Source organism: Cellulomonas sp., from assembly GCF_015234515.1.
Classification (GTDB): Bacteria; Actinomycetota; Actinomycetes; order Actinomycetales; family Cellulomonadaceae; genus Cellulomonas.
Genome location: NZ_JADGMY010000016.1, coordinates 172809 through 219687, shown reverse-complemented (window position 1 = coordinate 219687; position 46879 = coordinate 172809). Strand labels below are relative to the sequence as shown.

Below are 46879 nucleotides of genomic sequence, written 5' to 3'. Positions count from 1 at the left end.
CCCCCACGCCCCGCTCTAGGTCCGCGCGCGACCAGGTCGCCCGCGGCGAACCATCTTTTGGAAGGCGATGAGTTCCCCCATGTCCGTCCTCAGCAAGAAGAGCTCTGTAGCCCCCAAGGGCTACAACCGGTGGCTCATCCCGCCTGCGGCGCTGTGCGTTCACCTGTCGATCGGGCAGGTGTACGCCCTTTCAGTCTTCAAGATTCCTCTCGAGCACCACTTCGACGCCTCGCACACGCAGATCGGCTGGATCTTCTCGCTCGCGATCGGCATGCTCGGGACCTCCTCGGCCCTGTTCGGCAAGTGGGTCGAGAAGAACGGTCCTCGCAAGGCCATGGTGGTCGCCGCCGCCTGCTGGGTGAGCGGCTTCCTGATCGGGGCGCTCGGTATCGCGACGGGTCAGCTGTGGTTGCTCTACCTCGGGTACGGCTTCCTCGGCGGTATCGGTCTCGGTATCGGCTACATCTCGCCGGTCTCCACGCTCATGAAGTGGTTCCCGGAGAAGCCGGGCCTCGCCACGGGCATGGCCATCATGGGCTTCGGTGGCGGTGCCCTCGTCGCTGCCCCCTTCGCCACGGCGCTCATGGGCGCCTTCAACGGCGGCGGCACCGAGATCAGCGGGTCCGCGCTCGTGTCGACCTTCGTCACGCTGGGCCTGACCTACGCGGTCCTCATGGCCCTGGGTGCCACGCTGATCCGCATCCCCCCGGGCTTCGAGGACGACGAGACCTCCGAGCACTTCCCGGGCAAGGGCGGTGCACTCGTGCGCACCACCCGTGCCGTGCGCACCCCGCAGTTCTACCTGCTGTGGATCGTGCTCTTCACGAACGTCACCGCGGGCATCGGCATCCTCGAGAACGCGGGCCCGATGATCCAGGACTTCTTCCGCGTCGACGGCACCTCGCCCGTCACGGCGGCGATGGCGGCCGGTTTCGTCGGTCTGCTGAGCCTGGCGAACATGGGTGGCCGCTTCGGCTGGTCGACGCTGTCCGACAAGATCGGTCGCAAGCCCGCCTACTTCATCTACCTGGGTGTGGGCCTGGCCCTCTACCTCGTGCTGGCCCAGGCGGGCTCGTCGAGCGTGGCGCTCATGGTGACGCTCGCGTTCATCATCATCACGTTCTACGGCGGTGGCTTCGCGACCATCCCGGCGTACCTGAAGGACCTCTTCGGGACGCTCGAGGTGGGTGCGATTCACGGCCGTCTGCTCACGGCCTGGTCGGCCGCCGGCATCGCCGGTCCGCTGATCGTCAACAGCACGCTGGACCGTGCCGGTGAGCCGGGAACGCTCGTGGCGGCGGATTACAAGCCCGCGCTGCTCATCATGGTCGGCGTGCTCGGCGTCGGCTTCGTGGCCAACCTCCTCGTGCGCACGGTGAGTGCCAAGCACTACGACGCCGACCAGGTCGGGCGTCTGGCGCAGCGCGCCGCCGCGAGCGCGGCCAAGGACATCGAGCGTGACATCAAGCGTCTCGATGTCCAGGCGGCCACCGGTCGGGCCCGATGGATCGCGGTGATTCCGTGGCTCGTCGTGGGAGTTCCCCTCGCACTCGGTCTCTACCAGACCGTGCTGAAGGCTGTGCAGCTCTTCACCGCTTGACCGGCAACACGGCGGGGGCGCGGCAGACCGCCGCGCCCCCGCCGTCGTGCCCGGGTGGAGGCAGGCCCACCCGGCGTACGCTGCCCGGTTCCAGCTCGGCGCAGAAACGGGGCTCCGGCAGGCTGAGGCGTGCGGGCTGACGTGGTCTCGCGTCGACCGGAAGCGACGTGAGGCCGTCGTGCACCAGCAGCTGGTTCACGAACGGGACGGGTGTGGCCCCGTCGACCCGGGAACGCGGCTGACGCCTGACACCGTGCTGGCCCGGGTTCGAGATCCCTTGCCCTCCGCCCGGGGGCCCGTCACCGGACCTGCTCCCCGGTGACCGGGGGCTCGCCGCTGAGCGCGGGAGCCCGGTGGACGACCCGTCCGGCGCGCACGACGAGGTCGACGTCGGCCAGGTCGCCCGCGGCGAGCTGCGTGCCGGTGTGCGCCAGCACCGTGAGGTCGCCGCGCGCACCGGGCCGCACCTCGCCCGCGTCCGAGCGGTCGAGGAACGCGGCCGGCTCGGTGGTCAGCGAGCGCAGCACGTCGGCCGTCGTCATGCCGCAGGCCGCCATCGCCTCGAGCTCCGGGCGGATGTCCCTGTCCTTGAGGTAGCCCACGTCGGTGCCGAACAGGACGCGGCCGCCTGCGGCGAGGAACACCCGCAGCCCGTCGCGCACCGGCTCCATGAACCCGTCGTCCCGGCTGACCGTCGCGGCGAACATGTGCAGCGTGGGGATCAGCCGGGTGCCGCGGTCCGCGGCCTCCCGCAGCAGCTCGGCGGTGCCGTCGGCCACCGACGGGACGTGCGCCAGCGCGTCGACGCCCGCACGGACCGCCACGGCGGTGCCCTCCCGGTCGGTGGGGTGGGCCAGGACGAGCAGCCCCCGGCGGTGGGACTCCTCGACGGCAGCGCGTGCGACCTCCTCGCTCATCGCGAGGACCCGGTCCCGCTCGACCAGCGACCCGGTGAACAGCTTGGTCAGGACGACGCCACGGCGGTGCCGCACGGCGACGGCGCGACGTGCGGCGCGGGCGCTCGCGGGCGTCGGGATCCAGCGGCGCGCGTGCCACGGCATCGTCTCCCGGACGTAGAAGGGCAGCCCGCGCCGCGGCATGAGCGTGGCCCCGGTCACCAGGATCTCCGGTCCGCGCAGCTCACCGGACGCGATGCGCTGGACGACGGGCAGCGTGTGCCGCGGGTCCGAGCCGAGGTCGAGCGCGGTCGTGAAGCCGCGGCTGAGCAGCATGTCGTCGATCTCGGCCTGCAACGCCGCGGCCGGTGCCGTGCGGGCGCCGGCCCACACGCGCTCGGTCAGGTGGACGTGGCAGTTGGTGAAGCCGGCCGTCACGACCCGGCCGCCGACGTCGACGCGGGGCAGGTCGGCGTCGGCCGGGACCTCACCGCCGACCTGTCGCACGACCCCGTCGCGCACCAGCAGGACGCCCGGCTCCCCGACAGGGACGCCGGGCGCCGCCCACACGCGCGCGCCCGTCAGCAGCAGGTCGCGCGGGGCGGGCTCGCTCTGGGCCGGCGGCATGAGCGCGACCGTAGCGACCGTCCTGCTGCGCCGTCCAGGATGTGCCGTTCAGGCCGGGCGGGGCTGGCGCGTGCAGGGCGGCGCGGCGTTCACCCGGACGCCACTCGCACGCCCGTGCGGGGGCCTACGCTGCCGCCATGGGTCACCCCACCGCCGAGGTTCCCGACGTCGTCGTCGAGCCCGCACCCGCCCGCCGTCAGATCGCCGCCTGGGCGTCATGGGACTGGGGGTCGGCGGCGTTCAACGCGGTCGTCACGACCTTCGTCTTCACGACGTGGCTCACGAGCAGCGCGTTCGCCGAGCCGGGGGCCGACCCGGTCGCCGTCACCGCGCTGCACAGCCAGTGGCTCGGCTGGGGGCTCGCCGCCGCGGGCATCCTCGTCGCGCTCACCGCGCCTGCGCTCGGGACGCTCGCCGACGCCGGCGGCCGGCGCCGCCCGATGCTGGCCGTGACGTCCGGGATCGTCGGGCTGTGCGTGCTGGCGCTGTGGTTCGTCCGACCCGTCGAGGGCGGCATGGCGGACGCCGTCCGGCTCGGCGTGATCCTGCTGGCGGTCGGCACCATCGCCTTCGAGATCGGGTCGGTGGCGTACAACGCGCTGCTGCTGCAGATCAGCGGCCCGCGGACCATCGGGCGCATCAGCGGGATCGGGTGGGGCGCCGGCTACGTCGGCGGGATCGTCCTGCTCGTCATCCTCTTCGTCGGGTTCATCGACCCGGAGGTCGGCTGGTTCGGGGTCACGTCGCAGGGCGGTCTCGACATCCGCGTCTCGATGCTCGTCGCCGGGGCGTGGTTCCTGGTGTTCGCGGTCCCGGTGCTCGTCATGGTCCCCGACCGACGCCGCCCGGGCGCACCGTCCGCGCACGTCGGCATCGCCGGTGCCTACGTGGCGGTCGGTCGGCACGTCGCCGAGCTGTGGCGCGAGCGCCGCTCGACCCTGCGGTTCCTCATCGCGTCCGCCGTCTTCCGCGACGGGCTCACGGGCGTCTTCACGTTCGGCGGCGTGCTCGCGGCGGGCTCGTTCGGCTTCTCCGCGAGCGACGTGATCATGTTCGGCATCGCCGCCAACGTCGTCGCGGGGGCCTCGACCATCGGCGCCGGCTGGCTCGACGACCGGTACGGCCCGCGTCGCCTCGTCACCTGGGCCCTCGTGGTGCTCGTCATCGCCGGGACGGCCGTGTTCCTCCTGCACGACGCGGGCACGTCGGCCTTCTGGGCCGGTGGCCTGGTGCTGTCGGCGTGCGTGGGGCCGGCGCAGTCGGCGTCCCGCGGGCTGCTGGCTCGCCTCGCCGAGCCGGGCCGCGAGACCGAGCTGTTCGGGTTGTACGCGACCACGGGCCGCGCGGCGACGTTCCTCGCGCCCGCGGCGTTCTCGATCGCGATCGGCATCGGCGGTGAGCAGTACTGGGGCATCCTCGGGATCGTCGTGGTCCTCGCGGTGGGGCTCGCGCTGTTCGTGCCCGTGCGGTTCCCCCGGGGCCTCGGCGTGGACGGGCGGCGGGACGTGACCAAGGACGTCGCGTGACGCCGGGCACCGGGTGACGGCGGGCGCGGCGCGGGCCGTCGACGGCGACTGGGTGCCCGACCGGCTGCTGCCGGGGTACGAGGCGTCCACGCGGCCGGGGTGGCGGCCGGAGCCGGCCGGTCCGCGGGCGCGCGCACTGGCCGCCGGTGGCCAGGACGTCGTGCTGACGCTCGTCCGCCCGGGCGTCCCGCCCGACGCACCCCAGGGCGTCGTCGTGCACCTGCACGGCTACAACGACTACTTCTTCGCCACGCACCTGGCCGACGCCGTCCGTGACGCGGGCTGGGCGTTCCTCGCGCTCGACGCGCGCCGGGCCGGCCGGTCGCTGCGCCCCGGCGACGTGCCGCACTACCAGGGCGACCTGCGGGAGCAGGCGTCCGACCTCACGCGGGCCGTCAGGGCGGCGCGACGTGCGTGGCCAGGGCTGCCCGTCGTCGTGCACGCCCACTCGACGGGCGGGCTCGTGGCAGCGCTGTGGGCGCACGCGCACCGCGCCCGCGGCGGCGCGGACGCCGTCGTGCTGAACAGCCCGTTCCTGTCCTTCGAGCGGTCGTGGGTGCGGCCGTTGCAGGACGGCGCGCTGCGTCCGCTGGCGCGCCGGGCGCCGCTCGCGGTGGTCGCGTCGGCGCCGTCGCGGTACGCGGGCCGGCTCGCCGCGCGGTGGCGCTTCGACACGACGCTCAAGCGTCCCGAGGGGGTGCCCGCCCGGGCCGGGTGGCTGGCCGCCGTGCGGGCCGGGCAGCTGCGCGTGGCGCGGGGCCTCGACATCGGGGTCCCGGTGCTGGTCGCCCGCTCGTCGCGGTCCGGGGCCGACGTCATGGACGGGCCGGACCTGGACTGCGCCGACACCGTGCTGGACGTGGAGACGATCGCCACGCTCGCACCGCGCCTCGGCACGGACGTGCGCGAGCTGGTCGTCGACGACGCGGTCCACGACCTCGCGCTCTCGCTGGCCCCGGCTCGCACCACCTACCTGGGTGCCCTGACCGACTTCCTCGCCGGGGTCCGCTGACGCGCCGAGCCCCACCCCCCCGCACGCCGAGCGCGGTACTCCGCTGCCGAGCGCGGTACTCGTTTCCACCGCGCTCGACCGGTGTGTACCGCGCTCGGCGGGGGTGGGGTGGGTCAGCGCAGCCGCGTGCGTGCCCTGCCGAGGGGCAGGTCGGCGAGCGGGCCCGCCGGGTACACCGTGCCCGCGGCCTTGCGCACGCCCAGGAGGTCGACGTCCGCGGCCACGGGGGTGCCGTCGGGGTTCTCGAAGTCGGCGTCGGCGAACCGGACACGGGGCAGGTCGGCCGCGGTGACCAGGCCCACATGGCCGTCCGTGAGGTCGGCAGGGAGGGTCGTCTCCAGCCATACGCCGTCGCCGTCCTCGACGACGGCGACCTCGACGGCACCGCTGGTGGTGCGGGCGCCCGTCTCGCCCGCGAACGGCCGACTGCCGTTCGCGTAGACGTTGTGGTGGATGTAGACGCCCTGCGCCTTGGTGCCGAAGCGCTCGTGGTCGCCCTCGGCGGCGTTGACGGACTCCAGGTAGCCCTCCCAGCCGACGGGGTACCCGTCGTAGGCGGAGGTCCCCGAGGCCGCCGGGGCAGCGTCGAGCCAGATCGCGCCGGGCAGCAGCGCGCCGGCGACGTCGGCGCCGGTGAACAGGTTGCCGATCCAGCGGTCGTCGCCGCCGAGGATGTTCGCGAACCCGGCCACCGCCGTCGAGTGCGGCCGGTGGTACTGCGTGGCCCGGTCGATGACCTGCCCGCAGCGCACGACGCCGCCGACGAGGTTGTTCACGTACGCGCCGCCCTGTGAGAAGTTCTCGATCGCGACGGGTGAGGCGAACACGTTGTGGTCGACCAGGTAGGGGCCGTGCGAGACCTCGACGAAGAGGTCGCGCGTGTTGGCGTGGTAGACGTTGCGGGCCACGCGGGTGCCCTGGGTCTGCCAGTCGAGCCAGGTGCCGAGCGTGCAGTGGTCGATCCGGTTGCCGAGGATCTGCACGTCGATCGCGGCGTGCAGCTTGATACCGGCGATCTCGTAGCCGTAGAACTCGCGCTTGGTGCCGATGTGGTGGATGTGGTTGTCCTCGATGATCGAGAACACCGCGCCCAGGTGGCCGACGACGCCGTTCTGCCCGCAGTCGTAGATGTGGTTGCGGCGCACGACGTGCGAGCCGATGCGGTCCTTGGACCAGCCCTGCTCGAGCGCCGTGAACACCGACTCGAGCTGGTACTGGTAGCCCGGCTTGTCGCCGCGGACCGCCGCGAAGTTGTGACCGGTGGAGATCTCCTTGCCGAGCGAGACGGCCGAGCACTTCGCGTCGTGGATGACGTTGTCCTCGATGACCCAGCCCTTGGCCCAGTTCGGCCCGATGAGGCCGGGCTGGTCGGCCGTGGGCGGGGTCCAGGGCGACGCCGCCTGTGCCAGCTCGAAACCGCGCACCGTGATCCAGTCGAGGTGGTGCTGCTCGGGGTAGAACACCGCGGGGCGCGCGTTGACCTCGGTCAGCGCGGCGTTGGGGTCGGCGTCGAGGAAGTTCGCCCAGATCGTGGTGACGTCGTCGCCGACCTCGGCGTACCAGACCGCCTGCGACCACGCCGGGTCATCGACCGCCTGCGTGGTCCTGGTCCAGCCGTCGACGACGGACTCGCGCCGCTCGGGGTGCGCGACGGACCCGACGTCGTGCACCTGGGTCAGGGAGCGGCCGTCGAGGTACACGTCGCCCCGGGTGGGTCTGCCGCCGTACTGCCCCGGGACGAGCCAGTCGCCCCACAGCTCCTCGGCGAACGGGTTGAAGTCGCCGAACAGGGCGTGTGGCACCTCGACACGCCAGGTGCCGTCCGCCTCGCGCGTCCAGCCGGTCACGGGCTCGGCGCCCGTGACCACCACGTGGTCGCCCGCGGCGGCCTCGAACGTGATGCGGCGCGTGTCGCTCAGGCCGCCGCGCACCGGGCGGACCCACTCGCGGTAGACGCCCTCGTGCACGCGCACGGTATCGCCCGGCACCGCCTTCGCGGCGGCGGCGTTGATGGTGCGCAGCGGCGCACCCTCGTCGCCACGGTGGGTGTCGTCGCCGGTCACGGCGACGTGGATGATGCCCATGCTCGTCTCCTTCGACGGTCGCGGGGTGGTCAGGCGGTCGCGGCGAGCGTCTGCTCACCGGCCGGCAGCGTCACGTCGACGACGGCGCCGGCGACGGTGAGGCGGTAGTCGCCCGCGAAGGCGTCGACGACGACGCGGCCGGCGTCGTCGGTGCGCACCGTCGTCGGCGGAAGCCACCAGGCACCCTTGACGAGGCCGCGCAGCGCGTCGTACGCGGGCTTGGGGGTGCCGTCGGCGCGGACGAGCCCGCACGGGGCGCCGAGCCACGCGCCCTCGTCGGTGATGCCCCAGTAGTTGATGCACTCGACCGCGGGGTGTGCGACGAGCTGGCTGTAGTGCCGCACGATCTCCTCGGCCTGGCGCTCCTCGCCCTGCGGCGTGGACGGCCAGGAGTCGACGACGTAGTCGTTGAGGTCGGTGACCTCCGACGGCATGACGTCCCCCGAGAGCAGCGTGTTCTCGGTGAAGTGCAGGGGCAGGCCGAACCGCTCGAAGCGGGTGAGCACGTCCGCGAAGAACTCCTCGCCGCGGTAGCCCTGGTGCATGTGGGACTGCAGCCCGAGCACGTCGATCTGCACGCCCGCGTCCAGGAGGTCCTCGATGAGCCGCTCGTAGGCGGGGGAGAGGTTGAAGTCGTTGAGCAGCAGCGTCACGGCGGGGTTGGCCTCGCGCGCGGCCTCGAAGGCGAGGCGGACCATCTCGACGCGCCCGCGCCGCTGGGCGAGCTGGGTCACGGCGTTCTCCTCGCGGTCGAACACCGGCAGGATGACGGCCTCGTTGATGGCGTCCCAGGTGGGGACGACGTCGGCGAGCTGCGTGACCTCGCGTGCGATGCGGGCGCGGATGGTGCGCTCGAGCTCCGCGTCGTCCATGCCGAGGAGCCACGTCGGGGCCATGGTGTGCCACAGCAGCGGGTGGCCCTTGATCGCGGCGCCGCGGGCGGCGAACCACTCGGCGGTGCGCCGCAGGCGGGTGGTGTCGGGGCGGCCCGGCTCGGGCTCGAAGCCCCGCCAGTAGAACGGGAGCGTGACCTGGTTGAAGAGGTCGAACCAGAGGGGCTCGAGGTGCCGGGCGGCCTCGACGGAGGCGCCACCGAAGGGGGAGTAGAGCGGCGTCGTGTCCTCGCCGTTGGCGAGTCCGACGAAGTCGAAGCCGACGTTGCCGAACAGGAACGCGTGCCTGGTCTGCTCGACGACGACCTCGCGGTCGGCCAGGGGGGTCCCGGCGGGGTCGGTGAGGGTCACGGTGCTCTGCGTGTGGCGGTGGGCGAAGCGCGGGTCGGCTGTGATGCGGGCGACGTTGTCCATAAAGGAAACTTTCCATACCCGAGGCGCTTCGCGCCAGTCGGCCGACCGAATCAGGCGCGCGGTGCGTCGGTCGACCTGCGCACCACCAGGGACGTCGCCAGCTCGGTGCGAGGCGCAGGGCGCAACTCGGACCGGGACATCTCGATGACGATGCGGGCGGCCTCGCGCCCCATCTCCACCAGCGGCTGGCGCACCGTCGTCAACGCCGGCGTCACCCACTGGCACAGGTCGACGTCGTCGAACCCGACCACGGAGACGTCCCGGGGCACGCTCAAGCCCAGCTCCGCGGCGGCGAGGTAGACGCCGTAGGCCTGCTCGTCGGAGCCCGAGACGATCGCGGTGGGGCGGTCCGGCAGGCTCAGCAGCGCGGTGCCGTGCTCGATCCCGCCGCTGACCAGCGAGTCGCCGTGCCGGACCAGCGCGGGGTCGGCCCGCAGGCCGTGGCGCTGCAGGGCACTGCGGTAGCCGTCGAGACGGTCGCGGTGGGACTCGTCGCGCAGCGGCCCGGTGATGAAGGCGATCCGCGTGTGCCCCAGGCCGATGAGGTGTGCCGTGGCGTCGCGCCCACCGGCCCAGTTGGTGGCGGCGACGGTGGGCAGCGAGGGCAGTGCCGCGCCGATCGGGTCCAGCAGCACGACGGGCATGCGCAGTCGCGAGAGCTCGCGCTCGGCGACGTCGTGCACCTGGGCGGCGACGAGGATGACGCCTTCCGAGCCGCGCCGCGACAGGTGGTCGAGCCACGTGCGCCCGCTCGCGGGCGTCGACGTCGTCGTCACGACGAGATCGAGCCCGAGCCGCGCGACCTCGGCCTGGGCGCCGCGCAGGAGCGTGGTCGCCCACTGGGTGTCGAGCGCGTACAGGACGAGGTCGACCAGGCCGCTGCCGGACCCGGGATGCGTGCGTCGCTGTTCGTAGCCCTGCTCGTCGAGTATCTGCTCGACCTGCCGTCGGGTCGCCGCCGAGACGCCGGGGCGCCCGTTGAGCACCTTCGACACGGTCGGCACCGAGACGCCCGCTGCCTGCGCCACTGCGGCGATGGTCACTCCGCGCCGCTCCTTCGAGCCCTTGCGGGACGCGTGCCCCATGGCGTCCTCCTCTGCTCCTCGTGGCCTCTCCGGCGCCTCACGTTGACGGCGCCGCGGAGCGCACCCTAACGTACGGCTCAGCGAAAGGATTAAAGAAACTTTCGCACATCGAGCGGTCCCCATCGGCGGGGACGAGCAGAAGGAGCAGCGATGCGAACCTCAAGGACGACGGTTCAGGCACGGAGGGCGGGCATCATCGCGGCAGCAGTCGCGGTCGGCCTCCTCGCCACGGCATGCGGGGCCACGGACGGCGGAGCCGCCGGCGGTACGGAGGGCAGCGCCACCGAGGGCACGGTGACGTGGTGGGGCTGGACCCCGGACGCCCCCAACGCGGAGAAGCTGATCGCGGCCTTCAACGAGGAGTACCCCGACATCGAGGTCTCCTTCATCTCACGGCCCATCGACAGCTACGACTCGGTCCTCTCCCCGGCGCTGACGTCGTCGGACGGACCCGACGTGTTCAACGTCGCGCCGGGCTCGGCCAACGGTGGCGTCCAGACCTTCGGTGCCGGCGCGATCGACCTGACCCCCGCGGTCCAGGAGGCCCTCGGGGACGGATGGAAGGACCAGCTCGCCGAGATCGGCGTCGACGGCCTGACCGTCGACGGCAAGCTCGTCGGCCTGTCCGCCGGTGCGGTCTACTCCGGCAACCTCTGGATCAACCAGGACCTCTTCGACGAGTTCGGCCAGCAGCCGCCGACCACGCTCGAGGAGTGGAAGTCCGTGTGCGAGGCCTTCGAGGCGGGCGGCAAGGGCTGCTTCGTGCAGGGCGCCGGCCAGCACGCGTTCAACATGGACACCTTCGAGGCGATCATGGAGAACATCGAGCCCGGCCTCTACCAGAAGGCGTCGCTCGGCGAGGCCTCGTACGTCGACGGTGACTCGGGCGCCAAGTTCGCCCAGGGCATGGAGATCTGGAAGTCGCTGTTCGACGAGGGCATCATGCAGCCCGGGGCCACGGGCCTCCAGCAGTACCCCGACGCGAACAACGAGTTCTTCGCCGGCAACTACGCCATGGTGATGATGGGCTCCTGGTACACCCAGTACGCCGTCAAGGACTCGAACCTCGCGGCGCAGGAGGCCGCGGGCGTCGCGAACCCCGAGCCGATGACGATCATCCCGATCGACCTTCCGGACCTTGCCGGCACCGGCAACGTCGGCAACATGTTCGGTGACGCGGACTACGGCCTCGCCGTCTCGGCGCGCTCGCAGAACCAGGAAGCCGCGACGACGTTCGCCGTGTGGCTCACCACCTCGCAGGGCGGGCAGCAGGCCGTCGCCAACACGCTCAACAACATCCCGGCGCTCAACGGCATCACGCCGGTCTGGGACGACATCGAGCTGGCCAACCCCGAGGCCCAGGCCGAGGTGCTGTCGGCGTACACGGAGCAGGCGGCCTCGGCCACCCAGCCGCGGTTCGCGAGCGTCTCCGCCGAGCTGAACTCCGGCTTCCGCGACACCCTCGGTGAGGTCGCCGAGGGACGCATGAGCGTCGCGGACGCCCAGGCGCACCTGCAGTCGATCGTCGACGCGGAGTGACCGAGCGCAGCTGACTCCCGCCGGGCCGGCCGCGCCCTACCCTCTCGCGGCCGGCCCGACCGGGTGCACCCACCCCCCCGAACTCCCACCAGAAGGACTCCCGATGCGCAGCGACACTGCTGTCGACGCACCACGCGAGAACACCGGTGGCCCCACTCGCACCTCCGCGCAGCGTCGTCGCGGCGGAACCCTGAAGCACGTCGCGAGCGGCTACCCGTGGATCCTCCCGGCCATGATCGTCGTGGCCGGCCTGATCTACTTCTCGATCGGCTACACCGGATTCGTCTCGACCCAGAAGTGGAACGGATTCATCCTCACCCCGTCCGAGTGGATCGGGGCCGGCAACTTCCAGACCCTCGCCGGGGACCCGATGTTCCGGCGTGCTCTCGTCAACACCGCCGTCTTCTACGTCGTGACCTTCACGGTGCAGACCACGATCGGCTTCGTCTTCGCGGCGCTGATGCACTCCTCGGTCAAGCTCCGCGGGCTGTACAAGGTCATCGTCTTCGTCCCCACGGTGCTGGCGCCCGCGACGATGGCCCCCGTCTTCCGCACGATGTTCGCCAACAACGGCGAGGTCAACACGTTCCTGTCGTCGATCGGGCTGGACGGGCTGACGCACACCTGGCTCTCGGACCCCGGCACCGCGCTCGGCGTCGTCATGGCGGCGACGATCTGGCAGTGGACGGGCCTGACGTTCATCCTCTTCTACGCCGCCATGTCGCAGATCGAGCCCGAGATGCTCGAGGCGGCGCGCATGGACGGCGCGGGCAACGTCCGCAGCCTGTTCTCGATCGTGTGGCCGTCGTGCCGCGGGACGACGTTCGCCCTGGCGACGCTCGGCCTGATCGGTGCGCTCAAGACGTTCGACTGGCCCTACCTGATCTCGCCATCGGGCCTGGGCGGGGCGACCCAGTTCCTGGGCACGTACATCTACCAGACGATGATGCAGGAGAAGAACTTCGGCTACGCCGCGACGATCTCCGTCGCGCTCCTCGTCCTGGCTGTGACCTGCGGTGTCGCGATGTCGATCCGCAACCGTCGTGAGGGGAAGAGCTGATGTTCGAGGCCCGTACGAAGTCGCAGAAGCTCGTCATCCAGGTCGTCGTGACGCTCATGGCGCTGCCCTTCCTGGTCCCGCTGGTCGTGATGGTCCGCGGCTCGCTCGCCGGCCGAGGGTTCGGCAACTACGTCAAGGTCTTCGAGACCGGCGTCCTGGGCACCTACCTGCTCAACTCGGTCATCGTCTCGGTGTCGGCGATCCTCGTCGTCTGCGCATGCACCATGCTCGCCGCGTTCGGCTTCTCCAAGCTGCGCATCGCGGGCAAGGAGGTGTGGTTCTGGGCGCTGCTGCTGGCCCTGACGATGCCCGAGGCCGTGCTCCTGACGCCCCTGTTCGTCACCGCGTCCACGTTCGACATGTACAACCAGCTCATCGCCGTGATCCTGCCGATCGCGGCCCTGCAGATCCCGTTCGCGACGCTGCTGGCCCGCAACTTCTTCGACGGCATCCCGAACGAGCTCATGGAGGCCGCGCGCGTCGACGGCGCCAGCGTCTGGCAGGTGTTCCGGCGGATCATGCTGCCGCTGACCAAGCCGATCGCCGCCGCGATCGTGGTGCTCACGCTGATCGCCGCGTGGAACGCGTACCTGCTCCCGCTGCTCATGCTGAACAGCCCGGACCGCCAGGTGCTGACCCTGCTGCCGTCGTTCTTCATCAGCCAGTACACGAACGACCAGACCGGCGTGCTCGCGGCTGCGGTCATCGCGGCGCTGCCGATGGTCATCGCCTACCTCTCACTGCAGAAGTACTTCGAACGCGGGCTCGCCGCGGGTGCCCTGAAGTGACCGTCCCGAAGGAGAGAAGCATGGGTCTGCTCGAAGGCAAGCTCGCCGTCGTCACCGCCGGCACCGCCGGCATCGGCAAGGCGGTGGCCACCCGGTTCATCGCCGAGGGTGCGACCGTCGTCGTCACCTCGCCGTTCCCCGACGAGGTCGCGGCCGCGGCCGCGGAGCTCGGGCCCCAGGCCGTCGGCGTCGTCGGGGACGCCGCCGACCTGGGCGACCTGGACGCGCTCGCCGCGGCCGTCGCCGCCACCGGCCGACGCATCGACGTGCTGCACGTCAACGCCGGCCGCGACGTCGAGGCGACCGACGTCGCCGACATGACGCCCGAGAAGTTCGACGCCGTCGCGGGGCTCACGTTCCGCGGCGCGCTGTTCACCGTCCAGCGGCTCCTGCCGCAGATCGCCGACGGCGCGTCGATCGTCCTGACCTCCTCGATCGCCGGGACGAACGGCGGCCCCGGTCACGCCGTCTACAACGCGAGCAAGGCGGCCGTGCGGTCGCTGGCCCGCACGCTGACCGCCGAGCTGGGCCCCCGCGGCATCCGCGCCAACGCCGTGAGCCCCGGGCCGACGCGCACGGCGTTGTTCGAGCAGTTCACGGGTGGTTCCGCCGACGTCGAGGCCGCCGTGACCGAGCAGATCCCGCTGCGCCGGGTCGGCCGGCCCGAGGAGATCGCCGCCGTGGTGACGTTCCTCGCGTCCGACGAGTCGAGCTTCGTCGCGGGCGTCGAGCTGACCGTCGACGGCGGCATGAGCCAGGTCTGAGTTTTTCCGTCAACGCATCACCGAAAGGACCGCTCACATGAGCAACCCCATCCGTTTCGCCGTGATCGGCACCGGCTGGCGCGGCCAGTTCCACCTGCGGGTGGCCGCGGCCGACCCGTCGCGCCTCGAGGCCGTCGCCGTCATGGCGGTCGACCAGGCCCAGGCCGACATGATCCACTCCGCGTACGGCGTGCCCGCCGTGACGTCGCTCGACGAGCTGCTCGCCTACGAGCCCGAGTTCGTCGTGGCGGCGGTGTCGTGGCCGGCCATGCCCGGGCTGCTCAAGGAGCTCACCGCCCGCGGCGTCAAGGTCATGGGCGAGACCCCGCCCGCCCCCGACCTGGCAGGGCTGCGCGACCTGTGGACGACGATCGAGGACCAGTCGCTGGTCCAGGTGGGCGAGCAGTACGTCCTCATGCCCGGGCACGCCTCGCGGCTCGCGGTCCTCGGCGCCGGCCTCCTCGGCGTCCCGCAGTCCGTGGAGATCGCCTCGACGCACCTGTACCACGCGACCTCGCTCATGCGTGCCTTCCTCGACGTCGACATGGAGCGGACCGTCGTGTCCGGCCGCACCTTCGACACCAGGATGACGCTGCCGCTGACCTTCGACGGCTGGGTCACGGAGCCGCAGCCCGAGGTCCAGGCCTCCACGTACGCGACGCTCGACTTCGGCGACGGACGCGTCGGCGTGTACAACTTCGTCAACATGCAGTGGTGGAACCCGCTGCTGTCCCGTCGCATCGTCGTGCGCGGCACCCTGGGTGAGATGGTCGACGACACGGTCGTCCGCTGGGACGGCACCGACCCGATCACCTCGCGCATCGAGTACCGCCGCACCGGCGTCGACATGAACCTCGAGGGCAACGAGGTGGTGCACACGTCGTTCGACGGCAAGATCCTGTGGCGCAACGCCTGCGTCGGCACCCGCCTGTCGGAGGACGACGTGGCCGTGGCCGACCACCTGGTCGCCGTCGGCGCCTGGGCGCGCGGCGAGGCCGTCGGCCCGTACTCCCTCGCGTCGGCCTGCCAGGACCACGCGCTCGGTCTGGCGATCGAGGAGTCCGCTCGCACGCACCAGGACGTCGTCGTCGAGGGGGAGCCGTGGGCATGAAGCACCCCGTCACGCTCGGCGGTCTGATCCAGGTCGCGATCGTCGTCGAGGACATGGACAAGGCGCTCGACCACTGGTGCGAGCTGTTCGCCATCGAACGGCCGGAGGTGCGCGTGATGGGGCTGCCGAACGCCGACGAGACCTACCGCGGCGAGCCGGCGAGCTACGGCATGCAGCTCGCCGTCATCGAGGTACCGGGGCAGCCGGTCGTCATCGAGCTCATGGCGCCCGACGACAACCCGTCGACCTTCCGCGAGTTCCTCGACAAGCACGGCGAGGGCGTGCACCATCTCGGCTTCGCGGTGGGCGACGCGCGTGACGCCGTCGTCGGCGAGCTGGCGGAGCGCGGCCACGCGCTCCGGGTCGAGGCGTTCTACCCGGGCGGCTCGTGGACCGTCGTCGACACCGAGGACGTCCTGGGCGTCAACCTCAACATCAAGCCCGCCTGATGTTCGTCGACACCCACGTGCACCTGTGGGACCGGCGCGACCGGGACCTCGGGTACGGGTGGCTGGACGGCGACGGGTTCCCCTACGGGGACCTCGTCGCCGTCCGGGCGCCCCGGTTCTCCGTGCCCGAGCTGCGCGCGGAGGGCCGGCTGGCCGGCCTGACGAAGGTCGTGCACATGAACGCCGCGTTCGACGCCGCGGACCCCGTGGCCGAGACCGCGTGGCTGCAGCAGCTGTCGGACGAGACCGGCTGGCCGAACGCGGCCGTCGTCACGTGCGATCTCGCGGCCCGTGACGCGGCGGAGCAGCTGGGTCGCCATGCACGGCACGCGGTGTTCCGCGGCGTGCGGGAGATGGGCCCCGCGACGCGGTTCGCGGACCCGGCGTTCCGGCGTGGGTACGCCGCGCTGGGGCGTGCGGGCGGGCTCTTCCTCCACACCGTGGGGTGGCAGGACGCAGGACTCGCGCTCGACCTGGTGCGCGCGCACCCCGAGGTGACGTTCGTGCTCGACCAGGCCGGGATGCCGCAGGACCGCAGCCCGCAGACGTGGACGGCCTGGACGGGCATGCTTCGGGCGCTCGCCGCCGAGCCCAACACGCTGTGCAAGGTGTCGTCGCTGGGCATGGTCGAACCGGGCTGGACGCCGCAGTCGCGGCGGCCGTGGGTGCTCGCCTGCATCGAGGCGTTCGGCTCACGCCGGGTGTTCCTGGGCACGAACTGGCCGGTCGAGCGGCTGTACTCGAGCTACACCGACGTCGTGGAGGCCTACCGCACGGCGGTGAGCGAGCTGACGGCCACCGAGCAGTGCGACGTGCTCGCCGGGACCGCGGAGCGTGTCTTCCGGATCTGACGCCCCGCCCGCCGAGCGCGGCACACACCGGTCGAGCGCGGTACTCGTGTCCCCCGCGCTCGACCGGTGTGTACCGCGCTCGGCGGGGTGGGGTGGGTCAGAAGGCGGGGATGATCTCGCCGTCGGGCCAGCGCTCCTCGATGAAGGCGCGGACCTCGTCGGAGCGCAGCAGCTCGTCGAGCGTCGCGAGGGCCTCGTCGTCGGCGTCCTGCGAGCGGAAGGCGACGAAGTTGGCGTACGGGCTGTCCTCACCGGACTCGAGCACGATCGCGTCCTTGGCGGGGTTCAGCCCGGCCTCGAGCGCGTAGTTGCCGTTGATGATCGCGGCGTCGAGGTCCTGCAGGGACACCGCGAGCTGCTCGGGTGCGGTCTCGACGAACTCGAGGTCCTTCGGGTTCTCGGCGATGTCGAGCAGCGTCGGGTCGCCGTCGGTCTCGGCGAGCTCGATGAGACCGGCCTGCACGAGCAGGTCCAGCGCGCGCGCCTGGTTGCCCGGGTCGTTGGTGATGCCGATGACGCCACCGGTCGCGATGTCCTCGACCGACTCGACCTTCTCGGAGTAGATGCCGTAGGGCTCGATGTGCACACCGGGGAAGTGGTCGAACTCGAAGCCGTTCTCCTCGACCTGCGCCTCGAAGTACGGCAGGTGCTGGAAGTAGTTCGCGTCGAGCTCGCCCTCGGCGAGCGCCGTGTTCGGCAGCACGTAGTCGGTGAACTCCCGGATGTCGAGCTCGATGCCCGCGTCGGCGGCGAGCTCGTCCTGCACGAACTGCAGGATCTCGGCGTGCGGGACGGGGCTCGCGCCGACGACGATCGTGGTCACGCCGTTCGACCCGGCCGCGTCGTCCGTCGCGCCGGTGTCGTCGCCCGCGCAGCCGGCCATCACCAGGGCAGCGGCGGACAGGACGGCTGCGGCTCGGACGGTGCTCTTCATGTGCGGTGTTCCTCTCGGTGTCGCCCCCGGGTCGGGGGCAGGTCTGCGGGCCGCGGGTCGCGGCGGGGTGCGCTCAGCGGTGGTCGAGCCGGCGTGCGACGGCGTCGCCGACGACCTGCACGACGGTGACGAGGACGACGATGACGACCACGGACGTGTAGAGCACGACAGGGTCGAAGCGCTGGAAGCCGTACGTGATCGCGAGGAAGCCGAGGCCGCCACCGCCGATCGCACCGGCCATCGCGGAGTACCCGATGAGCGCGATGACGGTCACGGTGAGCCCGGACACGATGCTCGGCAGCGCCTCACGGACCAGCACGGTCCACAGGATCTTCGGCGTGGTCGACCCCATGACGCGTGCCGCCTCGACCTTGCCGGGGGCGACGTCGCGCACCGCGGTCTCGACGAGCCGGGCGAAGAACGGGATGGTGCCGATGCTCAGGGGCACGACGGCCGCCTCCCAGCCGAGCGACGTCCCGACGATCGCGCGCGTCAGCGGGATGACGGCGACGGCCAGGATGATGAACGGCAGCGAGCGCAGCACGTTGACGACGAACCCGAGCACCTGTGCGACGGGCCGGTTCGGCAGCAGGCCGTCGGGGGCGAGCGAACGCAGCAGCAGCCCCAGCGGCAGCCCGAGCAGCACGGTGACGAGCGCGGACAGACCGACCATCTGCAGCGTCTCGAGCGTCGCCTCGGGGAGCTTCTCGAGGATCACGCGGTTGGTCGTGAGCTCGGTCCACAGGTCGTTCATCACGCCACCTCCTGCTCGGTCACGGGGGCGGCGAGCGGGTCGAGCCCGGCGGCGCGCAGCCGGGCGACGACGTCGTCGGTGCGGGCTGCGGGGGTGTCGACGATGAGCCGGCCGACGCGGACGCCGGCGAGCGGCTCGACGGTCGCGGACAGCACCTCGACGTCGTCACCGAGCGCGGCGACGGCGGCGAAGGCCGTGCTCGTCGCGACCGCGTCCGTGGCGTAGACGGCCTCGACGAGCCGCCGCCGCCGAGCGCGCGGCACGTCGGGGACGGGGACGAGCGCGCGGGACAGCGGTGAGCCGACCTCCGTGACGACCTGCGCGAGCGGCCCGGACTGGACGACACGGCCGTGCTCGAGCAGCGTCACGGCGTCGCAGACCTCACGGACGACCGCGGGCTCGTGCGTGATGACGACGACGGTGATGCCGAGGCGGTCGCGCAGGTCGCGGACGAGGCCGAGGATCTGGCGGGTGGTCTCGCCGTCGAGCGCGGACGTGGGCTCGTCGCACAGCAGCACACCGGGCTCGGTGGCCAGGGCCCGCGCGATGCCGACGCGCTGCTTCTGCCCTCCGGAGAGCTGCGCGGGGTACGCCGACGCGCGGTCGCCCAGGCCGACGAGGTCGAGCAGCTCGGCCACGCGTGCCGCACGCTGCGGACGCCGCACGCCTGCGACCTCCAGCGGGTAGGCGACGTTGGCGGCGATGGTGCGGGAGTCGAGCAGGTTGACGTGCTGGAACACCATGCCGGTCTGGCGGCGCGCGGTGCGCAGGTGCTTCTCCGGCAGGTCGGAGATCGTGACGCCGTCGACGGTGACCGTGCCGGACGTGGGCCGCTCGAGGCCCGTCAGGCAGCGGATGAGCGTCGACTTGCCGGCGCCGGAGCGCCCGACGATGCCGTGCACGGTGCCGCGTTCGACGGTGAGGTCGATGCCGTCGAGCGCGACGACGTCCCCGTCGGGGGACGGGTAGACCTTGCGGAGGCCGGACAGCTTGATCACGGGGGTCCTCGGGGTGCGGTGCCACGACGCGGCCGGGCGCGGCGGCGACGGTGCAGGGAGGGGGTGACCCGGGCCGGCGTGCGGGAGCGGGTCAGGGGGGCGCGACGGGCGCGCGGGGGGTCGCGGTCAGCGACACATTCGGGCACGACAGCGGCAGGCGGCGCCGGCGTGGGCCGGTCGCGCCGCGTGCGTGTCGAGGTGTGCCATGCCGGTGATGCAAGCACGCGGCCTCGACGGGGGCTGCGCGGGTCTCACGAAGTGGACGCCCCCTGCGGATGGTGCCACGACGCAGCGGCGGGCGTCGGTGCTGGTAGAACTGCAGGTCAGCGCTTCGGGTGACGATGGAGGAGGTGGTCTCGGGCGGCCACGTCGGACATCCCGGCGGGCCACATCGTGAGACGGCATACCGGAAGGCGGACTCCCCGGGTCGTCCTGGCGGGGGTCGTCTCCGGGTGCATCAGTCGAGCAGGACGTCGCGCAGCGTCGCCACCTCGTCGTCACGCAGCCCCAGCCCGTCGCGCAGGTACCCGCCGAACGAGCCGAACCGCTCGGTCACCGCACCGAGCGCCGCGTCCAGGTACTCCTCGCGCACCTCCAGCAGCGGCACCAGCAGGTCCGGGTCGCCGCCGACGTCCGCGAACTGCTGCAGGAACGGCGCGTACATCGCGCGCACGGCCGGGTTCACCGCGAGGTACTCCTCGCGCACCTGCTCCTCCTCGACACCCGTCGCGAGCAGCAGCACCGTCGTGGCCCAGCCGGTGCGGTCCTTGCCGGCTGTGCAGTGGTACAGCACCGGTCCCGCCGCCGAGTCGAGGAAGCGCCGCACCAGCGTGGCGTACCCGGCCCGTCCGGCGTCGCTCGTCACCAGGCCGACGTAGGTGCGGCGCATCGCGGCGGGCGGGTCGAGCGCGGCGAGCACCCGCTGCGCCTCCTGCGGGCGCTGCAGGATCTCGCCCAGGTCGGCCGCCGGCGCGTCCGGGGCGGCCGCGACGACGTCGGCGTGCACACCCGTCGCGCCCGCGGGCAGCACGTCGGGGGCGGCCGCGCGCTCCGCGGACGTGCGCAGGTCGACGACGGTCCGCACACCGAGCCGGGCGACCACCGGGTCGTCCGCCACGGCGGGCGCCCGCAGCTCGGCGGACCGGAACGCCACACCGCGCCGTACCGTGCGGCCGTCGGACGTCGTCCGCCCGCCCACGTCGCGCAGGTTCGCCAGGGCGTCCGTCGCCAGGACGTGCGGGTCGGCGGCCGCAACGGCGGCCGAGCGCGCGTCGGGCACGGGCTCGCCGTGCGGGGTCGTCGGCGGGTGCGGAGGCAGCGTCACGTCGTCCACGGCGCCACCCTCGCACACCCCCGCCCCGCGCACCCCCACATCCCGTCCCACGTTCGCCGAGCGCGGGGGAAGGCCGCCGAGCGCGGGGGACGTATGACCCGCGCTCGGCACGTTTCCCCCGCGCTCGGCGGCGACGGGACCGGTGGCGACGGGGGGCGTCGTGGCGGGTGCCGCGTCGTAGGGTTGCGGCGTGCCGGAGGGTCATACCGTTCACCGCATCGCGCGTCAGATGGCGCTGGACCTCGTCGGACGGCCGCTGGCCGTCTCGTCGCCGCAGGGGAGGTTCGCCGCCGGCGCCGCGCGGCTCGACGGGCGGACGATGACGAGCGCGACGGCGGTCGGCAAGCAGCTGTTCGCCACCTTCGACTCGGGCGACGTGCTGCGCGTGCACCTCGGCCTGTACGGCGCATGGGACCTGTACGGCGACGTCAGCCCGCTGGGTGACGGCGCCCGGGCGCGCAGCAGCCTGGGTGCGCCGCGAGTTCGCCCCGGCGCGGTGATGGACGCCCAGCCCTCCACGCGGCGCCTGCGCATGGGTGAGGCCGAGTCGGTGCTCATGGTCGACCAGGACGCGTGGCCGCCCCCGCCGATCGGGCAGGTGCGGGTGCGCCTCGACTCCGGCACGGTGGTCGCCGACCTGCGCGGGCCCACGGCGTGCGAGGTGCTGACGGCCGACGAGGCGGCGCTGGTCCGCGACCGTCTCGGCCCCGACCCGCAGACCGTCGACGACGTCGATGCCGCAGGTCAGGTCGTCGTCGACCGCGTGACGCGCCGGAACGTCGCGGTCGGCCAGCTCCTCATGGACCAGTCGGTCGTCGCCGGCATCGGCAACATCTACCGCGCCGAGCTGCTGTTCCGTGCGCGTCTGGACCCGTGGACCCCGGGGCGCCGGGTGCCGGCGGACGTCGTGCGGGCGATCTGGCAGGACTGGGCCCGGCTCCTCGCCGACGGCATCCGCGACGGCCTCATCCTCACGCGCGAGGATCTGGACGCAGCGGGCCGCGCGGCGGCGCTGCACGACCCGACGCTGCGCCACTGGGTCTACGGCCGCGGTGGCCTGCCGTGCCGGGTCTGCGGCACGCCGGTCCTGGTCGAGGAGATGGCGACCCGCAAGCTCTACCGCTGCCCCCGCTGCCAGACCTGACCACCACCCACGACCCCGCCCACGACCCCGACCTCGACGTTCGGCGGCTTTCGAGGCCGCAGAAGCCGCTCAAGGTCGAGTTCGCCGGAGGGAGTCGGTGAGGTGGGCGGGAGGGCTGAGGTCGGGGGGCCGGGGCAGGAGGGCTGGGGGCGGGGTCGGGTCAGGGGGGTGGCGGGGGCGGGGTCGGGTCAGGGGAGTGGCGGGGGGCGGGGTCGGGTCAGGGGGGTGGCGGGGTGCGCTCGCCGACGGGGAGCTCGGTCGGCAGGGTGTTGGCGCGCGTCGCCAGGGGGCACGACCACGTCGGGTCGTACGCGCAGGAGGGGTTGTACGCGAAGTTCAGGTCGACGACGAGCCGGCCGACGTGGTCGCACCCGAGGTCGGCGCCCTTGATCGTGTCGAGCAGGTACCGGCCGCCGCCGAACGTGCCGCGCCCGGCGAGCGCGTCACGCACGGGCAGGAACAGCCCACCGCCGTACCCGCGCAGCGACCACAGCGTGAGGGTGCCCAGCCGCCCCAGCGCGACGGTCCCCACGCGGTCGAACCCGACCACGCCGTCGGTGTCCGTCGCGAGGTCGAGCCGCTGCTGCCCGGCCGGCTCCACCTCGACCTCGAGCCGGTACGTGGGGTCGTAGGGGGCGACGTCCAGGCCGGCGAAGTCGGCGCGGGCGTCCGCCGTCAGCGGCGACGCGGGGTGGGAGGCGAACAGCTCGTCACGCTCCTGGACCCACACGGCGTGCGCCTGCGCGGGGTCGTGCGCGGCGAGCGACCGCACGAGCGCGTAGGTCTCGGCCGTGCGTCGTCGCCAGTCCGCGAGCTCCAGCGCGGCGACGAGCGGGGTAGCGGCGTGCATCCGACCACCGTCCCAAGACCGGGGCGCTCGCGCACGTCGAACCGGTCCGGCGGCGCCTCAGCCGGGGCGCCGTGCGCGACGCAGGCGGCGCACCTCGCGCAGCGCGAGAGCGGCCGCCACGGCCGCGGGAACCAGTGCGGCGGGCCGCCCGCGCAGCGCCACGACGAGGCACACGAGCACGACGAGCCCGCACACGACGACGAGGAGCAGCGACGACCACCGGACGGCCCGCAGGCCCCGGCCAGGCTTCCACCAGCGCACCGGGTGACCGTACCCGGCGCACGGTGCGGTGCGCGCGCCCCCCACCGGTACCTGCGGGACGTGCGTGCGAGGCTGGCGCGCATGGATCTGCGCATCTTCACCGAGCCCCAGCAGGGCGCCACCTACGACGATGTCCTCGCGGTCGCCCGCGCGACGGAGGACCTCGGCTTCGACGCGTTCTTCCGCTCCGACCACTACATGACGATGGGTGGCGACGGCCTGCCCGGCCCCACGGACGCGTGGACGACGCTCGCGGGCCTGGCGCGGGAGACGAGCCGCATCCGGCTGGGCACGCTCGTGTCCTCCGCGACGTTCCGGTACCCGGGAGTCCTGGCGATCCAGGTCGCCCAGGTCGACCAGATGTCCGGCGGGCGCGTCGAGCTGGGCCTGGGCGCCGGGTGGTTCGAGGCGGAGCACGCCGCCTATGGCATCCCGTTCCCGGCCAAGCGGTTCGGCCTGCTGACCGAGCAGCTCGAGATCGTCACCGGCCTGTGGGGCACGCCGGTGGGCGAGACGTTCGACCACGCGGGCGAGCACTACACGCTCATCGACTCCCCGGCCCTGCCCAAGCCGGTGCAGCGCTCGCCGCTGGACCCGTCGCGCGCCGGCGTGCCGGTGATCGTCGGGGGTGGCGGCCCGACGCGCACGCCGCGCCTGGCCGCGCGGTTCGCAGCCGAGTACAACCAGGCGTTCCCCGAGATCGCCGACGTCCCGGGCCGCATCGCGCACGTCCGGGCGGCGTGCGTCGAGGCGGGCCGGGACCCGCAGAGCCTGGTGCAGTCCGTCGCGCTCGTGCTGTGCGTGGGCCGCGACGAGGCGGAGCTGGCGCGTCGCGCGGCGGCGATCGGCCGCGAGGTGCCCGAGCTGCGCGAGCACGGCGTCGCCGGAACCCCGGCGGAGGCGGTCGAGCGCCTCACGTGGCTCGCCGCCCAGGGGGTGCAGCGCGTGTACCTGCAGGTCCTCGACCTGGCGGACCTCGAGCACCTCCAGCTGGTGGCCGAGCAGGTGGCCCCGCACCTGCCGACCGACTGACGGTTCCGGGCCCGGCGGCCCGGCGGCCGGGCCCGGAATGTCCGGATGGTGGGACGTGTGGGGCGCCCCCGAAATGTTCACACGACTGTCATGTGAGCGCGTCGGCGCAGGTGGACACGCTTCCACGACGCCCTGGGCAGGTCGAGCGCCGGGGAGAACGACCAGTCGGACGCTCGTCTCGGATGACATCCCGCGGCGGCCGCTCCTACCTTCGGAGGCACCACGAGGGACGACGTCAGGACAGGCCCCGGACGCTCCGGGCGGCGGTCGAACCCTCGTGCACCAGGCGCCAACGAGGCCGTCGTGAACGAGACGTCGGTCCCCGGCCCGGGGGCCGTCGTCGAGCCGACGCCGACGCACCTTGGGGGCGACCGTGGCCACGACATTCGACCGACTCATCCTTGACCCACGACGGACCGACGACACGCGGCACCGTCCGCAGAGCACGCGATCGCCCGAGAACGAGGCGTCGCAGAGCCCGTCGCTCGTGCTGCTGGTCCTGCTGGCGGCTGCGGGGATCGTGATCTACGCGGGCTTCCTGCTCAACCCCGCCAACCGGGGCGACTTCCTCCCCTACGTCCTCGTGATCGTGGCGGAGACCATCCTCGTCACGCACGCGCTGCTGGCGATGTGGACCGTGCTGTCCGCGGGCTGGAACCCGCGCGGCTTCACGTTTCACCACGCTCAGGAGCGGCTGTACGACCTCGCCGAGATCATCCGTGACGGTGCCGAGGACGAACCCTGGCGCTGGCAGATGTACCTCGAGGACCGCGCCGTGACGCCCGACGTGTTCATCACGACGTACGGCGAGGACCTCGCCACGATCCGCCGCACCGTCAGCGCGGCGCTGCGGATCCAGGGCCGCCACACCACCTGGGTCCTCGACGACGGCCGCTCGGACGACGTCCGGGACCTCGCCGCCGAGCTCGGTGCCCGCTACGTCCGCCGGCTCTCGAGCGGCGGGGCCAAGGCGGGCAACATCAACCACGCGATGTCGCTCGCCCGCGGCGAGTACTTCGCGGTCTTCGACGCGGACTTCGTCCCGCGACCGGCGTTCCTGCACGAGACCGTGCCGTTCTTCGCGACGCGCGACGTCGCGTTCGTCCAGACCCCGCAGACGTACGGCAACTACGACAACGTCATCAGCCGCGGCGCGGGCTACATGCAGGCGGTGTTCTACCGGTACGTGCAGCCGGGACGGAACCGGTTCAACGCGGCCTTCTGCGTGGGGACCAACGTCATCTACCGCCGAGCGGCGGTCGACGCGATCGGCGGCATCTACACCGACTCCAAGTCCGAGGACGTGTGGACGTCGCTCATGCTGCACGAGCGCGGCTGGCGCACGGTCTACATCCCGACGACCCTCGCGGTCGGCGACACCCCGGAGACCGTCGAGGCGTACACCAAGCAGCAGCTGCGCTGGGCGACCGGCGGGTTCGAGATCATGCTCACCCACAACCCGCTGTCCCGGAAGCGCAACCTCACGATGGACCAGCGCATCCAGTACTTCGTGACGGCCACGCACTACCTGACGGGCATCGCCCCGCTGCTCCTGCTGCTCGTGCCGCCGCTGGAGATCTACCTCAACCTGTCGCCGATGAACCTCACGATGACGCCCCTGACGTGGGCGATGTACTACGCCGGGTTCTACGTCATGCAGATCCTCCTGGCGTTCTACACGCTCGGGTCGTTCCGGTGGGAGGTGCTCCTGCTCGCGTCCGTGTCGTTCCCCATCTACGTCCGGGCGCTGCTCAACGCGGTCTTCCGCCGCGAGCAGGCGTGGCACGTCACGGGGCGCAAGGGTGCCTACCGCTCACCGTTCGCGTTCATGCAGCCGCAGGTGCTCGTCTTCCAGTTCCTGCTGATCACGACCGTGGTGGCCGCGTGGAAGACGCACACGTCGGGCGTCTTCACCCTCGCGCTCGCGTGGAACGCGACCAACACCCTCATCCTGGGCGGCTTCGTCATCACCGCCTGGCGCGAGGGGCGCCGCGGGCGTGCCGAGGCGCGCGCGCGGCAGCTGGCCCTGGCCAGCCACGAGCGCGCCGCCGCGGACCTCGCGGACGACGCCGCGCTGCTCGAGCTCGACTCCGTGAGCGCGACCGAACCCGGCAGCAGCGCCGGCGCCTCGTCAGCCGCTCGCTGACGCACCCCCTGACACCCCTGACACACCCCGCTGACCGAGAGGTGACCCCATGACCTGGGCCAGCCGCATCCGCCTGCTCGCGGGCACGTTCCTCGTGCTCGTCCTCGCCTCCCTGGCGACCTACCACCTCAACGAGACCAAGGGACGCGCCACCAGCGACTCCGCCCAGATCCTGGCCGAGAGCTACGCCGTCGGCAGCCCGTACGCCGGGTTGATCGCCGACCACCTCGTCGACGTGGGCGACGTCGTCAAGGAGGGCGACCCCATGTTCGTCGTCGACTCCTCCGGCCTCACGTACGACCTCGCGAACGGCCTGGTCGTCGAGCCGCCCGAGTTCACGCGCCTCGACGACCAGGGCCGCCTCGTCCTGCTCGCGAGCGGTGACGGGCGCATCACGCAGCTCGCGGCCAAGCGCGGCACCTTCGTGCCCTCCGCCCAGACCCTGGCGACCGTCCAGCGCGCGGGCACCCTGTACGTGCAGGGCGAGTACACGCTGACCGCCAAGGAGTACGCACGTCTGCCCGACGGCGCCGACGTGACGATCACGCTGCCCAACGACGCGACCCTGGCCGGGAAGGTCGAGCGGGTCGACGTCACCACGACCGACGGGCAGGCGCAGGCCGTCGTGCGCGTCACGAGCGACGACCTCGTCGACGGTGCCGACAACGGCCTGGTCTCGGCCGGCACGCCCGTGGTCGTGCAGATCGCCCTGACGAACGACGGCGTCGTGACCACGGTCGCCGGCAAGGTCCGCAGCTATGTCGAGGGGGTGCTCGGATGACCGGGAACCGGATGGCCCTGCCGGGCCCCGCACGCACACGTCGGGCGCTCGTCCTGGGCGTCGTCGCCGCGCTCGTCGTGGTGGCGCTGCTCGTGGTGCGTCCGTGGGCGACCGGCACGATCGCGTCAGCGCCCGGGGGCTCGAACGGGGGTGCGCCGCCGGCGCCCGTCGGGGGCCCGGACGACGCGACGCCCCCGGACGTCGACGCCGCGGCGCTCACGGGTGACCTCGTGCAGGCGGCGGACGCGAAGATCGACCCCGTCCGCCTGGCCGACGGCGTCGCGCCGCCGTCGAACCGCTGGTACTCCGGTCTCGTCTTCGGCGAGGAGCTGCTGCCGGTGTTCCCGCTGCCGCTGTCGTTCGCGCTCACGCCCACCGGCTTCACGATCGGGCTGCCGGACCCGGTGACGAGCGCCAAGGCGGTCGTCGGTCCGCACGTGCCCGCCGTGAGCGTCGACGTCGGCGCCGCGTCCGCGCAGGTCGTCGCGGCGGACCCCGTCGCGGTCACCACGCGCCTGCTCGACGCGGCCGGAGCCACGATCGGCGACGTCACGGTGGCGGCCGGCTCGCCGTTCGTCTCCTTCACGGCGGCCACCGAGGTCGAGGTCGCCGCCGGCGAGGGCTTCGGTGCGCTCGAGGACGGCGTCGCCACCGCCGAGGTGGCGGGCACGACGTGGGGCCTGGCGACCTCCGACGGCACCCTCGACGGCGGCACCCTGACGCTGCCCGCGGGCGCGACGGCGGGCTGGTACGCGCTGCCCGACGACCCGTCCGACGACGCGGCCGCCGTGCTCGCCGAAGCGGCGGTCGACCCCGTCGTGGGCGTCGACGTCACCTACGGCGTCGGCGACGACGTGGCCCGCACGACGCTCACCTACCGCACGGCCGGCGCGACGCCGAGCGCGCACGTCCTCATGCGGCACCACACCACCGGCACCCAGCCGGAGCGGGACGGGTGCGGCCTGGGCACGTACCGCAGCGTGTACGGGGACCTGGAGCTGTGCGCCGGGTCGACGCTCACGTCGTACGCACCGACGCTGCGCCCGGCGGGTGCGCTCGACCTCGAGGGCATCGACGACGCGCGTCGCGACGCCGTCCTCGCGCAGCTCGAGAAGGACGTCGCCGGCACGAAGGCGTTCGGGTCCGACACGTACTTCGGCGGCAAGGACCTGTACCGGGCCGCCACGCTCGTCGTGCTCGGTGAGCAGCTCGGTGCGCAGGACACCGTGGCCGAGCTGCGCACACGCGTCGCCGACGCGCTGCGCGAGTGGGCGGAGCCCGACGGCTGCGACGAGCGCGACGCGCGCTGCTTCGTGTACGACGACGCCGCACGGTCCGTCATGGGCCGCACCGCGTCGTTCGGGTCCGACGAGCTCAACGACCACCACTTCCACTACGGGTACCTGCTGTCCGCGGCGGGCCTGCTCGGGGTGGACGACCCCGCCCTCGTCGACGACGTGCGCCCCGTGATGGACGCGCTCGCCGCCGACATCGCCGCGGCCCAGCCGTCCGAGGAGCTGCCCCAGCTGCGCACGTTCGACCCGTACGCGGGCCACGCGTGGGCGTCGGGCACGTCCCCGTTCGCCGACGGCAACAACCAGGAGTCCGCGTCGGAGGCCGTCAACGCGTGGAACGGCATCGGCCTGTGGGCCCAGGCGTCGGGACAGGACGACCTGCTGACGCAGGCCACGTGGCTCGCGTCGACGGAGGCCGCGTCGGCGCGGGACTACTGGACGGACCCGGACCTGGACCACCCGGTGACGGACGGGTTCGAGCACCGCGTCTTCGCCCTCAACTGGGGCGGCAAGCGCGACTGGGCGACGTGGTTCAGCGCCGAGCCCAGCGCGATGCTCGGCATCCTGCTCATCCCCATGGGCCCGGTGTCGGACTACCTCGCGGTCGACGTCGAGCCGGACACGATCCTCGCGGCCGTCGAGGAGGCCACGCCCGCCGGGCCGGACGTCATGTTCGGCGACTACCTGCTGATGTACCGGGCGCTCGCCGGCCCGGACGAGGCGGCGGCCGCGTGGGACGACGCGGTCGCGCTACCCGACACCTCGATCGACGGCGGCAGCTCCCGGGCCTACCTGCTGGCCTGGCTCGCGGCCCACGGCGCCTGACGCGTCGGCGGCCGGTCCCGGACCGGCCGCCGACGTGAGGTCGGGCGGACGCACGAGGTGACCCACGGCCACGACCAGCAGCACGACGAGCGCGACGTTCCGGGCGACGAGCACGGCCGTCGTCATCGGGACGCCGTCGATCACCTCCTGGTACGCCCACGGGTACACCCACTGCGTCGCGGCGGCGACCCAGAGCAGCCCGACCGCGGTCCGGCTCCACCGGCGCGCACCCAGGGCCAGTGCGACGGCGACGGGCGGCCCCAGCCAGGTGATGAACTGCGGGCTGCCGACCTTGTTCACGACGATCAGCACGAGCGTCAGCGTGAACGCGCCGCGCACGACGACCTCGGCCCGCAGCGCGTCGTCCGACCAGAACCGTGCGGCGTGGCGTCGCCGCTGCCACCACAGCAGGCCGGCCACGGCGATCACCGCGAGCGGCAGGAGCGCACCCAGGACGTCCGCGGTGGCCTGCGTGCCGGGCCCGTGGACCTCGTAGGTCACGAGGTGCATGTCGAAGTCGCGGGTGATGGTGGGCGTCCACAGGCCGGCGACCAGCCACGGTGTGGCCGCGACGGCCTCGATCTGCAGCCCGCGCGCCTCCTGGAACCGCACGAAGGACGCGACCTGGTCGCCTCCGCCCAGGGCGACGACGGTGCCCACGACCACGGCGCTCACCACGAGACCGGGCAGCACCACCTCGCGCCACGGCCGCCGGGCCGCGACCAGCAGCGCCAGCACGGCCGCACCCGGGGCGACCTTGATCCACGCGGCCGCCGTCACCAGCGCCGTCGACGTCCGCGGGTGGCGCACGGCCACGAGCAGCGCCACGAGCGACAGCGGCGCGACGACGGCGTCGAGGCGACCCATCGCCACCGGACCGAGCAGGAGCGCGAACCCGAGCCACCACGTGGCCGCCAGGCGACCGCGCCGCGCGCGCAGCAGCAGCGCGACCGCCGCCGCGTCGAGCACCGTGACGAGCGCGCACCACGCCTGCGCGTAGGCCGCCGCGGCGGACACGCCCACCAGGGCCGGCACGAGGACGGGCACGAGCGCCCCCGCCGGGTACACCCACGGCCCGTCGAGGACGGGCCACTGCCCGACGGTCAGCCCCTCCTCCGCCCACCGCCGGTAGAGGTCGACGTCGGCGAACGAGCCGGACATCGGTCCCGTGCCGAGGTACGCGAGCCAGGCGTGGACGGCCGCGAACAGCACCCAGACCAGCACGTCCTGCGCGGGGCGCGGGACGCGGGTGCGGTCGACGTGCCGCACGTCGGGTGCGTCGGGCAGCACCTCGTCGTCGGGGGAGGAGGCCGAGCGCAGGGCTCCGGGCAGGGCGACCTCCGAGAGCGTGGGGCGGACGGCGCCAGGCTACGGGATCACGTCCACCTCGCACGAGCCCCCGGCGTGCCCGGGGCCGTCGCGCGTGACGCGCCCATGGACGTCCGTCCCACCCCGTGGACGTCCGGGGTCGCTAATCTCGCGAGGGCGACCACACGCGACGAGGAGCACACATGAACGGCTGGGGCTGGACCGTGCACGGCGACGGACGGACGGTCCGACCCGGTGAGGTGGTGGCGCCCGACGAGCGCCTCAGCTGGGGGCGCACCATCGGCATCGGCATGCAGCACGTCGTCGCGATGTTCGGTGCGACGTTCCTCGTCCCCCTCCTGACGGACTTCTCCCCGCAGACGACGCTGTTCTTCTCCGCGCTGGGCACGGCGCTGTTCCTGCTGGTGACGCGCAACCGGCTGCCCAGCTACCTCGGCTCGAGCTTCGCGTTCATCGCGCCGGTCGTGGCGGCCACGGCGAGCGGCGGCCAGTCGGTCGCCGTCGGCGGCATCCTCGTCACGGGTCTCGCGCTGTTCGTCGTGGGGGTCGTCGCGCACCTCGCGGGCACGCGGTGGATCGACGCGCTCATGCCCCCGGTCGTGACGGGCACGATCGTCGCGCTCATCGGCTTCAACCTCGCGCCCGCGGCCTGGGGGTCCTGCGACGACGCGGGCGTGTGCTCGGGGTTCCGTGCCGCGCCCGTCACCGCGACGGTCACCCTGCTCGCGATCGTCCTGGTCACCGTGCTGTTCCGCGGGATCCTCGGGCGCCTGTCGATCCTCGTCGGCGTGCTCGTCGGGTACGGCGTCGCGCTGCTGCGCGGCGAGGTCGAGCTCGACGCGGTCCGCGAGGCCGCCTGGGTCGGGCTGCCGCCGTTCGTCGCACCGACGTTCGACGTGGGCGTGCTCGGGCTGTTCCTGCCGGTCGTGCTCGTGCTCGTCGCGGAGAACGTGGGGCACGTGAAGTCGGTCGCCGCGATGACCGGCAAGGACCTCGACCCCTACGTCGGTCGCGCGCTCATGGCCGACGGCCTCGCCACCACGCTCGCCGGCACCGGAGGCGGGTCCGGCACGACGACGTACGCCGAGAACATCGGCGTCATGGCCGCATCGCGCGTCTACTCGACCGCCGCGTACTGGGTGGCGGCCGCGACGGCCCTGGTGCTGGCGTTGTCGCCCAAGTTCGGGGCTCTCGTCGCGACGATCCCCGCAGGCGTGCTCGGCGGTGCCGCCGCCGTGCTGTACGGCATGATCGGGCTGCTCGGCGCGCGGATCTGGGTGCAGAACCGCGTGGACTTCTCCGCTCCCGTGAACCTCATGCCGGCCGCGGTCGCGCTCATCGTGGGCATCGCGAACTTCAGCTGGGACGTCGGCGACCTGCGGTTCGAGGGCATCGCGATCGGCACGGCCGTCGCGATCGGCCTGTACCACCTCATGCGAGGCGTGGCGCGCTGGCGCGGGACCCACGAGGAGCCGGCGACGCCCGCGTCCGTCCCCGGAGGGGACGAGCTGGCCCGTGACGGGCGATCGGGTGCGGCCGACGAGCGGCGGGGGAGCGTGACGGGCGAGGGAGCGTGACGGGCGAGGAGGCCTGACGCGCGCGGCCGGCTCAGCCCTCGGCCGACTGCTCCTCGGTGGCGGCGGCATCCGGCACGGGCGCCGTCATCTCCGCGAACGGCGTGCACCCCTCCGGCCCGACGAGGGGTGCGGCCGGGTCGAGCACGACCTCCTCCAGCGGGAGCAGGTTGGTGTACTCCTTGCCCACGATCAGGTCCAGCAGCGCGTCCGTACGGGCGTCGTTCTGCAGGATCGCGTCGGGCAGGTGGGCCTGCAGGGTGTACGCCGCCGCACTGCCTGCGGCGCCGTAGATGATCCGGGCGACACCCGTGAACGTCGACGGCGCGTTCTCCGTGACGCCGATGACGAAGCCGCGGTCCGTCAGGTCCGTGGCCGTCCTCCCCGCGAGCCCGCCGATGTTGGCGCCGTTGTAGACGTCGACGGTGATCTGGGCTGCCGGCACGGGCAGCGCACCCTCGGGCGGGCAGTAGGTGTCGACAGCGCCGGCGACCACCGTCGGCTTCACCGAGAACTCCCGCTCGAGGAAGGGCAGCGACATGCTGTCCGTGTACAGCGCGGCAGCGCCGAGGCCGGCCACGGCGAGGGAGGCGAGCAGGACGCCGAAGACGACCGCCTGCCGCTCGTGCATGTGCCGGCGCCGCAGCTCGCGCGCCCGGTCGTGGTCGCTCACGCGGTCCTGCCCTTCACCCGCCTGCGGCGCGCCGCGGTCACGACAGCACCAGGACCCGCGCGTGCAGCAGCGCGCGCTGGTGCAGGGCCGCCCGCACGGCACGGTGGAGTCCGTCCTCGAGGTACATGATCCCCTTGTACTCCACGACGTGCGCGAACAGGTCACCGTAGAACGTGGAGTCCTCGGCCAGCAGCGCCTCGAGGTCGAGGGTCCGCTTGGTCGTGACGAGGACGTCGAGCCGGACCTGCCGCGGGGGGACGTCCGCCCACTGCGCGGGCGTCGTCAACCCGTGGTCCGGGTACGGGCGCCCCTCGCCCACGGCCTTGAAGATCACGGGGCCGAGTGTAGAGGGTGCGGGCGTCGCAGCCGGGGACCGTCCGGCACACGTCACCCGTCCACCCGGCCCTCCCTCCGGTTGGGGTACCCGCCTGACGGGTGCCGGTCGCCGGTCCGTGCCGTTGGCCCTGTCGGTACAGTCGCGCGCATGTCGTCGCTGTACGCGCTCAAGCCCTGGTACACCCGGCGGCTGCACCGGTTCGTCGACGGCGCGGTGAAGCGCGGGACCTCACCCGACCTGTTCACCGCCGTGGGCGTCGCGGGGGCGGCGCTCGCGGCGGTCGCGATCGCCCTGGGCTGGTGGCCGGCCGCTCTGCTGCTGCTCGCCGTGCGGCTCGCGGGCGCCAACCTCGACGGTGCCGTCGCCCGGGCGCGCGGCGTCGCGCGGCCGTGGGGCTTCGTGCTCAACGAGCTGGGCGACCGCGTGTCCGACCTGCTGATGTTCGCGGGGCTGGCGGTCCTCGCCGTGCGCACCGGTGGTGACGCGGTGGTCGGTCTGACGCCCCTGGCGTGGGTGCTGGTCGCCGCCACGGCCGCGGCCCTGCCGACGTTCGTGGCGCTCGCGGGTGCCGGGGCGGGTGCGCCGCGGCTCAACGGCGGCCCGTTCGGCAAGACGGAGCGTTGCGCGCTCGCGGTGTTCGCGACGGCCGTCCCGACGCTGCTGCCCGGTGTGGCCGCCGTCGTGGTCGTCGGGTCGGTGCTGACCGGTGCGGTGCGCGCGCGGCGCGTGCACCACGTGCTCGGGCCGGCGGGTGCCCCCGGCGCGCGCTCCACCGAGGTCGACGCGTGAGCCTGGACCCGTCCCAGCGTCCGGGGGTCCTCGACCCGCTCGCGGCGTGGACGGGTCTGGACCGCACGGCGTACGCCCTCGACCTGCGGCTGGGCGGGTGGCACCTCGACCTCGACGGACGCGCCGTCTTCCTGCTCGCCCTCACGGCGGGGATCCTCGCGGTCGCCGCGGTCCCGGTGCTCGCGTCCCGCCGGCCGGAGCTGCGGCGGCGGTGGACGACGTGGGCGCTGATCCTGCCCGTCATCGGCATCCCCCTGTGGCTGGGCCCCGGGCCGACGACGCTGCTCGCGGTGCTGCTCGCGCTGCAGGCGGTGCGCGAGTTCGCCCGCATGACCGCCCTGCCGCGGCCCGAGACCGTGATCCTGCTGGTGCTGGCCGTCGCGTACCCGCTCGCGGCGTGGCGCGCACCGGACCTGCTCGCGCTCGTGCCGCTCGTCGCGCTCCTGTGCGCCGTGCCCGCCGTGCTCTCCGGTGACGTCGACCGCGGCGTCGAGCGGGCGACCGGCGCCGCGTTCGGGTCGATCTGGCTGTGCTGGTCGCTCGCGCACCTCGTCCTCGTCGGGTCCGACGCGTTCCTGCTGTGCTTCGCGGCCGCCGCGACCGACGTCGCGGCCTGGTGCGGGGGGCAGGGCCTCAAGAGGTTCGCGTGGGCGCGCCGGCCCCTGTCGCCGCTGAGTCCCAACAAGACCGTCGGTGGTCTCGTGGGTGCCGCCGTGGGTGGCACCATCGTGCTCCTGGTCCTCGGTGCGTTCTCGGCCGGTCTGGTGGTGGCGGTGGTCCTCGGCGGTGTGGGAGGTGACCTGGTGGAGTCCATGGTGAAGCGACGCGCGGGCGTCAAGGACGCGGGCACGTGGCTGCCCGGGTTCGGCGGGCTGCTCGACCGCATCGACTCCCTCCTGCTCGTCCTGCCGCTCGCCTGGGTGCTCGCATGAGCGCGGACGTGCCCGCCGCGGGCGAGGAGCACGGCCACACGCCCGCCGAGACGTTCCGGCGGCTGCGCCGCCGGGTCGGCCTGCCCCCGGGCTTCAACCTGGCCGGGGCCGCGCGGCACGCGATGTGGCGCAACGTGTTCCACCTCGTCGGCGGGTTCCGCGTCGTCGGCTCGGCGCCCTACGAGGCGATGGTCGTCGTCGCGAACCACCAGTCCCACGCGGACACCCCGGCGCTCATCGCGGCGTTCCCCGCGCCGTACAAGCCGGTGGTCGTCGCCGCCGGGGACTACTGGTTCGACGACCCCTGGAAGGCCCGTCTCCTCAAGCTGGCGATCGGTGCCGTGCCCGTGCAGCGCCACGGCGGGGGTGGGTACGAGTCCCTCATCGAGGGCGCGACGGAGGTGCTCGGCAGCGGGTCGAGCCTCCTGGTCTTCCCGGAGGGCACCCGCTCGACCGACGGCCGCCTGGGCCGGTTCCGCAGCGGCGCGCTGCGCATCGCGCAGGAGTTCGACGTGCCGATCCTGCCCGTGGCCGTCGTCGGCACGCGTGAGCTGCTCGCCAAGAAGGGCCGGTTGACGCCGGGCCCCGTCGAGGTCCGGGTCGGGCACCCGCTGAACCCGCACGAGCTGACGGACATGACCCCGCTCGTCGCGCAGATCGAGGGGATGCTGGCGGCCGGGCCGCCGGTGCCGTCGCGGTCGCGCACCTGGCGGGTGCTGCGCAACCACATGTCCCGGCCCGCCGGCATGGCGGGAGCGTTCGGCTGGGGGTTCGCGGAGGCCGTGAGCCTGCCCGTCACCTCCGAGATGTACCTCGTGCTCGTCGCCGCGGCGAACCCGCGCCGCGTCGTGCCGGCGGCCGGGTTCCTCGCGCTCGGGTCCGTCGCGGGCGTGCTGGTCACGCGCGCGCTGACGGCCCGCGGGGACCGGCCCCCCGCGCCCTTGACCACACCGGCGATGCGCTCGCGCGCCGCGGCCGACCTCGCGCAGGCCGGGGCCCGTGGCATCTGGCGGCAGGCGCTCAACGGCGTGCCGGTCAAGGTCTACGCAGCCGAGGCGGGCGCGGCGCACGTGCCCGCCCTGCCCCTGGCGGTGCACGCGCTCGGTGCCCGCGGTGCGCGCTCGCTGGCGGTCGGTGCGGTCGTCGGCGCGGCGGCCGGTGCCGCCGCTCCGCTGCTGCGCCGCCTGTACGGCCCGTACCTGGCGGCCGCGGGCGTGACGTTCGCGGTCGGCCTGGGCGCCGTCGTGCGGCGCTGGAGCCGCTGACGGGCGGACCGTCCTCGGTTCGGTGGGCAGGTCGCCGCGGGGCCCCGGTGGGACGGTCCGTCAGCGGGGCAGCAGGGCGAGTGCCCCGGCGACGAGCAGCGCCACCACGGGGAGCGCCGCGCTCAGCGCGATCGACGTGAGCCGCATCCGTCGCGTCGGCGGGCTGTCGCGCTCGGCCGGGTCGCGGACCAGGTCGGTGGTCGCGCCGCCGACGTGCAGCGCGACCGCCCCGGCGACCATGAGCAGCACGCTGACCAGGACGAGGGGCGTCGCCGGTGCCGTCAGCGGTCCGTCCGGGACGAGCGCCCCGACGGCCGCGAGCATCCCCGCTGCTCCGCCGCCCGCGAGCGCCGCCTGCCACCACCGCGCGCGTGTGAACCAGCCCAGGATCCTCGTGGGTGCCAGGCACAGCGCGACGATCAGGAGCAGGACGAGGGCGACGGTGGTCGCCGCACCGCGGGAGGCCACCAGGTCCTCGCCGTGCAGCCACGGGGGCACCGACCACACGACCCCCATGACGCCGGCGGTCTGCGCGACGACCGCGGCACCGTCGCGCACGGTGGTGCGGCGGCGGGTCGGCAGCACCGGCGCGAGGCTGCGGGCGTACGCGGCGGGATCGCCGAACGCGCTGAGGGCGTCCTCGCCGGCGTCCGCGCAGTAGGCCTCGACCTCACCGAGCGCCTCGCCGATCGACGCACCCGGCACGTCGTGCACGCGCAGCTCCACGATGAACGCGTCGCGCCAGGCCGGCTCGACGTGCGGGGCGAGGGCGGCGGGTTCGCTGGTCATCGGGAGGCCTCCGGGCTCGTGACGAACGTCTGGGTCAGGTCGGCGAAGCGCGACCAGCGCGCGCTCTCGTCGTGCAGGTGGGCGCGGCCGGCGTCGGTCAGCGCGTAGTACTTGCGACCGGGGCCGCCGTCGCCGGGGCGCCACTCCTCGTCGAGCAGGCCGGCGGCGTGCAGGCGGCCGAGCAGGGGGTAGAGCGTGCCGCCCTTGATCTCGCCGAGCCCGGCGGCGGCCAGCCGCTGCGCGATGTCGTAGCCGTACGTCGCGCCGTCGGCCAGCACGCGCAGCGCGCACAGCGACAGCACGCCGCGCAGCCACTCACCGGGCCAGTCGGCACCGGTCGCGACGTCGTCGCCGGTGCCGGGGGTCGGAGGTGCGGTGCGTCGCGGCATGGCTAGACAGTAGGGCTGACTAGGTAGGCACGCAACCCACTCGCCCACCGCCGTCCTCGACGGGAAAGGCGAAGGGCGCCCCGACCAGTGGTCGGGACGCCCTTCGGTGAGCCCGTAGGGCTCGGTGAGCTCGTCGCTCAGGCAGGTGCGACGTTCGAGGCCTGCGGGCCCTTGGGGCCGGCCTGCACGTCGAACTGCACGCGCTGGTTCTCCTCGAGCGAGCGGTAGCCCTGCGTCTGGATGGCCGAGTAGTGGACGAAGACGTCCGGGCCGCCGTCCTCGGGGGCGATGAAGCCGAAGCCCTTCTCAGCGTTGAACCACTTCACGATGCCAGTGGGCACGTCATTCTCCTCATGCGGTTACTACGGACCCGACGACCGGGACCGGTGAATCACGGTGGTCGTCGTCCGCTCCGGAGAACGGGACAAACAAAGCGCACTGCGACTACCTCCTCAGCGTAGCCTCACGGATCCCGACTGCGCGAGGGGTTCAGCCGCACGGACCTGCACGGATTCCCGGGGGTCTGCCACGGCCCGCACCGCAGCGGCGCCGGTGCCGGCGACCGCCCGCAGATTCGTCGCCCGTTCGCCCACGGGGAGCGGCCCGCCGCCGCTACGCTCCCGCCGGACGGGACGCGCCGGCGGCCCCCAGGGGAGTCCAGGAGGCACCCATGAGCACCAGGCTGCGCGCCGTCGTCGCGGTTCTGACCTTGGCAGGGTTCTACGTCACTGCGCTCCTGCTCATCGCCGGTCTCGGCGCACTGACGGTGCTCGCGTTCCGGTCCGGCACCGGGCCGTTGGCCGGCAAGCTCGGCTTCGTCACGATCGCGGCCGTCGTCGGCGTCGTCGTCGCGCTGTGGAAGGTCGCGCGCGCCCGGCCCGAGCCGCCGTCGGGTCCCGTGCTGCTGCGCGCCGAGGCACCCGAGCTGTGGGCGATGGTCGACGAGCTCGCGGTCCTGACCGGGACCCGCGCCCCCGACGAGATCCGGCTCGCGCCGGACGTCAACGCGGGCGTCATGGAGGACGCGCGGTTCCTGGGGCTCGTCGGCGGGACGCGGCGCATGGTGCTCGGCGTGCCGCTGCTGCACGGCCTGAGCGTCGCGCAGCTGCGCTCGGTCCTCGCCCACGAGCTGGGCCACTACTCGCACGACGACACGCGGCTGTCCGTCGTGGTCCACCGCGGCCGCGCCGCGATCGGCGCCACTCTCGCCCAGCTCTCGGGATCGCTGGTCGGCTGGCTCCTGCGGCAGTACGGCAAGCTCTACCTGCTCGTCTCCGCGGCCACCAGCCGCCGGCAGGAGCTCGCGGCCGACGCGAAGTCCGTCGCTGCGGTGGGCCGTGCGACCGCGCAGTCGGCGCTGCGCGAGGTGCCGGTGCTCGACGCCGCGTGGGACTTCTACCTGGAGCGCTACGTCATGGTCGGGTGGGAGGTCGGTCTGGCGCCGACGTCCGACGCGTTCTACGGCGGCTTCCGGCACCTGCTCGCCGCGCGTGCGCAGGAGCTGAGCGACATGCGCGACGTGCCCCGCCCCGAGCACGCGAGCCGGTGGGACAGCCACCCGCCCATCGGCGAGCGCATCGTCACGATGGACCGCCTGCCCGACGTCCCGCACACGCCCGACCCGCGGCCGGCGACCGTCCTCGTCCCGCGGCTCGACGTGCTCGCGACGCACCTCGCCGACGAGGTGCTGGTCGTCGAGGACCGCCGCCGGCTCCCCTGGGAGGAGCTGATCGCGCCCGCGGTCGCGGCGGCGCAGCAGCGCCACGCGGACAGCGTCCACCGCGCCGCCGCACGCCTGGCCGGCGTCCAGCGGGCGACGCTGGGCACCGTGCTCGACCTCGTGGCCCAGGGCCGCGGTGACGACCTCGCGCGTGAGCTGGGGATCGATCCGGGTCGCCCGACCTTCGAGGAGGCCGGTGAGCACGTGCCGCACCCCATGGCCGACGCTCTCGAGCCCGTCCTGTCGTCGGCGCTCGTCAACGCGGGTGCCGCGCGGTGGCACCTCGACTGGGCGGGCCCGGCCACGCTGCGGGACCGCGAGGGTGACGAGCCCGCGCTGTCGGCCTGGGCGAACCTCGCGTCGCAGTCCGCGGGTGTCGAGCACGTGCGCGCCTGGCTCGCCGGTCTGGGTGTCGACCCGCAGGCGGTCGGCCAGGTCCACGAGCGCGCGACCGCGCACGGTGCGTCGGTGCTGGCCGGGCTCGCCAACGTCTCCGTCGACGGCGTGGACCACGACGTCGTCGTCCTGGACCGCGGTCTGGTGCTCGTGCCGTGCCCCAAGAAGACCGACGGCGGCAAGGCTCGCCTGATCGGTGTCGTCCGGTCCGCGCCCGTGCACCAGCTCGCGCAGGCGCACCGGTTCGTGTCCTACGAGGACGTCCGCACCGCGACGGTGCGCCGCTCGTCACCCGTGCAGGCGACCGTCGAGCTGCACGACGGCACGTGCCTGGAGCTCAAGGAGCGGTGGGCGGGGGAGTACCTGGCGAAGGGCTCGCAGGAGATCCTCGTGGGGCACCTGCACTCGCTCGCCGCCGCTCCCGGAGCCTGACGCCCGCGGCCTGACGTGCCCCGGACGCCGGAGGCCCGCCGCGGTCAGCCGACGGTGGCGGTCAGGTGCAACCGGTCGCCCAGCGTGACGTCGTCGACGCGCACCTGCAGGCCGCGCGCGGCGGGGAACGCCTCGCCGACCAGCGGGCCGAGACGGTCGAGGTCGACCTCGACGACCGTGGCGCCCTCCTGCGTGTGGACCGTCGCCACGCCCCGGGGCAGCTTCGCGAGCTGCCCGCGGACCGCCTCGGTCACGAACCCGCTGAGGTCCATGCGCATCACGGGGTGCGACGCGACGATCGCCACGCGCCACGCCCGGCCCGTCACGCCGCGGTCCTCGACGCGCACGTCGACCGGCCCGGCCAGCCTCGTGGCCATGCGGACGGCGCCGGGCACGCCGGGCAGCTCGTGCACCTTGACCTGTGCCCGCACCAGACGCGCCTCCCCGCGGACGTCGGTCACGGCGGACGGGAGGGCGTCGGCCGCCCGGGCGAGCGTGAGGGCCTCGTCGAGACCCAGGGTGAGCTCCATGGCGTCAGGTTACGCACCGCGCACCGTCGCGTGGAGGGGGACCTGCGACCCTGCGGCCCGTGCGCGTCTGGTGAAGGATGGGCTGTACCCACGCGCCGCGCGCGCCCGAGCCCGGAGGTCCGACGTGCCCCTGAAGCCGAAGAAGAAGTGGCGTGAGCTGCGGCGCGGTCAGCGCGTCGTCGTCGTGGTGGCCGGCGCTGCGCAGGTGGCCCTCACCGCCGCCGCGTACCGGGACCTGGTCAAGCGGCCGGCCGCGGAGGTCAACGGCCCGAAGATCGCGTGGGGACTCGCGCTGCTCGTCAACTGGGCGGGCCCCCTGGCGTACTTCGCGAAGGGGCGCGTCACGTCCTGAGGGGCGTCACACGTCGACGAGCCGCAGTCGCAGGTGCACGACGTCGCCGACGGTGACGTCGGCAGCGGTGCGCACCGCCTTCTTCACCGGCAGCACGTACGTCTTGCGGTCCTTGTCGGGGAACAGCGACGTGCGCCACGTCGTCGGGCCGAGCGTCACCTCGACGCGCACGGAGCCGAACCCGCCCTGGCGGCCCCGCGTGAGCTCGTCCACCTCGTCCGCGACGGGGAACGGCAGCGCCACGAACACCCACGACCCGTTCTCCACCTGCCACAGCGGCACGTCGACCTCGTACTCCGTCACCCGCGGCACGCTACCGGGGGCCACCGACGCCCGTCCGTGTCAGGCGGGTGCGACGTCCTGGGGGAGCAGCCCGCGCAGGTAGGCGGCCTGCCCGGCGTGCTGGACGCAGTCGTCGAGGATGCTGACGAGCCGCACGCCCAGCGTCACCGGCGGGTCCCAGGACGTGTCGACGACGGTGTCGAGCTCGTCGTCCTCGATGCGCTCCAGGTAGGCGAGGGTCTGCGCGGTGACGGCGTCGAGGTAGCCCAGCAGCAGGTCGGCGGGCGCGTCGACGCGCGCCGCCTCGTCGGGTGACTGCCCGTAGCCCGTGGCGTCGTGGTCGAACGGCAGGCCGAACCGGTCGGCCCAGCCGTCCGCCGTCCACAGCTGCTCGACGCCGGCCAGCGGCGCGACCTGGGAGTCCTGGCCGCGCGCGACGTGCCACGCGAGCCACGCGAGCGTGTTGGCGTGCGGCGCGGGACGCCAGGTCCGCGCTGCCGCGTCCGTGCCGTCCAGGGCGGCCCGGAGCACGGGACCGACCCTCCCGAACCCGTCGGTGAGCACCTGCTGCGCGCCTGTCGTCGTCACGTGACCGACCGTACGGCCGTCCGTGGCGGGCCGCACCCTCGGCCGTGACGGACGAGGCGGTGGCGGGAGGAGGCGCGTCAAGAAGGGCGCGTCGCGCGACCGTCGAGCCACAGCGTGTCCGACGCGTCGCGGTGCGTCCCCGCGGTGCCGACGTGCTTGCCGGAGATGGTCGGGCCCTTGGTGATGACGTGCACCATGGCCATGCCGTGCCCCCGCCCCAGACCGTGCTCGTCGGCGAGCCACGCGAGGATCGGACCCGCCTTCGTGGACGCGTCGAACCCGCGCTCGTGCGCCTGCTCGAGCAGATGGCGCGGGGTGAGGCCGGTCTTCTCCTCGACCGCGTCGAGATAGGCCTGGAAGGACATGGCGCGCTCCTCGCTCGTGGTGGTGCGGGGGTAGACCCGCGGACGTGCGTGGAGTCATCGGGTGGTTCGCCGGGTGCGTCGGTCGGCGGCGGGACACACTGCCACCATGCAGCGGCAGCGGGTGAGGGACGGGCTGGTCGGCGCCGGGATCACGGTGCTCGTCCTGGCGCTGCTGCTGGTCGTCGCCGTGCTCGCCGCGACGAGGTCCGCGTCCTCGGCGGCGCCGGGCGCGTCGCCGCCGGCCGACCCGTCGGGGGCCGGCAGCGCGGGGGAGCCGGCTCCCGGCGACCTCGCCGACGGTGACCTGTGGCTGGACGGGCTCACGTTGGACGCCGACACCCTCGCGACGCCTGACGGCACCCTGCGCGACGTCGTCGTCACGGGCGCGGACGTGCGCACCGGTGAGTCGGGGCTGGTCGCCGGGCAGCTCACGGTGGACGCGACGGTGCCGTTCGCCCTGGTGGCGGGGCAGATCGGGCCGGACGTGCGTGTCGGGCCGGTCGCGGGCAGCCCGGACCAGGCGGCGGTGCACCGGTCGTTCGAGGGCCTCGGGCGGGTGCTGGACGTCGAGGCGACCGGGACCGTGACGGTGAGCGCGGGACGCCTCGTCATCGAGCCGCGCACGATCGACATCGGCGGGCCGGCGTTCCTCGCCGACGTGTTCGGCGCGCTCGCGCGCGAGCTCGTCACGATCGAGCACGAGATCGAGGGCATCCCGGACGGGCTCGTCCTGCAGGAGGTGACGGTGCAGCGCGACGGGTTCCGGGCGCAGCTGCGGGGGACGGACGTGCGCATCGAGCCGTGAGGGTGCGTCCGGGGCTCGCACGTTCCTCGGCTAGACTCCTACCCGCAGTACGCCCGCTCACGCGGCGCGTGCAGCACCAGGAGGATTCGCCTAGTGGCCTATGGCGCACGCTTGGAAAGCGTGTTGGGTTAACGCCCTCGGGGGTTCGAATCCCCCATCCTCCGCCAGTCGAAGGGCCCGTGACCTGCAGAGATGTGGGTGACGGGCCCTTCGTCGTGAGGAGGTGCGGGATGGCGCAGCGCGAGGGCGCGGGGCCGTTCCGAGATGGCGAGCGGGCGAGAGTGCTCGTGGACGACGACTTCACGAGCAGTCTGCAGCCGAGATGTATCGACAACTGACACTCTTACTTCAAAGTACTCATCAACCGCATCTTCACGAGCAGTCTGCAGCCGAGATGTCTCGAGAACTGACAGTCTCGCTCCGAACCGGTTGTCGCCTCGCGCTCACCTACCCGTCCCGCCCACCCACGAGCACACGGAGCACTGCAGGCGCATAGAAGCGACGGCGGTAGGTGTTCGACGCAGCAAGCGGCGCCAGGACACCAAGTTCGACCAGTTGCCCGACCAGGCCGTTCGCTCGCGCGTACGACAGGCGAAGGTCACGCTCCACCGCCCGCACGGTGAAGGCCGTGTTGGCCACGGCGTAGTCCACCAGCGCATGCGCTGTGTCAGCCCGGAGGCTCGACGCCCGCACGGTCTCCTTCAGCCGCGCTTGAACAGCGACAAGGGCCAGCATCTGCTCGCGGGTCCTCCGGGCCGAAGTCTCCAGACCGTCAGCGAAGAAGCGGACGAAGGCGTCCCAGTCGCCTCGGGTGCTCACCCCGAACAAGTGGTCGTAGTACTCCGCTCGCCGCGACTCGAACCAGGGCGACACCGTGAGCGTGGGCTCTGCCAGGACCCCGAGCTTCAGGAGGTGCACGACGATCAAGAGGCGGCCCACACGACCGTTCCCGTCGCTGAACGGGTGAAGGGCCTCGAACTGGTAGTGGGCCAGGGCTGCCGCCACGACGGGGTCGATCACGCCTGGCCGGCCCGCGCTCATCCAGTCCAGAAGATCTTGGACCCGCGCTTGCAGGTCCAGTCCCGCCGGTGGCGGCACGAAGCGCGCAGCCACGACAGGCAGGTCCTCCGGCAGCGCCTCGACCCGACGGCCGATCACCACTTGGCTGCTCCGGAGCCCACCCGTCGCCAGCCCTTCGCTCCTCGTGCCGTGAACAAGTACCTGCTGCAGCTCACCGAGGAGCCCCACCGTGAGCGACTGGCCCTCCTCCACGGCGCGGAAGGCGCGGTCTGCCATCGACACGTAGTTGAGGACCTCGCGCAGGTCAACGGACTGCGGGCGCTCCTGGTCCGCAGTCAGCACGTCGGCGAGCGGCGCGTACGTGCCCTCGAGCGCCGAGGTGCTCTGGGCCTCGGTCTGCAAGGTCGGCCGTCGAAGCAGCCGAGGGTTCGGCAGCTGCTGCGCCGTGCTGTCGAGCGCCGCAAGGGCCGCCCGGGCGTTGCCCACAGCCAGGTAGGTCGAGGGGCTCAGCCCTGGGGGCTCGTCGGGCAACGGCCACGGGACGAACGCCGAGTGCCGCCAGGGACCTCGGAGCGGGTCGGTGCCCGTGATGGGCACCAGATCGCCGGGCGCATCAACGTCGAAGAGACTCAGGTCCACATAGGCACACTACTCGTGATTGATGCTCATTTACTGAATGATCGTTACTTCGTCTGCGGCGACGGCTACAGCCCCCGACCGCTGGGTAGAAGAGAGTCTGTCCTCCAGAGATGCGGGTGGCGGGCCCTTCGTCAAGCGATCGCGGGATGACCGGGGGGCGTCGTCGTGGGTCCCGGGTGGGTTCCCCAGCGACGTCGCCCTGAGCAGCGCCCGCACCGCGTCGTCGTCACCCGCGACCTGGACGTCGGCCACGTCCTCGATTGCGACGCCCCCGATCACGCACGCCTTCCAGGCCCGGGTCGTCGCCCACACCTCCGCGTCGGTCGCCGCCGGCTCGGCCGACCGGTTCACGCGGGTGGTGTGCTGCGACACCGTGGCGAGGTAGGTGACAGGCTCGGCGTCGTCGTACCGGGAGTCGGTGAGGTGCAGCGCGACGCGGCGCTCGTCCGCGAGCCCGGGGGCCGGTCGCGCGTGCGCGCGCATCGCCAGGACGACGGTGTCGGGGCTCATGTCGGCGTCGCGCGGCAGGGCGGGCGACGCGACGGCCCAGCGCGACAGCGCCGTGTTGACGGCCTCGAGCTCGCGCCCCCAGTCGGTGAGCTCGTAGACGTCGACGCGGCCGGGCAGCCGCCGTCGCCGCAGGACCCCGCCTGCCTCCAGGTCGTGCAGGCGCTGGGTGAGGACGGCGGGCCCGATGCCGAGGACGTCGCGCTGGATCTCGGTGAAGCGCTTGGCGCCCAGGAGGAGCTCGCGGACGACGACCATCGTCCAGCGGTCGCCGACGAGGTCGAGCGCGTGCGCGGCGGCGCAGCCGTCGTTGTACGAGCCGTACGAGCGTCGGGACCCCATTGACAGAGCGTACTTCGCAAACAGTAGTGTCCACTACTCGATCAGTAGTGGCGAGGAGGCCCATGCACGCGCTGGCGGCAGACGTCTGGCAGACCGTCCGTGAGGAGCGGCTGCGCCTCGCGGACGACCTCTCCGGGCTCCGCGACGAGCAGTGGGCGGTCCCGTCGCTGTGCCCCGGGTGGGACGTCCACGACGTCCTGGCGCACCTGGTCGACACGGCACGCACCGGACGCCTGGCCTTCGTGCGCGACATGGTGGGCGCCCGTGGGGACTTCGACCGGGCCAACCGGGCCGGCGTCGCGCGGGAGAGGCGAGCGGACCCGCAGGACACCGTCGCGGCGCTGCGGCAGGTCGCCGACCTGCGGCGCACCCCGCCGGCTCCGCTGGCGACAAGGCTGGTCGAGGCCGTCGTGCACGGCGAGGACGTCCGCCGGCCGCTGGGTCTTGCGGGCGCCTACCCGGCCCGGGCGGTCGTCCTCGCGCTCGAGAACCAGCTCCGCACGCGGGTCTCCCTCGGTGGCGGGCGCGAGCGCGTCGCGGGCGTCCGGCTGGTCGACCGGGCCAGCGGGCGGACCTGGGGTGCCGGTGAGGACCTGGAGGCGGACGCCGTCGACCTGCTCCTCGTCGTCTCGGGACGGCCCGTGCCCGCCGACCGGCTCGCAGGGGCCGCGGCACCCCGCTTCGCGCCAGTCGCCGGTGAGCGGGACGACCGGTGACGCGACGTCCGGCGGACAGCCCTGACGACCGGCTGTGGGCGCTCGCCCACGCCGAGCGCGCCGCCCTGGCGGAGGACCTGGCGCACCTGACCCCCGAGCAGTGGCGGCACGGCACGCTGTGCGGCGAGTGGGACGTCGAGGAGGTCGTCGCCCACCTGACCGCCGCTGCGAGCGTCGGCCAGTGGCGGTGGCTGCGCAGCATGCTCGGCGCGCGCTTCCGCCCGGACGTGCACAACCGGCGCCGGCTCGACGAGCACCGCGGCCGGACGCCCGCCGAGACGCTCGACCGCTTCCGCGCCGTCGTCACGAGCACGACGGCACCGTCCAGCCACACCCCCGCCTACCTGGGGGAGGTCGTCGTGCACGCGCAGGACGTCCGCCGGCCCCTGGGGGTCACGCGCACGCCGGACGTCGACGCGCTGACCCCCGTCGCGGAGTTCTTCGCCCGGCGGGACTTCACCGTGAACAGCCGCACGCACTCCGCGGGTCTCGGTCTGCGCGCGGACGACGGCCCCTTCCGCGCCGGCGAGGGTCCGCTCGTCACAGGGTCGACCCTCGCGCTCGTCATGAGCATGGCGGGGCGGGCGGCGTACCTGGACGAGCTCGACGGGCCGGGCGGCCCGACGCTGCGGCATCGGGTCACCGGCGGGTAGCCGCGTCCGCCCGGGGGAGCGAGCAGCAAACCGCCGGACAGCGCGATGCCCTGCGTGCGACGATCCGCCCGTGCTCCTGACCCTGTCCGCCGCCGGCCCCGACGCAGCCGACCTCGGCTACCTGCTGCACAAGCACCCCGGCCGGGTCCAGGCGTTCGACCAGTCGTTCGGGGTCGCGCACGTCTTCTACCCCGAGGCGACCGACGAGCGCTGCACCGTCGCGCTCCTGCTGGAGGTCGACCCGGTGGGGCTCGTCCGGCAGAAGGGCCGTAGCGCACCGCGCGACGTCGCGTTCAGCCTCGCGCAGTACGTGAACGACCGGCCGTACGCGGCGTCGTCGATGCTCGCGGTCGCGCTCGGCAAGGTGTTCCGCACGGCCATGGCCGGGCGCTGCGAGCTGCGT

At 73.3% G+C, this 46879-nt stretch carries 47 protein-coding genes and 1 tRNA gene (1 of these 48 running past the window's edge); 26 read left to right on the top strand and 22 right to left on the bottom strand.

From position 1 onward, the window contains the following. Positions 1-79 precede the first annotated feature (79 nt). Positions 80-1600, top strand: a complete 1521-nt coding sequence (locus tag IR158_RS06785; RefSeq protein ID WP_291811151.1) for an OFA family MFS transporter — start codon at positions 80-82, stop codon at positions 1598-1600. 299 nt (positions 1601-1899) lie between these two features. Here the strand turns inward: IR158_RS06785 and IR158_RS06780 are convergent, their stop codons facing one another. Beyond that, the gene (locus IR158_RS06780; RefSeq protein WP_291811150.1) at positions 1900-3123 is read right to left on the bottom strand and encodes an amidohydrolase family protein; all 1224 of its coding nucleotides are present in this window, start codon (positions 3121-3123) and stop codon (positions 1900-1902) included. Between the two features lie 137 nt (positions 3124-3260). Here IR158_RS06780 and IR158_RS06775 point away from each other — a divergent pair, with 137 nt between their 5' ends. Together IR158_RS06775 and IR158_RS06770 are read left to right on the top strand one after the other, a co-directional pair. After that, positions 3261-4649, top strand: coding sequence for an MFS transporter (locus IR158_RS06775; RefSeq protein ID WP_291811148.1), 1389 nt, complete (start codon positions 3261-3263; stop codon positions 4647-4649). A gap of 13 nt (positions 4650-4662) precedes the next feature. Next, positions 4663-5661 carry an alpha/beta hydrolase gene (locus IR158_RS06770; RefSeq protein WP_291811145.1) on the top strand — a complete coding sequence of 333 codons (999 nt, stop codon included), beginning with the start codon at positions 4663-4665 and terminating at the stop codon, positions 5659-5661. A 113-nt stretch (positions 5662-5774) separates the two neighbouring features. Here the strand turns inward: IR158_RS06770 and IR158_RS06765 are convergent, their stop codons facing one another. The 3 genes from IR158_RS06765 to IR158_RS06755 are packed head-to-tail and all read right to left on the bottom strand — an operon-like array spanning position 5775 to position 10137. Next, positions 5775-7745 carry a right-handed parallel beta-helix repeat-containing protein gene (locus tag IR158_RS06765; RefSeq protein WP_291811142.1) on the bottom strand — a complete coding sequence of 657 codons (1971 nt, stop codon included), beginning with the start codon at positions 7743-7745 and terminating at the stop codon, positions 5775-5777. A gap of 29 nt (positions 7746-7774) precedes the next feature. After that, entirely contained in the window at positions 7775-9052 is a 1278-nt protein-coding gene (locus tag IR158_RS06760) for an endo-1,4-beta-xylanase (RefSeq protein WP_291811140.1), read from the bottom strand. Positions 9053-9102: 50 nt separating this feature from the next. Continuing rightward, a complete protein-coding gene (locus tag IR158_RS06755; protein ID WP_291811138.1) occupies positions 9103-10137 on the bottom strand; it encodes a substrate-binding domain-containing protein in 1035 nt (344 codons plus the stop codon). Between the two features lie 150 nt (positions 10138-10287). Here IR158_RS06755 and IR158_RS06750 point away from each other — a divergent pair, with 150 nt between their 5' ends. The 7 genes from IR158_RS06750 (at position 10288) to IR158_RS06720 (ending at position 16699) form a co-directional block, all read left to right on the top strand. Beyond that, the gene (locus tag IR158_RS06750) at positions 10288-11676 is read left to right on the top strand and encodes an extracellular solute-binding protein (RefSeq protein WP_291811136.1); all 1389 of its coding nucleotides are present in this window, start codon (positions 10288-10290) and stop codon (positions 11674-11676) included. A gap of 103 nt (positions 11677-11779) precedes the next feature. Beyond that, complete coding sequence (locus IR158_RS06745; protein WP_291811135.1) at positions 11780-12736, top strand: carbohydrate ABC transporter permease; 957 nt, start codon at positions 11780-11782, stop codon at positions 12734-12736. After that, positions 12736-13524: a carbohydrate ABC transporter permease gene (locus IR158_RS06740; RefSeq protein WP_291811132.1), complete on the top strand. Its 789-nt coding sequence runs from the start codon at positions 12736-12738 to the stop codon at positions 13522-13524. The genes IR158_RS06745 and IR158_RS06740 overlap by 1 nt, the downstream gene beginning before the upstream one ends. 20 nt (positions 13525-13544) lie before the next feature. Further along, a complete protein-coding gene (locus IR158_RS06735) occupies positions 13545-14288 on the top strand; it encodes an SDR family oxidoreductase (protein ID WP_291811130.1) in 744 nt (247 codons plus the stop codon). A 37-nt stretch (positions 14289-14325) separates the two neighbouring features. Further along, positions 14326-15399: a Gfo/Idh/MocA family oxidoreductase gene (locus IR158_RS06730; RefSeq protein ID WP_291811128.1), complete on the top strand. Its 1074-nt coding sequence runs from the start codon at positions 14326-14328 to the stop codon at positions 15397-15399. After that, complete coding sequence (locus tag IR158_RS06725) at positions 15396-15848, top strand: VOC family protein (protein WP_291811125.1); 453 nt, start codon at positions 15396-15398, stop codon at positions 15846-15848. Before IR158_RS06730 ends, IR158_RS06725 begins: the two co-directional genes overlap by 4 nt. Continuing rightward, positions 15848-16699: an amidohydrolase family protein gene (locus IR158_RS06720; RefSeq protein ID WP_291811122.1), complete on the top strand. Its 852-nt coding sequence runs from the start codon at positions 15848-15850 to the stop codon at positions 16697-16699. Before IR158_RS06725 ends, IR158_RS06720 begins: the two co-directional genes overlap by 1 nt. A 97-nt stretch (positions 16700-16796) precedes the next feature. Here the strand turns inward: IR158_RS06720 and IR158_RS06715 are convergent, their stop codons facing one another. From IR158_RS06715 to IR158_RS06700, 4 genes are all read right to left on the bottom strand, one after another. Beyond that, positions 16797-17633, bottom strand: coding sequence for a MetQ/NlpA family ABC transporter substrate-binding protein (locus IR158_RS06715; protein ID WP_291811120.1), 837 nt, complete (start codon positions 17631-17633; stop codon positions 16797-16799). A 73-nt stretch (positions 17634-17706) separates the two neighbouring features. Further along, positions 17707-18387: a methionine ABC transporter permease gene (locus IR158_RS06710; RefSeq protein ID WP_291811118.1), complete on the bottom strand. Its 681-nt coding sequence runs from the start codon at positions 18385-18387 to the stop codon at positions 17707-17709. Further along, positions 18387-19385, bottom strand: coding sequence for a methionine ABC transporter ATP-binding protein (locus IR158_RS06705; RefSeq protein ID WP_291811115.1), 999 nt, complete (start codon positions 19383-19385; stop codon positions 18387-18389). Before IR158_RS06705 ends, IR158_RS06710 begins: the two co-directional genes overlap by 1 nt. A 457-nt stretch (positions 19386-19842) precedes the next feature. Further along, entirely contained in the window at positions 19843-20718 is an 876-nt protein-coding gene (locus tag IR158_RS06700; protein ID WP_291811112.1) for a tyrosine-protein phosphatase, read from the bottom strand. Positions 20719-20908: 190 nt separating this feature from the next. Here IR158_RS06700 and IR158_RS06695 point away from each other — a divergent pair, with 190 nt between their 5' ends. Then, positions 20909-21862, top strand: coding sequence for a DNA-formamidopyrimidine glycosylase family protein (locus tag IR158_RS06695; protein ID WP_291811109.1), 954 nt, complete (start codon positions 20909-20911; stop codon positions 21860-21862). Between the two features lie 217 nt (positions 21863-22079). On the opposite strand, the gene IR158_RS06690 is transcribed toward IR158_RS06695, so the two are convergent. Both IR158_RS06690 and IR158_RS06685 read right to left on the bottom strand, forming a co-directional pair. Beyond that, on the bottom strand, positions 22080-22712 hold the full coding sequence (locus IR158_RS06690) for a DUF1684 domain-containing protein (RefSeq protein WP_291811107.1): 633 nt from the start codon (positions 22710-22712) through the stop codon (positions 22080-22082). A 57-nt stretch (positions 22713-22769) separates the two neighbouring features. Further along, a complete protein-coding gene (locus IR158_RS06685) occupies positions 22770-22973 on the bottom strand; it encodes a hypothetical protein (protein WP_291811104.1) in 204 nt (67 codons plus the stop codon). Between the two features lie 81 nt (positions 22974-23054). Between IR158_RS06685 and IR158_RS06680 the strand changes: the two genes are divergently transcribed. The 4 genes from IR158_RS06680 (at position 23055) to IR158_RS06665 (ending at position 29052) form a co-directional block, all read left to right on the top strand. Continuing rightward, a complete protein-coding gene (locus IR158_RS06680) occupies positions 23055-24005 on the top strand; it encodes an LLM class F420-dependent oxidoreductase (protein WP_291811101.1) in 951 nt (316 codons plus the stop codon). A gap of 373 nt (positions 24006-24378) precedes the next feature. Further along, on the top strand, positions 24379-26151 hold the full coding sequence (locus IR158_RS06675) for a cellulose synthase catalytic subunit (protein ID WP_291811098.1): 1773 nt from the start codon (positions 24379-24381) through the stop codon (positions 26149-26151). A gap of 49 nt (positions 26152-26200) precedes the next feature. Beyond that, positions 26201-26932, top strand: coding sequence for an HlyD family efflux transporter periplasmic adaptor subunit (locus IR158_RS06670; protein WP_291811094.1), 732 nt, complete (start codon positions 26201-26203; stop codon positions 26930-26932). Beyond that, positions 26929-29052 carry a glycosyl hydrolase gene (locus IR158_RS06665; RefSeq protein WP_291811091.1) on the top strand — a complete coding sequence of 708 codons (2124 nt, stop codon included), beginning with the start codon at positions 26929-26931 and terminating at the stop codon, positions 29050-29052. Before IR158_RS06670 ends, IR158_RS06665 begins: the two co-directional genes overlap by 4 nt. Here IR158_RS06665 and IR158_RS06660 read toward each other — a convergent pair. After that, entirely contained in the window at positions 28978-30342 is a 1365-nt protein-coding gene (locus IR158_RS06660) for a glycosyltransferase 87 family protein (protein ID WP_291811088.1), read from the bottom strand. The genes IR158_RS06665 and IR158_RS06660 overlap by 75 nt on opposite strands. A 221-nt stretch (positions 30343-30563) precedes the next feature. Between IR158_RS06660 and IR158_RS06655 the strand changes: the two genes are divergently transcribed. Beyond that, positions 30564-31958 carry a solute carrier family 23 protein gene (locus IR158_RS06655; protein WP_291811086.1) on the top strand — a complete coding sequence of 465 codons (1395 nt, stop codon included), beginning with the start codon at positions 30564-30566 and terminating at the stop codon, positions 31956-31958. 31 nt (positions 31959-31989) lie between these two features. On the opposite strand, the gene IR158_RS06650 is transcribed toward IR158_RS06655, so the two are convergent. Further along, a complete protein-coding gene (locus IR158_RS06650; protein ID WP_291811083.1) occupies positions 31990-32628 on the bottom strand; it encodes a LytR C-terminal domain-containing protein in 639 nt (212 codons plus the stop codon). Positions 32629-32665: 37 nt separating this feature from the next. Continuing rightward, complete coding sequence (locus tag IR158_RS06645) at positions 32666-32962, bottom strand: type II toxin-antitoxin system VapB family antitoxin (RefSeq protein WP_291811082.1); 297 nt, start codon at positions 32960-32962, stop codon at positions 32666-32668. Positions 32963-33112: 150 nt separating this feature from the next. Between IR158_RS06645 and IR158_RS06640 the strand changes: the two genes are divergently transcribed. The 3 genes from IR158_RS06640 to IR158_RS06630 are packed head-to-tail and all read left to right on the top strand — an operon-like array spanning position 33113 to position 35951. Continuing rightward, positions 33113-33754 carry a CDP-alcohol phosphatidyltransferase family protein gene (locus IR158_RS06640; RefSeq protein ID WP_291811079.1) on the top strand — a complete coding sequence of 214 codons (642 nt, stop codon included), beginning with the start codon at positions 33113-33115 and terminating at the stop codon, positions 33752-33754. Next, positions 33751-34686, top strand: a complete 936-nt coding sequence (locus tag IR158_RS06635) for a phosphatidate cytidylyltransferase (protein ID WP_291811076.1) — start codon at positions 33751-33753, stop codon at positions 34684-34686. Before IR158_RS06640 ends, IR158_RS06635 begins: the two co-directional genes overlap by 4 nt. Beyond that, positions 34683-35951 carry a lysophospholipid acyltransferase family protein gene (locus tag IR158_RS06630; protein WP_291811074.1) on the top strand — a complete coding sequence of 423 codons (1269 nt, stop codon included), beginning with the start codon at positions 34683-34685 and terminating at the stop codon, positions 35949-35951. Before IR158_RS06635 ends, IR158_RS06630 begins: the two co-directional genes overlap by 4 nt. Positions 35952-36011: 60 nt before the next feature. Here IR158_RS06630 and IR158_RS06625 read toward each other — a convergent pair whose 3' ends face one another. The 3 genes from IR158_RS06625 to IR158_RS06615 all read right to left on the bottom strand — a co-directional run bounded on the left by IR158_RS06625 (position 36012) and on the right by IR158_RS06615 (position 37470). Beyond that, on the bottom strand, positions 36012-36740 hold the full coding sequence (locus tag IR158_RS06625) for a hypothetical protein (protein WP_291811071.1): 729 nt from the start codon (positions 36738-36740) through the stop codon (positions 36012-36014). Next, complete coding sequence (locus IR158_RS06620; RefSeq protein WP_291811068.1) at positions 36737-37129, bottom strand: PadR family transcriptional regulator; 393 nt, start codon at positions 37127-37129, stop codon at positions 36737-36739. The genes IR158_RS06625 and IR158_RS06620 overlap by 4 nt, the downstream gene beginning before the upstream one ends. 137 nt (positions 37130-37266) lie before the next feature. After that, positions 37267-37470, bottom strand: a complete 204-nt coding sequence (locus tag IR158_RS06615; protein ID WP_089797961.1) for a cold-shock protein — start codon at positions 37468-37470, stop codon at positions 37267-37269. Between the two features lie 329 nt (positions 37471-37799). On the opposite strand from IR158_RS06615, the gene IR158_RS06610 reads away from it, so the two are divergent. Then, a complete protein-coding gene (locus IR158_RS06610; RefSeq protein WP_291811036.1) occupies positions 37800-39677 on the top strand; it encodes a M48 family metallopeptidase in 1878 nt (625 codons plus the stop codon). Positions 39678-39721: 44 nt separating this feature from the next. Here the strand turns inward: IR158_RS06610 and IR158_RS06605 are convergent, their stop codons facing one another. Beyond that, entirely contained in the window at positions 39722-40207 is a 486-nt protein-coding gene (locus IR158_RS06605; protein WP_291811034.1) for a hypothetical protein, read from the bottom strand. 124 nt (positions 40208-40331) lie between these two features. On the opposite strand from IR158_RS06605, the gene IR158_RS06600 reads away from it, so the two are divergent. After that, a complete protein-coding gene (locus tag IR158_RS06600; RefSeq protein WP_291811031.1) occupies positions 40332-40559 on the top strand; it encodes a PLDc N-terminal domain-containing protein in 228 nt (75 codons plus the stop codon). A gap of 6 nt (positions 40560-40565) precedes the next feature. Here IR158_RS06600 and IR158_RS06595 read toward each other — a convergent pair whose 3' ends face one another. From IR158_RS06595 to IR158_RS06585, 3 genes are all read right to left on the bottom strand, one after another. Next, on the bottom strand, positions 40566-40862 hold the full coding sequence (locus tag IR158_RS06595; protein ID WP_291811028.1) for a DUF1905 domain-containing protein: 297 nt from the start codon (positions 40860-40862) through the stop codon (positions 40566-40568). A gap of 39 nt (positions 40863-40901) precedes the next feature. After that, the gene (locus IR158_RS06590; protein WP_291811026.1) at positions 40902-41429 is read right to left on the bottom strand and encodes a DUF664 domain-containing protein; all 528 of its coding nucleotides are present in this window, start codon (positions 41427-41429) and stop codon (positions 40902-40904) included. A gap of 77 nt (positions 41430-41506) precedes the next feature. Then, positions 41507-41794 carry a DUF4287 domain-containing protein gene (locus IR158_RS06585; RefSeq protein ID WP_291811022.1) on the bottom strand — a complete coding sequence of 96 codons (288 nt, stop codon included), beginning with the start codon at positions 41792-41794 and terminating at the stop codon, positions 41507-41509. 106 nt (positions 41795-41900) lie between these two features. On the opposite strand from IR158_RS06585, the gene IR158_RS06580 reads away from it, so the two are divergent. Beyond that, positions 41901-42599 (top strand): hypothetical protein, encoded by a 699-nt coding sequence (locus tag IR158_RS06580; protein ID WP_291811019.1) that lies wholly within the window; start codon positions 41901-41903, stop codon positions 42597-42599. A 79-nt stretch (positions 42600-42678) separates the two neighbouring features. Further along, a tRNA-Ser gene (locus IR158_RS06575) sits at positions 42679-42766 on the top strand. A 280-nt stretch (positions 42767-43046) separates the two neighbouring features. Here the strand turns inward: IR158_RS06575 and IR158_RS06570 are convergent. Beyond that, the gene (locus tag IR158_RS06570; RefSeq protein WP_291811016.1) at positions 43047-44258 is read right to left on the bottom strand and encodes a Fic/DOC family N-terminal domain-containing protein; all 1212 of its coding nucleotides are present in this window, start codon (positions 44256-44258) and stop codon (positions 43047-43049) included. Positions 44259-44288: 30 nt separating this feature from the next. Then, positions 44289-45107: a helix-turn-helix domain-containing protein gene (locus IR158_RS06565; protein WP_291811013.1), complete on the bottom strand. Its 819-nt coding sequence runs from the start codon at positions 45105-45107 to the stop codon at positions 44289-44291. Between the two features lie 62 nt (positions 45108-45169). Between IR158_RS06565 and IR158_RS06560 the strand changes: the two genes are divergently transcribed. The 3 genes from IR158_RS06560 to IR158_RS06550 all read left to right on the top strand — a co-directional run. Beyond that, on the top strand, positions 45170-45823 hold the full coding sequence (locus tag IR158_RS06560; protein WP_291811011.1) for a maleylpyruvate isomerase family mycothiol-dependent enzyme: 654 nt from the start codon (positions 45170-45172) through the stop codon (positions 45821-45823). Beyond that, on the top strand, positions 45820-46476 hold the full coding sequence (locus IR158_RS06555; protein WP_291811008.1) for a maleylpyruvate isomerase family mycothiol-dependent enzyme: 657 nt from the start codon (positions 45820-45822) through the stop codon (positions 46474-46476). The genes IR158_RS06560 and IR158_RS06555 overlap by 4 nt, the downstream gene beginning before the upstream one ends. Positions 46477-46546: 70 nt before the next feature. Next, positions 46547-46879, top strand: the 5' portion of a protein-coding gene (locus IR158_RS06550) for a 3' terminal RNA ribose 2'-O-methyltransferase Hen1 (protein WP_291811005.1). Its footprint extends 1185 nt past the window's final position; only the first 333 of its 1518 coding nucleotides appear in the window; its start codon is at positions 46547-46549; the stop codon falls past the right edge of the window.

Bases quoted from the DNA above. Each gene is read 5' to 3' on its own strand.
- IR158_RS06785 (WP_291811151.1), top strand. From the start codon at position 80: ATGTCCGTCCTCAGCAAGAAGAGCTCTGTAGCCCCCAAGGGCTACAAC.
- IR158_RS06780 (WP_291811150.1), bottom strand. From the start codon at position 3,123: ATGCCGCCGGCCCAGAGCGAGCCCGCCCCGCGCGACCTGCTGCTGACG.
- IR158_RS06775 (WP_291811148.1), top strand. From the start codon at position 3,261: ATGGGTCACCCCACCGCCGAGGTTCCCGACGTCGTCGTCGAGCCCGCA.
- IR158_RS06765 (WP_291811142.1), bottom strand. From the start codon at position 7,745: ATGGGCATCATCCACGTCGCCGTGACCGGCGACGACACCCACCGTGGC.
- IR158_RS06760 (WP_291811140.1), bottom strand. From the start codon at position 9,052: ATGGACAACGTCGCCCGCATCACAGCCGACCCGCGCTTCGCCCACCGC.
- IR158_RS06755 (WP_291811138.1), bottom strand. From the start codon at position 10,137: ATGGGGCACGCGTCCCGCAAGGGCTCGAAGGAGCGGCGCGGAGTGACC.
- IR158_RS06750 (WP_291811136.1), top strand. From the start codon at position 10,288: ATGCGAACCTCAAGGACGACGGTTCAGGCACGGAGGGCGGGCATCATC.
- IR158_RS06745 (WP_291811135.1), top strand. From the start codon at position 11,780: ATGCGCAGCGACACTGCTGTCGACGCACCACGCGAGAACACCGGTGGC.
- IR158_RS06740 (WP_291811132.1), top strand. From the start codon at position 12,736: ATGTTCGAGGCCCGTACGAAGTCGCAGAAGCTCGTCATCCAGGTCGTC.
- IR158_RS06735 (WP_291811130.1), top strand. From the start codon at position 13,545: ATGGGTCTGCTCGAAGGCAAGCTCGCCGTCGTCACCGCCGGCACCGCC.
- IR158_RS06730 (WP_291811128.1), top strand. From the start codon at position 14,326: ATGAGCAACCCCATCCGTTTCGCCGTGATCGGCACCGGCTGGCGCGGC.
- IR158_RS06725 (WP_291811125.1), top strand. From the start codon at position 15,396: ATGAAGCACCCCGTCACGCTCGGCGGTCTGATCCAGGTCGCGATCGTC.
- IR158_RS06720 (WP_291811122.1), top strand. From the start codon at position 15,848: ATGTTCGTCGACACCCACGTGCACCTGTGGGACCGGCGCGACCGGGAC.
- IR158_RS06715 (WP_291811120.1), bottom strand. From the start codon at position 17,633: ATGAAGAGCACCGTCCGAGCCGCAGCCGTCCTGTCCGCCGCTGCCCTG.
- IR158_RS06710 (WP_291811118.1), bottom strand. From the start codon at position 18,387: ATGAACGACCTGTGGACCGAGCTCACGACCAACCGCGTGATCCTCGAG.
- IR158_RS06690 (WP_291811107.1), bottom strand. From the start codon at position 22,712: ATGCACGCCGCTACCCCGCTCGTCGCCGCGCTGGAGCTCGCGGACTGG.
- IR158_RS06680 (WP_291811101.1), top strand. From the start codon at position 23,055: ATGGATCTGCGCATCTTCACCGAGCCCCAGCAGGGCGCCACCTACGAC.
- IR158_RS06670 (WP_291811094.1), top strand. From the start codon at position 26,201: ATGACCTGGGCCAGCCGCATCCGCCTGCTCGCGGGCACGTTCCTCGTG.
- IR158_RS06665 (WP_291811091.1), top strand. From the start codon at position 26,929: ATGACCGGGAACCGGATGGCCCTGCCGGGCCCCGCACGCACACGTCGG.
- IR158_RS06655 (WP_291811086.1), top strand. From the start codon at position 30,564: ATGAACGGCTGGGGCTGGACCGTGCACGGCGACGGACGGACGGTCCGA.
- IR158_RS06640 (WP_291811079.1), top strand. From the start codon at position 33,113: ATGTCGTCGCTGTACGCGCTCAAGCCCTGGTACACCCGGCGGCTGCAC.
- IR158_RS06630 (WP_291811074.1), top strand. From the start codon at position 34,683: ATGAGCGCGGACGTGCCCGCCGCGGGCGAGGAGCACGGCCACACGCCC.
- IR158_RS06625 (WP_291811071.1), bottom strand. From the start codon at position 36,740: ATGACCAGCGAACCCGCCGCCCTCGCCCCGCACGTCGAGCCGGCCTGG.
- IR158_RS06620 (WP_291811068.1), bottom strand. From the start codon at position 37,129: ATGCCGCGACGCACCGCACCTCCGACCCCCGGCACCGGCGACGACGTC.
- IR158_RS06610 (WP_291811036.1), top strand. From the start codon at position 37,800: ATGAGCACCAGGCTGCGCGCCGTCGTCGCGGTTCTGACCTTGGCAGGG.
- IR158_RS06605 (WP_291811034.1), bottom strand. From the start codon at position 40,207: ATGGAGCTCACCCTGGGTCTCGACGAGGCCCTCACGCTCGCCCGGGCG.
- IR158_RS06585 (WP_291811022.1), bottom strand. From the start codon at position 41,794: ATGTCCTTCCAGGCCTATCTCGACGCGGTCGAGGAGAAGACCGGCCTC.
- IR158_RS06580 (WP_291811019.1), top strand. From the start codon at position 41,901: ATGCAGCGGCAGCGGGTGAGGGACGGGCTGGTCGGCGCCGGGATCACG.
- IR158_RS06565 (WP_291811013.1), bottom strand. From the start codon at position 45,107: ATGGGGTCCCGACGCTCGTACGGCTCGTACAACGACGGCTGCGCCGCC.
- IR158_RS06560 (WP_291811011.1), top strand. From the start codon at position 45,170: ATGCACGCGCTGGCGGCAGACGTCTGGCAGACCGTCCGTGAGGAGCGG.